This window comes from Streptomyces inhibens (assembly GCF_022221585.1).
In the GTDB taxonomy this organism is placed as follows: Bacteria; Actinomycetota; Actinomycetes; order Streptomycetales; family Streptomycetaceae; genus Streptomyces; species Streptomyces inhibens.
This window is the reverse complement of sequence record NZ_CP084681.1, coordinates 8,321,246-8,378,916: the sequence shown is the minus strand read 5'-3', so window position 1 is coordinate 8,378,916 and position 57,671 is coordinate 8,321,246. Positions and strand designations below refer to the sequence as shown.

The window sequence follows — 57,671 nt, the reverse complement described above, 5'->3', positions numbered from 1 at the left end:
GCTCTTCGACGAGCCGACCTCGGCACTGGACCCGGAGCTGGTCGGTGATGTGCTGGCGGTGATGCGCGGGCTGGCGCAGGACGGTATGACGATGCTGGTCGTCACGCACGAGATGAGCTTCGCGCGGGAGGTCGCCGACCGGGTGGTGTTCATGGACGGCGGGGTGATCGTCGAGGAGGGCACTCCGGAGCGGGTGGTGGGCGCCCCCCAGCACGAGCGGACCAGGACATTCCTGGCCCGGGTGCTGGATCCGGCGGCCGCCGAGGTGAGCGAGGTCGCGGACACCGGCGCGGCGGGCTAGGGCTGTCCGATGGGTCAACGCCGCGGGTCCGGCCATGACCCATCGGACAGGCCCTGGAGCATGCCGTACGGCAGGAATCTTCGTGGGGCGCCGCTGTCAGTGCCGGCCGGTACGTTGTGAGCGATCTGTGGCCGGCCGACGAGAAGGCACCATGACGCACCTCCCGAGACCTTCGACCGAAGCGATACTCGATGCCCTGCCGGGCCTCGCGCCTTTTGCACGCGAGGCTGTCGTGCTGCACCCCGAGCGGGGGGAGCCGAGCCCGAGGGACAGTTCGATCGGCGGACCGCTGCTGTGGCCGAAAGACGAGCCGTGGCCGTTGTGCTCCTTGCCCGACGAGACGAACCCCGAGGGCCTGCCCGCCACGGCAATGGTGCCGGTCGCCCAGATCTTCGAGCGTGACGTGCCGGGGCCCTGGTGGCCCGCCGACACCGACCTCCTGCAAGTGCTGTGGTGCCCCAACGAACACTGGGATCCCCCCGCTCAACAGGCCGATGTCAGCCCGGTCGTCGAGGTGCGCCGGCGTCGAGCCGCCGACGTGGACGGCTGCTTGGTGGCCCCTCCGTCGCCTTCACGGCACTCGGAGGACGGTTATCTGCCCCAGGCGTGCACGTTCACGGGTGAGCCACTGACCGATTTCCCCTTCCGCGAGGAACTTCCCCCGGAGCTCCGGCCGGCCTTGGAGGAGCTGGTGCGCACGACCGGCGACGGCGGCGACGTGATCACCCGTGTCGCGGGATGGAAGCTCGGCGGATGGCCGACCTGGCACCTGACGCATCCGATGGTGCTGCGTTGCCGCACGTGCGACACGGAGATGACGCTGCTGTTCACCGTGGCCAGCGACGCCGTGACGGAGGTCATCGTAGGGCGGTGGGGCGACCTGCGGATCTTCGCTTGCCCCGTCGACCACCGTCATCCCTTCGAGGTGGATCTGCACTGAGTCGACAGGGCTCGCCCTCGCGGAACGATCACCGGACGGGAGCCGGGGCGTCGGCCGCCGATCGGCCGCAGTTCACCCGCTGTTGGGGCGACCGGGCAACGCTGGCAAGGCTGTGTTCCCCGCGTCCGCCCTGGAGGTTCGATGTCCCTACGTCAGCTGCGCCGTCCGCTCATAGCGGCGCTGCCGCTCGCGGTGCTCGCCACGGCCGTGGTGCCGGGCCGGGCCAGTGCCCAGGCCGGTCCGCCGCCGGCCGTGGTCACCGGGTCCGCGCGACTGCCGGCGATCCCGCTGGGCGAGTTCAGCAATGCGCTGCTGCCGGGCAGCGTCGGCAATGACCGCGGGGTGAAGCTGGGCGGCATCGGCAGTGATGTCTTCCCGGCCGGGCGGGCCGGCGAGTTCTGGACGGTCACCGACCGCGGGCCCAACGGCCAGATCAAGGTGGACGGCAGCAAGCGGCGGACGTTCCCGGTGCCGGGCTTCGACCCGGCCCTGGTGAAGATCAAGGTGCGCGGCGACCGGATCACCGTTCTGGACGCGCGGCCGATCACCACCCGCTCCGGCAAGGCCGTCACCGGGCTGCCGAATCAGCGGAGCCGGGACGAGGCGCCGTACACCTTCGATGCCGGGCAGCCGCTGTCGTACGACCCCAACGGCCTGGACACCGAGGGCGTGGTGCGGGCCGCCGACGGCAGTTTCTGGCTGGCCGACGAGTACGGCCCGTCATTGGTGCATGTGTCGGCGTCCGGCCGGGTGCTGGCCCGTCATGTCCCCCGGGGGCTGCATCTGACCGGCACCGACTACCCGGTCGTCGAATCGCTGCCCGGTCTACTGCAAAAGCGCAAGACGAACCGGGGTTTCGAGGGGCTGGCGCTGCTGCCGGACGGCGATCTGGTGGCGGCCGTGCAGAGTCCGCTGTCCCACCCGGACACCGCGGCCGGTGCGGGGGCACCTCCCATGTCCCCGGGGCATGAGGGAGAGTCCCGTACGGTCCGGTTGCTGCGCTTCTCACCCGGCAAGGGCGCGGTGACCGCCGAGTACGCGTACCGCTTCGACCCGGTCGGCGAGGTCGATCCGGGCGAGGACGACACCTCCGAGCTGAAGATCTCCTCGGTGGTGGCGGTGGGCCGCGACCGGCTGCTGGTCGAGGAGCGCACCGACAAGGCCGCCCGGCTGCACCGGGTGGAGCTGGCACAGCGCTGGGACATTCTCGGCTCGCGCTGGGACGATCCGGCGACCAGCCCGTCCCTGGAGCAGTCCGGCGGCCGTGCGCCGGTGCTGCCCAAGCGGCTGGTCGTCGATCTGCGCGGGGTCAAGGGCATACCGGAGAAGATCGAGGGCATCGCGGTCAGCGGGCGGCGCACCCTCACGCTCGTCAACGACAACGACTTCGGCATGACGGACGGCCCTGACGCGTTCGACGATCAGGGCCGTCTCGTGGACAGCGGGGTGCCGACGACGGTGGTGACCGTGCGGCTCAGGACAGCGGCTTGGTGAGCTTCTTGGTGCCGGTGCGGTTGCCCATCAGACTGCAGCTGACGGACTTGATGCCGAGCTTGTAGCCGTTGAGGCTGGGGTACTGGACGTAGGTGCCCTCGGCGGTGCCGGCGGGCTGCCGGGCCGCCTTGCTCTCCAGCTCGTTGCGGCAGAGCGACGACGCCTTGTTCTTGATGCCGGTTTCGGTGGTGAGACCGGCATCGAGGCGGTGGGTCGTGACGACCTCCGCATCGTGCGGTCCGTTGCAGGAGGCGGAGTCGTTGTTGCCGCCGCCGCCCGCCGGGAGGTCGTAGCAGTCGCCGACCTTCAGCAGGTAGAAGGGGATCTTGCCATCGGCGGGCGACGGCATGGTGCTCTCGAAGTCACTGCTGTTGGCCGAATCGGAGGGCGAGGGGTCGTCGGAGGGCGTCGCGGACGCGGACGCGGACGGGGTGGCGCTGGTGCTCGAACTGGACGTATGAGCACGGTTGTTGGTCTTGTCGCCGCTGTTGGCCAGCACGACGACGGTGATGACGGCGGCCAGTGCGACCACGCCGCCGCCGATGATCGCGGCGATGACCTTACCGTTGCCGCCGCCGTTGGGCGGGCCGGGCGGCTGCTGCCAACCGCCGGGGCCCGCCGGGCCTCCCGGCCCCGGGGGGCCGTAGCCGCCCGCGGGCGGGCCGTAGCCGCCGGGGGGCTGGTTACCGCCCGGGGGCGGGCCGTACCCGCCCTGGCCCTGGCCCTGTCCGTAGCCACCGGCCGGCGGGCCGAAGCCGCCGGGGTTGTCGTTGGGCGGCTGGTTCGGCTGATGCGGCGGCGGAGGCGGAGGGAAACTCATGGCGGAAATGATCGCTTCTTTACTGGGTTTTGAGGGACTCGGTGACCAAGCTGGAACAATTCGCGTCTGAAATGTCCACCCTGTGGGCACCGTTGGCGACAGGCAGCAAACCACCCTACGGCCCGGAGGTTTTGCGTGTTCACCGACCTACCCCTGGACGAGCTGCGCACCTACCGCCCGCCGCTTCCCGAGCCGGCCGGGTTCGACGCATTCTGGCAACGCACCCTCGACGAGGCCCGCACCCATGACCTCGACGCCCGCTTCACCGAAGTCGATGCCGGGCTCGCCCTGCTGCGCTGCGACGATGTGACGTTCTCCGGTTTCGGCGGGCACCGTATCCGCGGCTGGTTCCTGATCCCGCGGACGGCCGCCGGGCCGCTGCCGTGCGTGGTGCAGTACCTCGGTTACGGCGGCGGCCGGCTGCTGCCGCACGACTGGCTGCTGTGGCCGTCCGCGGGGTACGCCACGCTCGTCATGGACACCCGCGGGCAGAGCGGCCCCAACCGGCCCGGTGACACCCCCGATCCGGCCGGCTACGGCAACCCGGGTGTACCGGGCAAGATGACCCAGGGTCTGCTCGATCCCGACGACTACTACTACCGGCGGCTGTTCACCGACGCGGTACGGGCCGTGGAGGCGGCCCGCGCGCACCACGAGGTGGACGCCGGGCGGATCGTGGTCGCCGGCGGCAGCCAGGGCGGCGCCCTCGCCCTGGCGATGGCCGGGCTGGTCCCGGGGCTGGCGGGCGCGCTGATCGATGTGCCGTTCCTGACGCATGTCCGGCGCGCGGTCGAGATCACGGACATGGGCCCGTACGGCGAGCTCGCCCGCTACTTCGCGGGCGCGCGCGGCCATATCGACACCGCCCTGCACACCCTGGACCACTTCGACGGCCTGAACTTCGCGGTCCGGGCCACCGCCCCGGCGCTCTTCGGCACCGCGCTGCGCGACGAGGTGGTGCCGCCGTCCACCGGCTTCGCCGCGTACCACCACTACGCGGGCGAGAAGGAGCTGAAGGTGTGGCGGTTCAACGCCCATGAGGGAGGCGGGGGCGAGCAGCGGGCCGCCGAGCTGCAATTCCTGCGCAAGCTGCTCGGCTGACGGGCGCGCCGGCCAGGCGCTCAGACCGTCCCCAGCAAGTGCTCCAGCGCCAGCTGATCCAGATGCTCGAAGGCCATCCCCCGGCCGGCCGCTGCCTCGGCGTCGAAGGCTTCGTAGGCGGTGGCGTCGGCGAGCAGGCCGGCCAGGCCGTCCTCGGCGGTGGGGCGGGCCAGTTGGTCCAGGCGCGCGGCGTGCAGCGCGTCCTGGACGGCGGGGTCGGCGCGGAAGGCCGCCGCCCGCTCCTTGAGGATCAGGTAGTTGCGCATACAGCCGGCCGCCGAGGCCCAGACGCCGTCCAGGTCCTCGGTGCGCGGCGGCTTGAAGTCGAAGTGCCGCGGTCCGTCGTAGCCGGCCGTCTCCAGCAGGTCGACGAGCCAGAAGGCGGACCGCAGATCGCCCGCGCCGAAGCGGAGGTCCTGGTCGTACTTGATCCCGCTCTGGCCGTTGAGGTCGATATGGAAGAGCTTGCCCGCCCACAGGGCCTGGGCGATGCCGTGCGGGAAGTTCAGCCCGGCCATCTGCTCGTGTCCGACCTCGGGGTTGACGCCGTAGAGCTCGGGGCGCTCCAGCCGTTCGATGAAAGCCAGGGCGTGGCCCACGGTGGGCAGCAGGATGTCGCCGCGCGGCTCGTTGGGCTTGGGCTCGATGGCGAACCGCAGGTCGTAGCCCTGCTCGACGACGTACTGGCCGAGCAGGTCGAACGCCTCCTTCATACGGTCCAGCGCGGCCCGTACGTCCTTGGCGGCGCCGGACTCCGCGCCTTCCCGCCCGCCCCACGCCACATAGGTGCGGGCGCCCAGCTCGGCGGCGAGATCGATGTTGCGGAGCGTCTTGCGCAGCGCGAAGCGGCGGATGTCGCGGTCGTTGGCGGTGAAGGCGCCGTCCTTGAAGACGGGGTGGGTGAAGAGGTTGGTGGTCGCCATCGGGACGATCATGCCGGTGGCGTCCAACGCCTGCCGGAAGCGTTTGACGGCCGCCTCGCGCTCGATGGCCCCGCAGCCGAACGGGATCAGATCGTCGTCGTGGAAGGTGACGCCGTACGCGCCGAGATCGGCGAGGCGGTGGACGGATTCGACGGGGTCCAGGGCGCGACGGGTGGCGTCCCCGAAGGGGTCACGGCCCTGCCAGCCGACGGTCCACAAGCCGAAGCTGAACTTGTCCTCGGGCACGGGCTGATACCTCACGGCGACTCCCTCGGTCATTTCGTCAACGCGCTTTACAAATTCCGCCGCGGCCAAACTAATATGCGGCAGCACACCGGGGAACCCCCTGGACCAAGACCATGGAATACGGGCCGCCAAGGGAGAGTGCACGATGGGCGCACAGTCAGCGGGACCGCTCGTCGTCGGCGTGGACAGCTCGACGCAGTCCACCAAGACGCTGGTCGTGGACGCGGAGACCGGTGTGGTCGTCGCCCGCGGCCAGGCACCGCACACGGTCAGCGGCGGGGAGGGCAAGGAGAGCGACCCCGGGCAGTGGTGGCGGGCGCTGGGCGAGGCGCTGGCGCAGTGCGGCGACGCGGCACGGCAGGCCTCCGCGCTGTCCGTCGGCGGGCAGCAGCACGGGCTGGTCGCCCTGGACGCGGCCGGTGAGCCGGTGCGCCCCGCGATGCTGTGGAACGACGTACGCCCGGCGCCGCAGAGTGAGCGGCTGATCGCGGAGCTCGGCGGCGCAGAGGCCTGGGCGGACCGGGTCGGGAGCGTGCCGGGGCCGGCGTTCACGGTGGCCAAGTGGGCCTGGCTGCGGGCGAACGAGCCGGCCGCGGCCGCCGCCACCGCCGCGGTGCGGCTGCCGCACGACTACCTCACCCAGCGGCTGACCGGCGAGGCCGTCACCGATCGCGGCGATGCGTCGGGGACCGGCTGGTGGGCGTCCTCGACCGAGTCCTACGACCTTGAGATCCTGGAGCGCGTGGGACTGTCCGCCGGGGCGCTGCCGCGGGTGGCGCTCCCCGGGGAGGCGGCCGGGACCGTACACGCCGATGACCTGCCACTGCCGCGCGGCGCGTTGGTGGCCGCCGGCACCGGCGACAACATGGCGGCGGCGCTCGGTCTGGGCCTGCGCCCCGGGCAGCCGGTGCTGAGCCTGGGCACCTCGGGGACGGTCTACGCGGTCTCCACGCACCGGCCCGCCGATCCGACCGGCACCGTCGCGGGCTTCGCCGACGCCCGCGGCGACTGGCTGCCGCTGGCCTGCACCCTGAACTGCACGCTCGCCGTGGACCGGGTGGCGGCGCTGCTGGGGCGCGACCGGGAGGCCGTGGAGGCGGGTGGCAGTGTGGTGATGCTGCCGTTCCTCGACGGTGAGCGGACGCCGAATCTGCCCGGCGCTTCGGGCCTGGTGCACGGGCTGCGGCACGGGACCACGGCCGGCCAGCTGCTCCAGGCCGCCTACGACGGCGCGGTGTTCGCGCTGCTGGAGGCCCTGGACCGGGTGCTGGACAAGGACGCCGCGGCCGATGCGCCGCTGCTGCTGATCGGCGGTGGCGCGAGGGGCCGGGCATGGCGGGACACCGTGCGCCGGCTGTCCGGCCGCCCGGTGGTGGTGCCCGAGGCGCAGGAGCTGGTGGCGCTCGGCGCGGCGGCGCAGGCGGCCGGGCTGCTGTTGGGCGAGGATCCGGCGGCGGTGGCGCGCCGTTGGGGTACGGCCCGTGGCGCGGAGTACGAGGCACAGGAGCGCGACGGGGCCGCCTGGGACCGGATCGCCACGACGCTCGCCGACAGCGGGGCGCTGCTGCGGCGGTGACCGCGGCGGCCGCAGCCGTGGACCGCAAGGGACGTCGAAGGGATCTCGACGTCCGCCACCACCCCGAGGAGATCTTGTGACCGCTTCCGGCGGCGACACCCAGCACGGCATCCGCCGGCGCAATCTGGCCCGGGTGCTGCGGACCGTGGCCGCGCAGGGGCCGGTGTCGCGGCCGGCGGTCGCGGCACGGATCGGGCTGACCCGGGCGGGGGTGGCCCCGCTCGTCGACGAGCTGCTGCGGGCCGGGCTGCTGGTCGAGACGGGGCGGGCGGCGCCCAGCGGCCGGGGCAGGCCGGGCAGCGAACTGGCGATCAGCGACCACGGCCCGGCGGGGATCGGGGCGGAGATAGGCGTCGATCATCTGGCGGTGTGCGCGGTCGATCTGCGGGGGCGGATCCGGGCCCGGGCGGCGACCGATGCGGTGAACCGGCACAGCGATCCGGGTCCGGTGCTGCGGCGGCTGTCCGCACTGCTCGCGGAGGTGACGGCCGAGATCGCCGCCGAGGGGCTGTGGCCGGCCGGGCTGGCGGTCGCCGTGCCCGGCCTGGTGGCCCGTGGCACGACGACCGTGGTGCACGCCCCCAACCTCGGCTGGCGGGCGGCCGATCTCGCGCCGGGGCTGGCCTCGGTGACGGCTCCGGGCCGCGATGTGCGCGGGATCCCGCTCACCGTGGAGAACGAGGCCAATCTGGGCGCGCTGGCCGAACTGCGGCTGGGCGGCGACGGCAAGGGCGACGGCGACGGCCGACCGGGCCCGCCGCCGGACTTCGTACATGTCTCGGCCGAGATCGGGATCGGTGCCGCGGTCGTCGTGGACGGTCAACTACTGCGAGGGGCACGGGGGTTCGCGGGCGAGCTGGGGCATGTGCCGGTGTATCCGGACGGCCACCCGTGCGACTGCGGCGGCCGTGGCTGTCTGGAGCAGTACGCGGGCGAACGGGCGGTGCTGCGCGCGGGCGGGCTCACCCCCGAGCGGTCGGCGGCCGCGCATCCGGGGCCTGGCGCCCGTATCGCGTTGCTCGCGCGGCGGGCCGCCGACGGGGACGCGCCCACCGTGCGTGCGCTGCACGAGGCGGGGACGGCGCTCGGGATCGCGCTCGCGGGGGCGGTGAATCTGCTCGATCCGCGGGCGGTGGTACTCGGGGGTGCGCTGGCCGGGCTGGCGCCCTGGATTCTGCCGTCCCTGGAGCGGGAGTTGGCGCTGCGGACGGCCGTTGCGGCCGATCCCGGGCGGGCCGGCGGACCGTTGGTGACGGTGTCCCGGCTGGGCGCCGACGGACCGCTGCTCGGGGCGGCGCATGCGGCGCTCCAGGCCGTCCTGGACGATCCTTTCGCTTCCTTCGCCTCGGCACACTCTCCCCGGAGCTGAACCCGCTAAACCTTTCCATGGAAAGAGATTTCCATGCCACCCCATCGAGCGATTGTGCCGATAAAAACAGCACCACTATCTTCGGCTCGGCGGGCTGCCACGGAACTTTTTGAATAAGTTCCGGCGGTTCGTGTCGCACCCTTCGAAGAGACAGGTGGCATTGTGACCATTGCCGACGAAACGCTGCCCGGCAGTGCGGAAGACGCCCAGAATTCCAGCCTGAGTACCACCGCCGCACGGAATTTGGCGACCACCACCAAAACCCCGCCGCAGATGCAGGGCATCACGTCCCGTTGGCTGCTGCGTTTGCTGCCCTGGGTGCAGGTTTCCGGTGGCACATATCGCGTCAACCGCCGGCTCACGCACACCATCGGCGATGGCCGTATCGAATTCGATATCAGCGGATCCGATGTGTCGATCATCCCCGGCGAGCTGCGTGAGCTGCCGGCCCTCCAGGATTTCACCGACCCCGAGGTACTCGCGGCGCTCGGCGGACGGTTCACCCAGCACGCATACGCACCCGGCGAGCTGATCGCCGAGGCCGGCACACCGGGCGACCGGCTGGTGCTGATCGCGCACGGCCGGGTGGACCGTATCGGCACCGGCAAATACGACGACGAGACGGTGCTCGAGGCGCTGGCCGGCGGCGACCACCTCGGCGACGAGCCGCTCACCACGGCCGACGCGACCTGGCCGTTCAGCTATCGCGCGGTGACCCGGGTGACCGTCATGGCGCTGTCCCGGCAGGCCGCCCAGGAGATCATCGACCGCTCCCCCGGGCTGCGCGAGCATCTGGCGTCGGCCGGCCGGGGCACCACCCGGCCGACGAACGACAGCGGGGAGTCGGCGGTCTCGGTCGCCTCCGGCCACCACGGCGAGCCGTCCCTCCCGGGCACCTTCGTCGACTACGAACCGGCGCCGCGGGAGTACGAACTCAGCGTCGCCCAGACGGTGCTGCGCACCCACAGCCGGGTCGGCGACCTCTACAGCGACCCGATGAACCAGGTCGAGGAGCAGCTGAAGCTCACGGTCCAGGCGCTGCGTGAGCGCCAGGAGCACGAGATGATCAACAACCCGGAGTTCGGGCTGCTGCACAACGCCGACCTCAAGCAGCGCATCCACACCCGTACCGGCCCGCCCACCCCCGACGACCTCGACGACCTGCTGGCGACCGTCTGGAAGAACCCGGGCTTTCTGCTCGCGCACCCGAAGGCCATCGCCGCGATCGGCCGGGAATGCAGTGCCCGTGGGCTGTATCCGACCGCGGTGGATTTCATGGGGCATTCGCTACCGTCGTGGCGCGGGGTGCCGATCTTCCCGTGCAACAAGATTCCGGTGACGGAGGAGCGGACGAGTTCCATTCTGCTGCTGCGGACCGGCGAGGAACAGCAGGGCGTGGTCGGTCTGCACCAGACCGGAATTCCCGACGAATATGAGCCGGGCCTCTCAGTGCGCTATATGGGCATCGATGAGCGGGCGGTCCTCAAGTATCTCGTCAGCGCCTACTATTCGGCGGCCATTCTCGTGCCCGATGCGCTGGGCGTTCTCGAAGACGTGCAAGTCGGCCATTGATCGACGCGCGCATGGAAGAAGCGCGCTCCAAGGGCGGGCTCATTCCCCCGCCCTGACACACCGGCAGCACGCAGACATCACGCGCAGAACGCACAGCACGCAGTTCGCAGATCGCAGAACGCAGTTCGCAGATCGCAGTTCGCAGTTCGCAGAACGCAGAACGCAGAACGCAGAACGCGCAGCACCGACAGAACAGGTGAGCCTTCTTCATGACCACATCGGTGGATCCGACGTCCGGCCCGCAGTCCTCCGGGATCGAGCAGAACCGTTCCAGCCTGGACACCGCGGCAGCCCGCAATCTGGCGACCACGACCAAGACCGTGCCGCAGATGCAGGGGATCTCCTCCCGCTGGCTGCTACGCATCCTGCCCTGGACGCAGGTCTCCGGCGGTACGTACCGCGTCAACCGACGGCTCACGTACACCGTCGGCGACGGCCGGGTGGAGTTCGCCACCACCGGCACCGAAGTCCGGGTGATTCCCGAGGAGTTGCGCGAGCTGGCGCCGCTGCGCGGCTATGCCGACGCCTCGACGCTGGAGGCGCTGGCGGACCGCTTCGTCCAGCAGGAGTTCGCACCCGGTGATGTGCTGGCCCGGGCGGGCGGGACGACGGACCGGGTCATCCTGATCGCGCACGGCAAGCTGGACCGGATCGGCACCGGCAAGTACGGCGACGAGACGGTCCTGGGAGTGCTGGCCGACGGTGACGCCCTCGGCGAGCCCGCGCTGCTGGCGCCGGACGCGGAGTGGGAGCACTCCGTACGGGCGGTGACCCGGGTGACCGCGCTGACGCTGTACCGCAGCGAATTCGAAGAGGTGCTGGGCCGCTCGGAGTCGCTGCGTGCGCATCTCGACGAGTTCCGTGCGGCGCTGGCACCGGCGCGGAACAAGCACGGTGAGGCGGCCATCGAGCTGGCCGCGGGCCATGTCGGCGAGCCGGCGCTGCCGGGCACCTTCGCCGACTACGAGCTGACGCCGCGCGAGTACGAACTCAGCGTCGCGCAGACCGTGTTGAAGGTCCACTCGCGGGTCGCCGACCTCTACAACGACCCGATGAACCAGCTGGACCAGCAGCTGCGGCTGACCGTGGAGGCGCTGCGTGAGCGCCAGGAACACGAGATGGTCAACAACCGCGCATTCGGACTGCTGCACAACGCCGACCTCAAGCAGCGCATCCACACCCGCAACGGGCCGCCCACCCCCGACGACCTGGACGAGCTGCTCTCCCGGCGCCGTAAGACCCAGTTCCTGCTGGCGCATCCGCGCACCATCGCGGCCATCGGACGGGAGTGGAACGCCCGCGGCATCTATCCCTCCACCGCGGAGGTCGAGGGCACGGCGGTCCGCAGCTGGCGGGGCATTCCGCTACTGCCCTGCAACAAGATCCCGATCAATCCGGACCAGACCAGCTCGATTCTGGCGCTGCGGGTCGGCGAGGAGAACCAGGGCGTGATCGGGCTGCACCAGACCGGCATCCCGGACGAGTACCGGCCCGGCCTCTCGGTGCGCTTCATGGGCATCAACGACCAGGCCGTCATCAATTACCTGGTCAGTGCCTACTATTCGGCGGCGGTGCTGGTGCCGGATGCGCTGGGCATCCTGGAGGACGTAGAGATCGGTCACTGAACCGGCGGTGGACCTCCGTCCGGGTGCCGCCCCCGCGATCGGCCGTCAGGGTCGTCGGAGCGGCACCCGGGTGACGACCGATCAGGTATCGCGTCGCTCCTGACCTGCGCCGTTCTGCCTTTGGTCAAGCCATTGACAGAACGGCCATTCCCTTGGCAGGGCGTGCCCTGTTGCGCATGATGAACGCACGGCATGTGCGTGACATGTACGCGACCACCCCTCGGTCCTTGTCAGGAGTTCACATGGAGCCCGACCACCGTCGCCCGGCCCGCCGGCGCCTGCTCACCGGTGCGGCCGCGCTCGCCGCGTCCGCCGCGCTCGTACCCCTCACATCGGCCACCGCCGATGCCACTGCGCGCAGACGGACGCCGGGCGGCAGCGGCTATCCCCCCGTCCACTGGAACCCGGCCAACCCCGCCAACTTCACCACCGCCAACCGTCCGACGCAGTACCCGATCGAGATGGTCGTGGTGCATGTGACACAGGAGACCTACGAGGACACCCTCAGGCTCTTCCGGGACCCCGCGCACAAGGCGGCCGCGCACTATGTCGTCCGGTCCTCCGACGGCTATCTCGCCCAGTGCGTCAAGGAACGGAATGTCGCCTGGCACGCCGGCAACTGGGACTACAACACCCGCAGCATCGGCATCGAGCACGAGGGCTGGATCGATGACCCGACGTGGTTCACGGACGCGCTGTACGAGCAGTCCGCCCGGCTCACCGCCGCCATCTGCGACCGCTACCGGATCCCCAAGGACCGGGAGCACATCATCGGCCATGTGGAGGTCCCCGGCACCGACCACACCGACCCCGGTGAGTACTGGGACTGGGCGCGCTATCTGCAGCTGGTCACCGAGGCTTCCTGGCGAAAGTCCTGGTGAGGCCGGGCGGGGCGTCCGGAGCGGCGCTCAGTGAGCCGTGCGCAGAAAGGTCTCCGAACCCGGCAGATCGTCCGAGTTGAGGTGGTCGACGCCGGCGTCGAGCAGCTGGGTCCACACCGCCTCGCGCGCCGGTCCAGCCATGTCCGGCGTGGCCCAGAAGCGCAGCCGACGCCGCTCGGAGTGCGCCGCCGTCACCAACTGCCGCAGCCACTCCCGCTGTTCGGTAGGCATCGGCCCCACGCCCTGCCGGTCGAACATCTCGGTCCAGGACGCGGAGACCAGCGGGGCGAACGAGGCGGGCGCCGCCGTGCCCAGGTCCTCGGGCCGCCCGCCGTAGAACGCACGGCGCACCCGCTCGGCCTCCATGGGCGCACGCGCCGCGCGGTCACCGGAGACGACGACGGTGTCACGGGCGTCGGCGGGCACGGTCAGGCCCGCGGCCGGCGCGGCGTCCAGCGACACGACGGCCGTTCTGCGGGTGTACAGATTCATGACATCTGCGGGCCATAGTGAACGGGGCATAGTGAACGGGGCATAGTGAACGTCTTCGGTACCTGGGACAGTTGGCGTGACGTCAGGGGGGACCGTGAAGCAGCGATTCGGTCGAGTTCGCGCGGTGCTGACGGTGTTGGTGGCATGCGGTGTACTGGCCGGCGGGATCGCGGACGGGGCGCAGGCCACCGCCGCGGGTGCCCCCACCCTCCGCCGCTTCGATGCCGTCCCGGTGGCACCCGGTGTGGCGTACGGCGAATTCCGGATGACGGTGCCGCGCGGCATCGTGCACGGGCATCTGCTGACGGTGGATCTGGCCGATCCCCGGGTGTCGGTGGATCTGCTGTATCCGGGGGCGGTGGGTGCGCGGGCTCCGGTGTCCCAACTGGCCGCGGAGCGCGGCGTGGTGGGGGCCGTCAACGGTGACTTCTTCAATATCACCGAGACTCAGCACCCGGGTGTGGAGGCGACCGGCGCCTCGGTGGGACCGGCGGTGGCCTCGGGGCGGCAGTTGAAGGGCGCGGTGCCCGACGGTCAGCGGTTCGGACCGGTGATGCCGCCCGGCGCGTCCACCGAGGACGTCATCGGGGTCGGCTACAACCGCCGGGCGCGGCTGGACCGGCTCACGCTGCGCGGTGCGGTGCTGGCCGGCGAGGGGGCGCTGCCGCTGCGCGGGCTGAACCAGTACGCGCTGCCGGTGGACGGCGTCGGGGCGTACACCGCGCAGTGGGGTCCGGTGTCCCGGGTGCGCGCCATCTGCGGTACGGACACCGACCGGGCGGCGCCGTGCAGCACGGACACCGCGGAGGTGACGGTCCGGCACGGCCGGGTGACCGCGCTCCAGGACCTGCCGGGAGCGGGCGGGGTGGCCGCGGGGAGCGTGGTGCTGGTGGGCCGCGAGAAGGGGGCGCGGCAGCTGCGCAAGCTGCATATCGGTGAGCCGGTGAATGTCGGCCATCGTCTGTTCGGCCGGGGCCCGGGGCCGCTGCGGTTCGCGGTGGGCGGCTTCCCGATCGTGCGGGACGCCGAGCCGGTGGCCGGCCTGGACACCGTCGCGGTGGCGGTGCGTACGTCCGCGGGGATCGGGGCCGGCGGCCGGGTGCTGTATCTGATGGCGCTGGACGGTGCGCCGGGCCAGGGACAGACCGGTCTGACGGTGCGTGAACTGGCGGATGTGATGGCCCAGTTGGGCGCACACGAGGCGATGAATCTGGACGGCGGAGGGTCCTCGACACTGGTCACCGGCGAGGGGTACGGCCACGAGGTGACGGTACGCAACCATCCGTCGGGCGGGGCGGAGCGGCCGGTGGCGAACGCGATCGGGGTCTTTTCCCTCGGGTGAGCGGGCCGGGCCCTGCCGGTGCCGAGCGGCCCGGTCAGGCCTCGGCGGCGGTCCGGGCGCCGGCGGTGCGCATCCTGCCGAAGGCGTAGACGCAGCCGGCCAGCGCGAGGTCGGAGAGCAGCATGAAGCCGAGGGAGTAGGTGCCCTTGCTGCTGTAGATCGCACCCATGACGAGCGGCGGCAGAAAGCCGCCGAGGCCGCCGGCGGCGCCGACGATGCCGGTGACGCTACCGACCCGCTCCTGCGGGGTCACCCGCGAGACCAGGGCGAAGACCGAGCCGCTGGCCGCGCCCAGGCCCGCCGCCATGACCAGGAAGTCGACGGTGCCGGTCGGGTTCAGCCGCGGATCGAAGGCCTGGACGATGGCGAGCAGCGCCACCGCGCCGAGCGCCCAGGCGGTGACGACGGCCGGGTGCACCCGGTCCGAGCACCAGCCGCCGATGGGCCGGAAGACGACGGTGACCAGCGCGAAGCCCGCCGCCTTGGTTCCCGCGTCGGCGGCGTCGAGGTGGTACCAGGTCTGCAGATAGGTGGGCAGATAGACGCCGAAGGCAACGATGCCGCCGAAGCCGATGGCGTACAGCGCGGCCAGCTCCCAGGTGACCTTCAGCCGGCCGGCCTGGCCCAGCCGGCGGGCGAGCGAGGTCTGCGGGACGGGCCGGTCCGGATGGTCGGTGATCATCAGGGCGCCGAGGAAGGCGAAGAGGGCGAGCACCACGGCGACGGCGAGATACGGCATGTTCTCGTCGTAGCGGTGGATCCGCGGGGTCAGATAGCCGGAGAGTGCGACGCCGCCCATGCCCATACCGAAGACGCCCAGCGCCAGGCCCCGCTTACGGGGCGGGAACCAGGCGTTGACGAGCGGGATGCCGATGGCGAACGTGGTGCCGCCCAGGCCGAGCAGAAATCCCACGCCGAGCATCGCGGGGTAGGAGTGCTTGGCGGGGATGAGCAGCAGCACCGGCACGATGGTGAGTGCCGAGATCAGGGGGAACATCACCCGGGCGCCATAGCGGTCGGTGAGCGCACCGACCGGCACCCGGCCCAGCGAGCCGACCAGCACCGGCACTGCCACCAGCACCGACACCTGGAAGTGGGTCAGGTGCAAGCCGGCCCTGAAGACGTTCCCCAGGGGGGCGATGAGGTTCCACGCCCAGAAGGTGACCGTGAAACCGATGGTGGCGAGGGCGAGGTTCCGGTAGGCCGCCACCGTCACGGGCGCACGCTGCTGACCACATCGGCGGCGCCGGCCAGCCCGTGGTGGATGTCCGCGGCCAGGCTGCTGCTCGCCAGGTAGAAGCCGAGCAGCGCGCACACCAGGGCGTGCGAGATCTTGAGCTTTCCGCTGCGCAGGAAAATCACGGTCAGGATCACCAGCAGCAGCACGACCGAGATGGAAATTGCCATGGGACGCACACCTCCTCAACCGCCGCCCGAACGGACGGCAAGGGGTGGCCAGTTTGGCGTATTTCGGTGTATGTCCGGTTCGAGTCCGGGTGCTCCGATCAGGTGATCACTGCGGGTCACCGGCTCGGGGTGGCGCTCGCGCCCACGGCGGTCGCCCGAGCCGCGCCACGGCGTTCTCGCCGTACGCCATGGCGCCCCCGAGTCCGTGACATGGATCACATCACTCCCCGCAACGGAGTGTCGGGATCGGCCGTCTTAGCGGCCGACATCGCCGCCTCCCCGCACCGCAGACGGAAAGCCCCCCATGAGCCACACCCTCTCCCCCCGCCGTCGGACGTTCCGGCCGCTGCGTGCCGTGCTCGCACTGGTCCCCGTGATCGGCGTGGGCACGCTCACCGCGTGCGGGGGCATCGCGGCGTCGGCGCCCAAGGGCGATCCGGTGAAGGTGGTGCTGGGCGCGGCGAGCGGTACCAGGACCGTGCAGGCCGGCGACCGGCTCAAGGTGAGCGCGGAGGGCGGGGTGCTCACCGAGGTGCGGGTCACCGACCCCCGGGGCCGGCGACTGCCCGGCGGGCTCGGGGCCGACGGGACGAGCTGGACGTCCAGCTCACGGACCGCGCCGGACACCAAGTACTCCATCGTCGCCAGGACGAAGAACCCGCAGGGCGGCCTGGACGCAGCCAAGGAGTCGCTGACCACCGCGAAGGCGGCCAAGCTCAACACGCTGGAGCTGGATCCCGGCTCGCAGGGTGCGGCGGCCGGCGCCGACCGGCCGCTCACCGTCCTCTTCGACTTCCCGGTGACCGAGCGGGCCGCGGTGCAGCGCCGGCTGAGCGTCACCACCGACGACCGCACGACCGGCGCGTGGAACTGGGTGAAGGACGGCAGCGGCAAGGACCGGGTGGACTGGCGGCCCGCACAGCCGTGGAAGCCGGGCACCGAGGTCACGCTGCGGGCGCAGCTCACCGGGGTGGACTCCGGCGGCGGCCGCTACTTCGCCGAGGACTATGACCTGAACTTCACCATCGGCCCGAGTTGCCCCGACTCGGACGCGGCGCAGGTTTGTGGCAAGGTCCACGCGGGTGACCCCATCGAGGTCACCATGTCCTCCGTACGAGGGAGAGACGATCGGACCATCGGAATCGGAGACTGGGATGTCGGCTGGTTCCCGGTGGCTGAGAAACCGCGCCCTCGCGTCGAGCAGCTGACCCCATTCAGAGCCTAATGTGACGGAATGAGCACCGTGCAGGACCAGGATCAACTCACGGGGTGGCGGCGCTTCCAGCGCCGCGTCCCCAACGGCTTCGCCATCATCTTCAGCGTGTTGGGGCTTTTCTGCGCCCTGACGGCGCTGATCGGGCCCCTCAGGCGCGGACTCCACCCGGTGATCTACTGGCTGGACACGCTCACCATCCCGGTGGCACCGAACTTCGCCTACGCGGCGTTCCTCTTCCTCCTGGGCGCGGCGATGACCGCGCGCAAACGGGTGGCGCTGTGGTTCGTCGTGGCCTACATGGTGCTGGTCACCCTGGCGGACGCGCTGTTCCTGGCCGCGGGGTACTGGGAGTTCGCCTTCTCCCTGGTGCTGTGTGCCGGTGCGCTGGTGCTGCTGATCGTCTCGCACCGCGAGTTCTATGCGATCACCCGCCGCGGCGCGTTCCTGCGGGCCATCCTGGTGCTGTTCGGCGGGCTCGTGGTGGCCGTGCTGGTCGGCTGGGGGCTGGTGTCGCTGGTCCCCGGCACGCTGGAGTCCGGCGCCGCCAACCGGCTGCTGTGGGCCGCCAACCGCGTCTGCGGTGGCCTCGTCGGCGGCCGGCTCGTCGAGGGCCATCCGCCGCACTGGATCAGCACCGTACTCGGTCTGCTGGGTGCGCTGGCGCTGCTGAACGCCGCGGCCGCGCTGTTCCGTTCGCAGCGCATGGAGGCCGCGCTGCACGGCGACGAGGAGGCCCGGATCCGGGCACTGCTGGACCGCTACGGCAGCCAGGACTCGCTCGGCTACTTCGCCACCCGCCGCGACAAGGCGGTGGTCTTCTCGCCCAGCGGCAAGGCCGCCGTCACCTACCGCGTCGAGGCCGGTGTCTGTCTCGCCAGTGGTGACCCGGTCGGTGACCGCGAGGCGTGGACCCAGGCCATCGAGGCCTGGCTGGAGGTCGCCGGGCGCTACGGCTGGCAGCCGGCTGTCATGGGCGCCAGCGAGAGCGGCGCCAAGGCGTTCGCCCGCAGCGGCCTCGGTGCGCTGCAGCTCGGCGACGAGGCGATCCTCCATGTGAAGGACTTCGACCTGGACGGCCGGGAGATGCGGGTGACCCGCCAGGCCGTCAACCGCGTCGAGCGGACCGGCGCGACCTTCCGCGTACGGCGCCACTCCGCGCTGACCGACGAGGAGATGCAGGAGGTCATCCACCGGGCCGACGCCTGGCGGGACACCGAGACCGAGCGCGGCTTCTCGATGGCGCTGGACCGGCTGGGCGATCCCGAGGACGGGGAGTGCCTGCTGGCCGAGGCGTTCGACGGCGACGGCAACATGATCGCGCTGCTGTCCTTCGTCCCGTGGGGCAAGGACGGCATCTCGCTGGACGTGATGCGCCGTGACCGCAGCGCGCCCAACGGCGTCATGGAGTTCATGGTGGCCCGGCTGTGCGCCCAGGCCGGGGCGATGGGCGTGCACCGGATCTCGCTGAACTTCGCGGTGTTCCGGTCCGCCTTCGAGGAGGGCGCCCGGATCGGCGCCGGTCCGGTGCTGAAGTTCTGGCGCCGGCTGCTGCTGTTCTTCTCCAAGTGGTGGCAGCTGGAGGCGCTCTACCGCTCCAACGCGAAGTACAACCCTGAGTGGTATCCGCGGTTCCTGTGCTACGCGGACGCCGGCGCGCTGGCCCGCATCGGTCTGGCCTCGGGTATCGCCGAGGGCTTTGTGGCCGTACCGAGCCTGGGCCAGCTGTGGGGCAAGGGCCACAAGAAGCGGGTGCTGGCCCCGGCGAGCACCGCCGGCCTGCCGTCGCTGCACGAGCTCGGCCTGGTGCAGACACCGCCGGCCACGGCGGAGGAGCAGCACGAGCGGGAACTGGCCGCGCTGCCCGAGCAGGTGCGGGTGCGCCACCGCAAGCTGGAGCGGCTGCGCAAGGACGGCACCGACCCGTATCCGGTGGGTGTGCAGCGTACGCACACGCTGGGCGAGATCCGCGACGAGTACCCCGAGCTGAAGCCCGGGGCGCGTACCGGCAAGTCGGTCAGCGTCGCCGGGCGGGTGCTGCTCACCCGTGACCACGGCGGGGTGCTGTTCGCGGTGCTGCGGGACTGGTCGGGCGATCTGCAGATCGCGCTGACCCGGGACGGCAGCGGAGCCGAGCAACTGGACCGCTTCGGCGCGGACATCGACCTCGGTGACCATGTCGAGGCCGAGGGCGAGATCGGCACCAGTGACCGTGGTGAGCTGACGGTGTTCGTGGACCGGTGGCGGCTGACCGCCAAGTGTCTGCGGCCGCTCCCGGACAAGCGACGCGGTCTGTCCGACCCGGAGGCCAAGGTCCGCCAGCGGTATGTGGACCTGGTCGTCTCGCCGGACGCGCGGGAGACCGTACGGGCCCGCAGCACGGCCGTGCAGGCGCTCCGCCAGGGGCTGATCGACCGGGGTTACCTGGAGGTCGAGACGCCGATGCTCCAGCAGATCCACGGCGGCGCCAACGCGCGCCCGTTCCACACCCATATCAACGCCTACGACCTCGACCTGTATCTGCGGATCGCGCCGGAGCTGTACCTCAAGCGGCTGTGCGTGGGCGGTATGGAGAAGGTCTTCGAGATGGGGCGGACCTTCCGCAACGAGGGCATCTCCTACAAGCACAACCCCGAGTTCACGATGCTGGAGGCGTACCAGGCGTTCGCCGACTACGACGTGATGCTCGATCTGACCCGGGAGCTGATCCAGGGCGCGGCGATCGCCGCGTTCGGCACCGCCACCGCCCGTAAGGCGGACGCGAACGGCCGGCTGGTCGAGCACGACATCTCGGGGATCTGGCCGGTCAAGACCGTCTACGGCGCGATCTCCGAGGCGCTCGGCGAGGAGGTCGACGCCGATACGAACCCGGATGTGCTGCGCCGCCTGTGCGTGAAGTCGGGTGTGCCCGTCAAGCCGGAGAACGGCCGGGGCGACATCGTTCTGGAGATGTACGAGCGCCTTGTGGAGGAGAAGACCACTCTTCCCACCTTCTACAAGGACTTCCCCACCGATGTCTCGCCGCTGACCCGCCAGCACCGCAAGGACCCGCGGCTCGCCGAGCGCTGGGACCTGGTCGCCTTCGGTACGGAGCTGGGCACCGCCTATTCGGAGTTGACCGACCCGGTCGAGCAGCGGCGGCGGCTGACCGCCCAGTCGCTGCTGGCGGCGGGCGGTGACCCGGAGGCCATGGAGCTGGACGAGGACTTCCTGCAGGCCCTCGAGTACGCGATGCCGCCGACCGGTGGTCTGGGCATCGGCGTGGACCGGCTGGTCATGTTCCTCACCGGTCTGTCGATCCGCGAGACGCTGCCGTTCCCGCTGGTGCGGCGGCGCTGACGGGGCCGGTCACGGCGGGCAGAACGGCGAAGGCCACCTCCTTGCGGGGGTGGCCTTCGCCGTTCGCCGTTCGCCGGCAAAACCGTCAACTCAAACCCTCAACCCGCCCGGAAAACCTCGGGGTTGGCGCAGTGCACCGGCGGCTCGCCGCGCAGATGGCGGCCGACCTCCGCGGCGACGATCCGTGCGGCCTTGTGCGCGACCTGCCGGCTGCCGCCCGCGATGTGCGGGGTGAGCACGACGCCGGGGGCGGTCAGCAGCCGGGAGCCGGCGGGCAGCGGCTCTTCGGGGAAGACGTCGAAGCCGGCGCCGGCGAGCTGTCCGGAGTCCAGCGCATCGCAGACCGCGTCGTAGTCGAGCAGCGCGCCGCGGGCACAGTTGACCAGGATCGCGCCGCGGGGCATCGCGGCGATCTGCTTCCGGCCGATCATGCCCCTGGTCTCCTCGGTGACCCGGGCGTGCAGGGAGACGATCCGGGAGCGGGTCAGCAGCTCGTCGAGGGAGACCTGTTCGGCGATGCCGGCCAGCGCCTCGGGACGCACATACGGATCGTGGACCAGGACGTGGGCGCCCATGGCGGCAAGGACCTTGGCGACCCGGCTGCCGATCGCGCCGAAGCCGATCAGGCCGACGGTGGCGCCGTCGATCTCGATGCCGCAGTTGTCGTAGTCGTAGTAATCGCCGCGCCAGACGCCCCGGCGCAGGTCGGTGTGGGTGTCGCCGACGCCGCGGGCGGCGGCCAGCATCAGGGTGAGGGTGTGCTCCGCGGTGGCGGTGGCGTTCCGGCCGGGCGCGTAGCAGACCGCGACGCCGTGCCGGGTGGCGGCTTCGACATTGGCGTTGACCGGGCCGCCGCGGCTGGTGCAGAACAGCTTCAGATCGGGGCAGTTGGCGAGGATCCGCTCGGTGAGCGGGCCGTGCTCGGTGACACAGATCTCGACGCCCTGGAGGGCCTCGATCATCTGGTCCTCGCTGCCGGAGGCCTCGATGACCTCGGCGACCGGGCCGAAGGGGGTGTGCGGCCAGTCGAACCGGATCTCGCGTACGTCCAGCGGAGCGTCCCCGGCGGCCGCGCGCACGGCCTCGGTGAACAGGCTGGGGCGGATGAAGTGGTTGCCGGCGGCGAGGACGGTGGTGCTCATGGGGGCTTCTTCTCCTGAAGGGCGGTGCGGGCGGTTGGCCGTACGGTCAGTGGAGGGCGGGCGCCTGGCTGAGGGCCGGGGCGTTGAAGCTGAGCAGTGCGGTCTGCCCGTGTTCGATACGGATCTCGGTGAGGGCGCCGTTGTACAGCTGGGGGAGGACCCGGCGGTAGTCGCCGAGCGGGATGCCCAGCAGATGGCAGAGCAGGACCCGTACGAGGGTGGAGTGGGCGACGAGCAGGACCCGGCCGTGCGGCTGTTCGCGGGCGATGTCGGCGAGGCAGTCGGCGGCGCGCTCGGCGGCGTGGCGCGGGTCTTCGCCGTCGGGCAGATGGTGCGCGACCGGGTCGGCGAGGAAGGCGGCCAGCTGCTCCGGGAAGCGCCGGCGCATCTCGTCCCTGGTCAGGCCCTCGCCCTGGCCGAAGTCGAGCTCGTAGAGCCGCTCGTCGATGCGCGGGGTCAGACCGCAGGCGTCGGCGGCGGGCGCGGCGGTGAGCCGGGCGCGGGAGAGCGGGGAGCTCCAGACGGCGGTGAGAGCGGCGGTGGCGGCCCAGGTGGCGAGGATGGCGGCCTGCTCGCGGCCGTGGTCGGTGAGGGGCACATCGGTGCGGCCGGCATAGCGGTTCTCCGCATGCCAGACGGTCTCGCCATGGCGTACGAGGATGAAGTCGGTCACTGCGCTGCCCTCCTGCGGGCGTGGTCGGCCACGGCCTGGCCGAGCCAGCCGCGGCGGGTGAGTTCGTCGATGAAGCGGAGGTAGACGGGGGTGTAGCGGGCGGTGCGGGCCGGTGTCGGCGGGATCTCGCGGTCGATGCGGACCATGGCGGCGGCCGCCTCCTCAAGACTCGTGCCGGAGGAGGTGGCGGCGAGAACGGCCATGCCGAGGGCGCCCTCGGCCTGTTGCGGCAGCCGTACGGGGCGGCCGAGGACATCGGCGCGCAGCCGGCACCAGTAGGCGTTGCGGGCGCCGCCGCCGGTGAGGGTGAGCGGCCCGTCGACGGGCGCGCCGAGGTGGTCGAGGTAGTCGAAGCAGAGCCGTTCGAGACAGGCCACGCCGAGCAGATAGGCGTGGAACTCGGCGGCCCGGCCGTGCACTTGGCCGAGCAGGAAGGGTTCGGCGTCGGGGGCGCGGAAGGGGAAGCGTTCGCCGCCGGTGGAGACCAGGGGGTAGGCGACCGCGTCCGGGTCCAGGGCGGCGGCCTGTTCGGTGAGCGCGTCCAGATTCTCGCCGTGGAAGTGCTGGGAGATGACGCCGGCGCCGCTGCTGGAGGCGCCGCCCGGCAGCCAGTTGTCGCCCGGCCCGCGGTGGCAGTAGACGACGCCCGTCGGGTCGCGGACCAGGTGCGGGCTGCTGCCCTTGAGCACGAGGGTGGTGCCGAGCACCGAGTTCCAGGCGCCCGGCGCCAGCGCTCCGGCGCCGATCTGGGCCGCGCAGCCGTCGGTCATTCCGGCGACGATGGCGGTCCCCTCGGGGATGCCGGTGGCCTCGGCGGCGGCCGCGCATACGGTGCCGAGCACACTGCCGGGGCGTACGACCTCGGGCAGGATGTCCTCGGGGACGCCGAGTTCGGCCATGACCTTGTGCGGCCAGCGTTCCTCGACGAGGTGGTAGCCGGTCTTCAGGGCGTGGCTGGCGTCGCCGGCCACCTGATGGCCCGCCAACCGCCAGGTGATCAGGTCGACTTGGTGCAGCAGCCGGGTCCCGGCACGGTGCCCGGCGCCGTTCTCCAGCAGCCGGCGGAGCTTGGGCAGCGCCCAGGAGGGCTGCATGCTGCGGTAGCCCAGCTCCTCCCAGACCGCTCCCCCGGCGGCGTTGACGGCCGCGGCCTGCTCGGCGGCGCGTCCGTCGTCGTACATCAGCCCCGGGGTGAGCGGGGTGCCGTGGGCGTCGGCGAGCAGGATCGTCCCGGAGGTGCCGTCGATCGCCAGCCCGCGGATCCGCCGGGTATCGAGGCCGCCCAGGGCTTCCCGGCAGGCGGCGGCGAGCGCGCTCCACCACTGCTCGGGGTCCTGTTCATGCTTCTTGCCCGCACGCCGGCCGGTCAGCGGGCGGGCGGCGGCGGCGAGGACCTGCCCGGTGCCGTCGACGGCGACACAGCGTGCGCTCTGGGTGCCGAGGTCCAGGCCGAGCCAGATGCCGTCGAGGGTGGGGGTGGCGCCGGGGCGGCGCGGGTCAGACACGGGTGCCTCCAGGGGCGATGCCGGTGGTGCCGGTTTCGGCAGGGTGGCCGGTGGCCTCGGTCGGGCGGCCGATGGCCTCGGCGGGACGGCCGGCGCTCCCCCGCCAGACGGCGCCGCCCCGCCAGCCCGCCTCACGGGCGAGCGTCCGCCAGCCGAGGAAGTCCTCGTACAGCGCGGCATAGAACTCCGCGCGCTCCGGCTCGGGCTCCCAACTCCGCTGCATCCGGACGTACTTGGCTGCGGCGCTGTGCATGCTGGTCTCCGCGCCGGTGCGGACCAGCCCGGTGAGGAAGGCGCCCTTGGCACCGAGTTCGGTGTCACCGGAGCGGGCGGTGGGCACGCCCGTCGCATCGGCGATCAGCGCACACCAGGCGTCGCTGTTGGCGCCGCCGCCGCACAGCCGCAGCTCGCTGACGTCCGTACGGGCGGCGGCCAGCGAATCGCGCAGGACCAGGGAGAGCCCGTCGAAGACGGCGCGCGCCAGGTCGGCGGGGGTGTGCTCCAGGGAGAGGCCCCAGAAGGAGCCGCGGGCACCCGGGTCGAGGAACGGCGCGCGCTCGCCCGCCGGGGAGAGGTACGGCAGGAACATCAGCCCGCGGGCGCCGGGCTCCGACTCGAAGGCCAGCTGTGCCAGCTCCGGCGGCCCGGGCAGGTGGAGCAGGCGCGCAGCCCAGCCGAGCACCTCGGCGCCGTTGAGGGTGGGGAAGGCGCGCAGCACCCGCTCGCGGCCGCGGTAGGCGATGTTGATGCCGGACGGTTCCCCACTGGTGTCGATCTCCGTACGGACGATCTCGGTGCACAGGGTGGTCCCGAGGATGCTGCAGGCCTGGCCGGGGTTGACGACGCCGACGCCGCGGGCGGTGGAGGCGATGTCGTACGGGGCCATGACGACCGGGAGGCCGGCCGGCAGGCCCAGCTCGCCCGCGGCCCCGGTGGTGATTTCGGCGATCCGCTGCGACTCCCCGAGCACGGTGGGCAGCAGCCGCTCGTATCCGCCGAGGCCGAACAGGTCGAGGATGTACGGGTCGTAGTCGCCGGTGGCGTGGTCCAGGAACGGGGCCGAGGCGTCGGATTCATCGCTCGCGCGGATGCCGGTGAAGCGCAGGAAGAGCCAGCCGGCGGCGGTGAGAGAGGTGCTGGAGCGGGCCAGCCGGTCCGGGTCGTGCGCGGCGAGCCAGCTGAACAGGGCGTTGGGCATACCGGTGCAGGTCAGCGAGCCATTGCGGCGGAAGGCGGCTTCGAGGACGCCGTCGCGCTGCCAGCTGGTGAGCAGCTCCCCGGCGCGGCCGTCGGACCACAGGATGGCGGGTCCGGTGGGGCGGCCGCGGTCGTCGACGAGCCAGGCGCCGTCACCTTGGGCGGTGAAGGACACCAGCCGGACCGGGTCGGTCAGCCCGTCCAGGACCGTGCGGACGGTGCGGACGACGGCGTTCCAGACGGCGTCCATGTCCTGTTCCGCCCAGCCGGGGTGCGGGCGCAGGACCTCGGTGGCCCGGCGGGCGACGGCGATCTCGGTGCCCTGGTCGTCGAAGACGACGGACTTGATCACCGTGGTGCCGACGTCGATGGTCAGTACGGACATCAGTAGGGTCCCTTCACGCCGGTGCCGAGGCGGCCGAGGGCGCGGTGCCCGCCGCGCCGGCGGTGCTCTCCGCGGCCGCGCCCGCCGTACCCGACTCGTCCGGCAGCTTCAGGAAGTGCGCGAGCACACAGCTCACCGCGTACATCCCCGCGAAGATCCAGACAATCCCTTCGACACCGAGCGGCCCGACGAACGCCGCGACGACGGCGGGGCCGACGAAGGTGCTGGCTCCCGCGCCCAGGTTGAGGGCGGCCAGGGCCTGACCCTGATGCTTCGGCTCCAGAGTGGGCACCAGTGCCGATAGCGGTACATAACCTGCCAGCGTAGCCCCGTAGAACGCGGCGACCAGGAGGGCGAGCGGGAAGTTCGCGCCCGCGGCATCCGGGACGTAGAAGAGCAGCAGAGTGCTGAGGGTGCAGCCGGCGCCACCGAACCAGGCGATGGTACGGCGCCAGCCGAAGCGGTCGCCCACCACGCCGAACAGCAGGTTGGCGAAGATATTGGTCGCGAACATCGCGCTGAGCAGATGCAGCCACTCGGTGAGGCTGAAGCCGACCGTCCTGGTGAAGTGGATCGGCATGATCACGAAGAAGCCGAACTGCGAGGCCGTGTTGATGACCCGGACGACCGAGCCGACCCCGACCCTGGGGTTGCGCCACAGGACCGTCACACTGCCGGCCAGCGTCGTCGCGGCCCCCTCCCCCGCACCGCGCGGCCGCTTGCCGCCCCGGTCGTCGCGGACCAGCAGCAGGGCGATCAGCCCGCCGGCGGCCACCAGTACCAGCGCGGCCCACAGCGTGGCGTACGCACCGATCTGCGGGATGAGTCCGCTGGCGACCAGCGAGCCGAGCGTGGGCAGCCCGCCGGTGAAGGCGAACCAGAACCACCCCATGGCCGTACCGAGCCGGGCGCGCGGTGCCACACCGGCGATCCAGACGAGGAAGCCGTAGGCGAACAGCGGATAGCCCAGACCCCGCAGCCCGTAGCTGAGCATCATCAGCGGATAGCTGGACATCGGGATGGCAGCGGTGAGGAAGAGCAGCTGGAAGACGCCCCAGATGCCCAGGCCGGTCCACATGACGCGGCGCGGTCCCCACAGGTCGGACAGCACTCCGGACAGCCAGGCGGCGATGCCGGCCGCTATCCCGTAGACGGTGAACAGCAGCGCGACCCGGGACTCCGAGATGTCCTGGTCGATGAGGTAGGGCGAGAGATAACCGGACTCGACGCCGTCTCCGATCATGAAGAGAAGGAGCCCGAGATATCCCCAGGCGAGGGTCGGCGGCACGCCCAGGCGTGTGATCAGCGAACGCGGCGGAGAGTTCTTCATCGAATCTCCCTTTCTGCGGCGGCGGGGCAGGAGGGGTGAACGCAGCGATGGAACCGCCGGGCGGAAACGGCCGTCAATGGCCGCCGGAATCTTCGCGTCGAGGCCGCGACCAGCCGTGTTGCGTCGTACCGGAACCGCACGTGGACGCCGCATCCGCCGCGCGCGCCATGTGAAATCCGTGCGAACATAACGCGGCGAATTCACGTGGTGGAGACGCGGCGGATGCGGAGGGAGCACAGCGATGGACCGGCTGGAGGCCCAGGAGGAGCGGCGGCGCCGCGTGCGCGACACCGTCATCGCCCGAGGCTTCGTCCGTACCGCGGACCTCGCCGAGGAATTCGGCATCAGTCTGATGACCGCGCATCGCGATCTGGACGCCCTTCAGGCGCAGGGCTGGCTGCGCAAGGTGCGCGGCGGCGCGACGGGGCTGCCCTCGGCGCAGTTCCACGGCAGCGTCGCGGAGCGCATGGCCACCATGGCGCAGACCAAGCAGCAGCTGGCACGGGCCGCCGCGACGCTGCTGGTCCCCGGGCAGACGGTGCTGCTCGACGACAGCACGACGTGTCTGCTGCTGGCGCACCAGGCCGCCGAGCACACCCCGCTGACCGTGATCACCAACTCCCTGCCGGCCATCACCACACTCGCGAAGGAGCCCGGCATCACGCTGATCACGCTGGGCGGCGCGTACTTCCCGGCGTATGACGCCTTCATGGGCCCGCACACCGCCGACGCCGTACGCGCCTTCCGCGCCGATGTGCTGTTCATGTCCACCACGGCCGTCACCAACGGGCGCTGCTACCACACCTCGCCGGAGACCGTGCAGGTCAAGCGGGCCATGATGGAGAGCGCCGGGCGCCGTGTACTGGTCGCCGACCACACCAAGTTCACCAAGGGCGGCCTGTACGCGCTCGCCCCGCTGACCGACTTCGATCTGCTGATCGTCGACGACGGACTGCCGGCCGAACAGGTACGGGCGGTGCGCGCGGCCGGCACCGAGGTGAGGGTGGTGCCGGGCCGGGGATAGTCCCGGCCCGGCACGCGGTCCTTCGGCGGCCTGCGCCCCCGGGGGCGGACGAAGGCGCTCTCGCCGGTGGTGGCCTTGCCCACGATGGTCGTTGGCGTCACCGCCGAGTTCGCGGTTCTCAGCGAGCGCTGCCAGGGCGGCAGCGGCAACGGGAACAATTCCCTGGCGGTACTCGGATCCGAGTACTAGGATCCGAGTACATTCTTTCGATCCCAAGCCTGACTGTGGAGTGAGATGACCACAAAACGACCCGCCAACCCCTTGGCCCTCGCGGTATTGGGCTTGCTGCTGGAGCAGCCCATGCACCCCCACGCCATGGCGACCGCACTTCGGGAGCGGCAGATGGACCAGGCCTTCAAACTGACCACCGGGTCGTTGTACGACACGGTGCGGGCCCTGGCCCGCGACGGCTGGATCGAGGCGACCGACACCGAGCAGGTGGGCGGCCGCCCGACGCGCACCGTCTACCGGCACACCCCCGAGGGGCAGCGGTGCTTCATCGAGTGGCTGGACGAACTTGTCCGCGAGCCGTCCCGGGAGTACCCGAAGTTCCTGTCCGCCGTCAGCTACCTGGGCGTACTGGGACAGCAGCGGGCGGCGCAGGCCCTGCGCGAACGGGCGGCGGCCTTGAAGACCCGGATCGCAGAGGACGAGCAGGCGTATCGGGTCGCCAGACAAGAGCACAAGGCGCCTCGGCTGTTTGTGATCGAGGCGGAGTACGCCCAGGCGATGTTGCAAGCGGAATTGCTGTGGGTACTGCGCACCGCCGATGAGATCGAGCAGGGCACCCTGGAATGGCCGGAGGCCCCTGATGCCTGACACACCCGCGCCTGCGACAGCACGGCTTGAGCGGCCCTCACCCAACGCGCCGATATCCAGCGGCCCGCCGACCGCCTTACGGTCCCCGATACCGGCGCCGCCGGCAGACACATCGGACGGCGACGCAGACGTCCTGGTGGTGGGAGCCGGGCCCGCCGGGTTGATGCTGGCCTGCGAGCTGGCCCTCGGCAACGTGCGCACCGTGCTGCTCGAGCGGCACCCCGCCCCGCCGGGCTTCTGCCGTGGCTTCAACCTCAACGCCCGCAGCCTGGAGCTGCTGGACCGCCGCGGCCTCGCTGATCGCTTCCTCGCCGAGGGCCCCACCGTGCCGACCACCGCCTTCGCCGGAGCGGCCCGGCTCAACCTGGCCGCCATGCGCACCGAACACCCCTACGTGTTGGGGATCGCACAGACCAGAGTGGAGGAGCTCCTCGCCGAGCGCGCCGTGGAACTGGGGGTGCGCATTCTGCGCGGTCACCGCCTGACCGGACTGCGCCAGGACGACAGTGGGGTGCGCGCCGAGCTCGACTCCCCGGACGGGCGGATGCTGCTGCGCTCAGGCTGGCTGGCCGGCTGCGACGGCGGCCGCAGCACGGTGCGCAAGCTGGCCGGGATCGGTTTCCCCGGCACGCCCGCACGACGCTTCACCCTGCTCGGGGATGTGGTCCTGGCGGACCCGCAGGCGATCCCGTTCGGGGTGACGGCCGGCGCGAACGGCACGGTGTTCGCCATCCCGCGGCCCGGCCATGTGCGGCTGATCACCGATGACCCTCAGCCGCCGGAGAACCGGGACGAGCCGGTGACGCTGGCCGGCTTCCAAAGCGTGCTGGACCGGGCGTTGGGGCGGCATGTGGAGATAGCCGAAGCCCACTGGCTGACCCGGTTCGGGGACGCGGCCCGGCTGGCCGAACAGCTGCGAGACGGCCGGGTGCTGCTGGCGGGCGACGCCGCGCACATCCATCCCCCGGCCGGCGCCATCGGCGTCAACGCGGCCATCGACGACGCGATGAACCTCGGCTGGAAGCTCGCCCTGGTGGCGCGCGGACAGGCCCCCGAGAGCCTCCTGGACACGTACCACGCCGAGCGGCATGCGGCCGGTGTCAGGCTGCTGCGCAACACCCGGGCGCAGATGCTGGTTGCCACGGAGGATGAGCGGCTGGCACCGGTGCGCGAACTGCTCGCCGAGCTGGCCCAGGCCGAGGAGACGGCCGGTTACCTGGCCGAGGAGATCACCGGCGTCGGCACCCGCTATCCGGTTCACCACAGTTCCGGCCATCCCTGGGAGGGGAGGATGGTGCCGGACGTCCCGCTGGAACGAGACAGCCTGCTGCCGCTGCTGGCCCGCACGGGTGGCGGAGCGCTGCTGGTGGACGAGAGCACAGGGACGGACTCGCTGCGCGAGGCGGCCAAGCCGTGGGCGGACCGGGTGACAGTGGTGTCGGTGCGGCCTGACGGCCTGCCAGGTGCATGCGCGGTGCTCGTCCGGCCGGACGGCCACGCCGCCTGGGCAGGAACACCCTCGGCACCCCACCCCACCACCGCCCAGCAGTTGCGCGGAGCCCTGCACGACTGGTTCGGGCCCCCGACAGGAGTGACGGGGCGGGAAACGTCTGTTCTTTAGGATGTCGCGGCTCTTCGGGCAGGTCGGAGCGCGGACTCCCGCCTCTGCGCCCGCTCAGGTCCGCGCGGCCGAGACCCGGACGTCCCACACAGGAGGCCGGCGGCGCGCAAGGAGCCGTGGCCTGTCGATGACACCGCGGCCATGAGCGGATCGGTCGGCGCGGCGCCCACCGCGGTGCTCCGAGCCCCCTCCGCGGTCCGTCCGGCACACGCCCTCGGGCGTGTGCCGGGCGTGCCCGTCAGTCTTCGGTAAGGCCCAGCAGCGACGGGTCGTCGGCCAGGTCGCGGAAGGCCGCCCGCGGGTCCGTCAGCAGCTTGCGCTCGGTGAGGTCCAGCAGCCCGCCGACGGCGCTCACTTCGGCGGCCACCGTCCCGTCCGTCTTGCGGACGGTCTGCTCGACCCGGAAGGTCTTGCCCTCGCCCCAGACGAATGCGCAGCTCACCTCGACCTCGTCGCCGGCCCGCAGCTCCCGCAGATAGCGGATGGTCGTCTCGATGGTCACCGGGCCGACCCGCCTGTCCACCATGGCGCTCTGCCGGATGCCGCCGGCCTGGAGCAGCGACCAGCGGGCGTGCTCGGCGTACTGCAGATAGACGCTCTGGTTGAGATGGCCCTGGGTGTCCGTCTCGTAGCCCCGTACGGTGACCTTGACGGCGAACGGCTCCGCCGCGTCCGTACCGGCTGCCGGGTCCACCACTGCCGCCGCTTCTGCCACGATCTCTCCCACTCCCCGTAGGCGCCGGCCCGCCCTCGGGCGCACCGGGCCTCATCGACCACCGGCTTCACATCGTAGGCGCCGACGATCAGCTGCCGAAGGTCTTTTTCCCGGCGACCGGGCGGCGGGTGCGGAACCCTCAGGGGCTGCCGGTCTTCAGCTTCAGGTTCCACTTGGCCAGCGCCTCACCGATCGGCTGGAAGATGGTGATGGTGTCGCCGCCGACGTTGTCGCAGTGTGCGGCGCCGCCGCCGGAGTGCATCCCGACAGCCATCGGGGCGTTGGGCTGGGTGACATAGGAGCCGCCCGAATCACCGGCCGCGGAACAGGCGTTGGTGTACGAGAGCCCCTCGATGACCGCGATGCCGTAGTCCACGGTCTGGTCGACCCGGGTGATCTCGCCGCAGTGCCAGCCGCTGCTCTGCCCGGAGCGGCAGATCGACATCCCGGCCAGGCCCTCCTGCGCGCCGGTGACGGTGACCGGCGTACCGCCCTGGCCCGCCACGGTCGAGCTGACGGTCCAGCCCGGCTGGTCGACCCGGACCAGCCCGAAGTCGCCCTCGCGCCCGTTGACGCTGTGCTTGCCGCCCTGGTTGGAGGTGCCCATACGGCTGCCGTCCTGGCCGTACGCGGCCTGATCCGGGGTGAGGGTGCAGTGACCGGCCGTCAGAAAGCCCTGGAAGCCCTTCGGTCCGGTCACGGTGAAGCCGATGGAGCAGATGCCCTCGTTGCCGGGCATCCAGCGCTCACCCCCGACGACCGTGCCCTGCTGCTGACGCGGCGTCTGGTCGCTGCGCTCGACGGTGACGGGGATCTTGGCGTGCGTCGCCAGATCGCGGACGGCCTTCTCGAAGGCGTCGGTCCCGGTGGTGTGTCTGGTGCGGTCGACGCGCACCACGACGCCGTTGGCGCGCTCGTCCACGCCCCAGCCGGTGACGCCCGGCACGCCGTTGCCGGCCCGGCCGGCGATCTGCCGCACGAGTGCGGTGAGCGCGGCGCGGCTGTGCGGCACCGTCTTGGGCACCGCGCCGGCGGACCGTACGCGCTGTGCGTCGACGGCGCCGGTGACCGCGACGACGAGCTTGCCGGTCGCCTTGTCGAACCACATCCCGGCCGGCGGTGTGCTCAGCGCCCGGCGCACGGCGGCCGCGGCACGGTGTGCGTCGGCCTCCTGCGCGAGCCGGGTGCGCACCTGTTCCGCCGTCAGTCCGAGGTCCCGGCGCATCGCGTCGAGCATGCCGCGGGGCGAGGGGTGGGGCGTCGGGTCGGGCTGCGGCACGGCGCGCGCCGGGCTGAGCGGGCCGACGGCCGCCATGACGGCGGCGACGGTCGCGCCCCAGAGAGCTGCCTTGCGAAAGCGGCGTTCCATCGGGGATCTCCTCGCGGTGTCGAGTGCACGTCGGATCCGATTCGTCGAGCGTGCTCGACACCGGGACGCGCGGCATGAGGGAGATCCCTTGCATCATGGCCGGATGACCCGCGACCCCGGCCCCCAAATCCCCGGCGCCTACGGCCCGGTAGCGTTCCCGCGACTGCCCCGGGTGCTGCGCAACGTGACCTACTCGGGCGCCCGCCATCCGGGAGCGGGGACACCTGAATGCCCGTCATACACGGCGGGCGGAGCGGCCGATGCCTCCGGACCCGCCGCTTCGGACCCCTTCGCCGAGCTGGCCGGGGGCGCGAACTGCCAGCGCTACGCCTATGCCGTGCTCGGCCACTTCGGCCTGCGGATCCCCCCGTTGCGCTCGGCGGAGCTCTGGGCGGACGAGCGCGCGACCCGGCGGGCGGAGTGTCCGCAACCGCTGGACCTGGTGCTGTTCGACGGCGGACCGGTCGAAGGCCGGCCACCGGGGTACGGCGCCCATGTGGGCGTCCATCTGGGGCCAGACCAGGTCCTGCATCTGTGCCGGGAGGTCGGCCGGCCCGTCGTATGGCGCTATGCGGACTTCGCGGCGCGGCCGCGCTATGCCCGCTTCCTCGGCGCGAAGCGGGCGGTGGGCGTGGTGGACGCGGTGGACGCCAGGGACGCGGCGGACGCCAGAGACGCGGCGGACGCCAGAGACGCGGCGGACGCGGCGGACGCGGCGGACGCCAGAGACGCGGTGGACGCCAGAGACGCGGTGGACGCCAGAGACGCGGTGGACGCCAGAGACGCGGTGGACGCCAGAGACGCGGTGGACGCGGCGGACGCCAGAGACGCGGCGGACGCCAGAGACGCGGCGGACGCCAGAGACGCGGTGGACGCGGTGGACGCTCAGAAGCCTCCGCCGTCGCCACCGCCGCCGAAGCCACCGCCGTCACCGAATCCGCCACCGTCACCGAATCCGCCGCCGAAGTCGTCGGGGCTGAAGTCGGATCCGGAGAAGTCGCCGCCGTCGGCACCCGCGGGACCGCCGTAGTCGGCGCCGTAGGCGTTGGACGACATCATCATGTTGCCGAGCAGCGTGCCGACCAGGAGGCCGGGGAGCAGGCCGCCTCCGAAGTAGCCGCCGGCCCAGGGGCCGTATGCCGGGCCCGCGTCCCAGTAGGGGCGGTCGCCGCTCGCGGTCCTGACCGTACGGGCCATCGGCTCCCGGCCGTCGTCCAGACGGCTCTTGTCCGCGGCGCAGGCCGGTACGGTGCGCTCCGCGCCGCCGGCAGGTGCCCACTGGACATCGACGACGGACGGACCGTGCCGCGGGTCGAAGAAGCAGGGCAGCCGACGCTCGGGCAACGGCTTGCCCTCGCGTCGCGCGGCGAGCGTGGCCAGCGCGAACCGGCCGTCCTCAAGGGCCTCGGTCACCGCCCGCACATCGCCGGGGTGCACGGCCGCCGCCATCGCCGCCTTGGCCTTCTCGTACGAGTCCAGCGCATGGCTGTAGTCCGCGCGCATCGCGTCATCGGCACCCGGCTCACCGGGGTTGAAGTCGAGCCGGTCCAGCTCCTCGCCGAAGGCGGTGATGTCCTCGTCGACGACGACCCGCAGGTCCTCCAGCGCGGCCCGCTCCTCCTCGGCCCGCCTTCTGCGGTTGCGGCGGGCGATGGCGTACGCGCCGCCGCCACCGACGACCACCAGCACACCGAGGCCGATCGCCGTGCCGATGTCGACCCCGCCGCCGGTGTCGCCCCAGGAGGAGGGGGCGTGCCCGTTGGCGGACCGGGCGGCGGTGTCGACGAAGCTGTTCAGGCGCTCGGCGACCGTCGGGTAGTCGGAGCGTTTGACCGATCCGACGAGGTTCTGCACCGAGCCGCGCGACATCACCCGCGGATCGGCGCCGGCGTTGAAGCCGTTGCCGAGTTCGACGGCGTAGACGCCGCTGATGCCGACCTTGGTGCGCAGGTCCCGCAGCAGGGTGCCGGGCTGGTAATCCGCGGCCCGCGGCAGTACGGCGACAAAGATCGGCTTGTTCGCGTCCTTGATCTTCTTGGCCAGGGCATCCGCCTGCGCGGCGGAGAACTGGTCCGAGGCGCGGGGATCGACATAGACCGGGCCCTTTTTCAGGGCTGTGGCGGCGTCGTCGAGCCCCCCGACGGCATGGGCACCGGGTGCCACCGCGGTGACCACCGCCAGCAGCACGGCCACCAGGAGGAGAACCGGTCCGATCAGCGCACGACGGGTTGCGGTGTTCATGGGTTCGACGCTACCCGAACCGCACTTTCCAGACATCACCGGTTCAGTGACCGATCCGGTCCGGCACCGGTGGATTCTCCCTCTTCCCCGGGGGTCTGTCGCGCCGGAAATGCCCATCCAGGTGATCGCTCAGCGCGTCGTTTTTGACGCGCAAAGTGCCGGGGATGTTCCGGCTCGTCCCTCCCCCGACGAAACGAGGAGACGATGTGCAGGGCCACCTCGATGGCCACCAATCTGGCCGTCGCCGTCGCCGCCACCGCCGTCGGATGCATGCTGGTGATCAACCTGGCGCCCGCGCGCCCCGATGCCGGGAAGGGCCGGCCGCCGGCCGGCAGCACGCTGGCCGCCGCGTCCGGCCATGGGGGCTCGGCCGCGCGTGCCGCCACCTCCGCCCTCGGCGCCGCCGCCGCACGCGACGGCGCCGACCCGCTTGCCGAGCCCCCGGCGGGGCGGATCGAGGTGACCGCCCCGCAGCCCGGTATCGACTTCAAGTCGAACGGCAGCTTCGCCGTGGCCTGGAAGAACACCACGGGCGAGGAGGTGGACATCTGGCTCAACGCGAAAACGAGCCACGGCCGGTCGCAGCGGCTGGGTCTGGTCGCGTCCCGGGCGCCCGCCCGGCCCACCAGCGAAGTGATCGTGACGCTGCCGCAGGTGCCACCGGGCCGCTCCTACTTCCTGGAGGTGGCCACCGCCGGTGACGGCGCGGTCCGCGGCTTCAGCAGGACCTTCGCCGTCACCGACTGACCGCACCGGTCCGGTCACACGGGCCGCGGCCCTACGGCGCGCTCAGCCCGACCAGTCCCGCCAGGGCCTCCCGGTGCCGGCCCGGCGACCCCAGCGCGAGCTCATCGCTCTTGGCCCGCTTGAGGAACAGATGGGCCGGGTGTTCCCAGGTCATGCCGATGCCACCGTGCAGCTGGATGCACTCCTCGGCGGCGCGGACCGCCACCGGCGCGCAGTACGCCTGTGCGACGGCCACCGCCACAGCGGCGTCGGGGCTGCCGGTGGCCAGCGCATCGGCGGCGTGACGGGCCGCGGCGCGTGCCGAGGCGACCTCCAGCCACAGGGCGGCCATCCGGTGTTTGAGCGCCTGGAACGAGCCGACGGGGCGGCCGAACTGGGTGCGCTCCGCCGTGTGGCGCACGGTTTCGGTCAGACACCATTCGGCGACGCCGAGCTGTTCGGAGGCGAGCAGCCCGGCGCCGGTGAGCAGTGCGCGTTCGACGGCGCTACGGGCACGGTCCCCGTCGGCCAGGAGGCGGCCACGGGCACCGTCGAAGGTGAGGTGTGCCAGGGGGCGGGTGAGGTCGAGAGGGGTGACGGTCTCGGTGCGTACGCCGTCCGCCGTGGCCTCGACCGCGTAGAGCGCCGGTCCGTCGGGGCCCTGGGCCGGGACGAGCAGCAGCTCGGCGGCCGTGGCGTCGGCGACCGAGGTCACCCGGCCGGTCAGCGCACCGCCCGCATCGGCCCGTACGGCCGCGTCCGGGACCCCGCCCGGTGCGGTGGGCCACGGCACCGCGAGCACACCGACGGTGCGTCCCTCGGCGAGCGCGGCGAGCGGTCCGGCGACCTCCGCCCGGTCCACGTCACAGCCGAGCAGGGCGGTCACCGCGATGACGGCGCTGGTCAGATAGGGGACGGGCGCGACGGAGCGGCCCAACTCCTCCAGTACGACGGCGGCTTCGCGGGCGCTCGCGCCCTGCCCGCCGAGCTTTTCGGGGACCAGCAGCCCGGCGGTGCCGATCTCCGTGGCGAGCGCGCGCCACAGGGCGGTGTCGTACGGGATGTCCGACTCCAGGCCGGCGAGCACGGTGGCCGGATCGCTGCGGTCGGCGAGCAGCGAGCGTACGGCGGCGCGCAGCGCGTCCTCGTCCTCGGAGTAGAGAAGGTCAGGGTCGGGCGTCGGGGCGCTCGACGGGAGGGTCTCGGCGGTCATCGGGGGAGGTCCTTCCACGCGACGTCCTTGTCGGTGCGCGGCTCGGGCGGCAGGCCCAGCACACGTTCGGCGACGATGTTGAGCAGCACTTCCGAGGTGCCTCCTTCGATGGAGTTCCCCTTGGCGCGCAGATAGCGGTAGCCGGCCTCGCGGCCGGTGAAGTCGACGCCGTCGGGGCGGCGCATCGTCCAGTCGTCGTAGGTCAGACCGTCCTCGGCGAGGAACTCCAGCTCCCAGCCGCTGATCTCCTGGGCGAGCCGGGCGAAGGCCAGCTTCATGCCGCTGCCCTCGGGTCCCGGCTGGCCCTTGGTCAGCTGCTGGCGCAGCCGCTCGCCGGTGAGCCGGGCGACCTCGGCCTCGACCCACAGCTTCAGCAGCCGCTGGTGCAGGTCGTGGGTGCGCAGTTCGGGGCGGGCGCGCCAGTCGGCGGCGGCGATGCCGATCATGCCACCCTCGCGCGGGGTGCGGGCGCCGCCGATGGCGACCCGCTCGTTCATCAGCGTGGTCTGGGCGACCTTCCAGCCCGCGCCGACCTCACCGAGGCGATGCGCGTCGGGGATCCGGACGCCGGTCAGGAAGACCTCGTTGAACTCGGCCTCCCCGGTGATCTGCCGCAGCGGGCGCACCTCGACGCCGGGGTCGGTCATATCGCACACGAAGTAGCTGATGCCGCGGTGCTTGGGCACATCGGGGTCGGTGCGGGCGATCAGGATGGCCCAGCGGGCCAGGTGGGCGCTGGATGTCCAGACCTTCTGGCCGTCGACGATCCAGGATTCCCCGTCACGCACCGCGCGGGTCGCCAGCGCCGCCAGGTCGGAGCCGGCGCCGGGCTCGCTGAACAGCTGGCACCACACCTCCTCGCCGGTCCACAGCGGACGCAGAAAGCGCTGCTTCTGCTCGTCGGTGCCGAACTGCAGGATGGTGGGTGCGGCCATGCCGAGGCCGATGCCGATCCGGCCCGGGTCGTTGCCGGGGGCGCCGGCGGCGTCGAGTTCCGCGTCCACCACGGCTTGCAGGGAACGTGGGGCGTCCAGCCCGCCGAGGCCTTGCGGGAAGTGGACCCAGGCGAGCCCGGCGTCGAAGCGGGCACGCAGGAAGTCCAGCCGCTCGGTGAGGGCGGGAGGGTGTGCGGCGAGCAGCTCGGCGGTGCGCCGGCGCAGGTCGTCGGCGTCGGTCATCGCGCCTCCTCCGCTCCGGGGATCACGACGAGACGGCCGACGGAGGTGCCGTCGGCGACCCGCTGTACGGCGTCGGCGGCCGATTCCAGCGGGACCCGTCCGCCGATGAGCGGCTTGATGACGCCCTGTGCGGCGAGCTTGGTGAGCTCCTCGTGGCAGGCGTCGACCGAGGCCGGGTCCTTGGTGTTGTACAGGCCCCAATGCAGGCCCAGGATCGCGTAGTTCTTCACCAGCGCGTGGTTGAGCGCGGGGGTGGGGATGGCGCCGCCGGCGAAGCCGACGACGATGATGCGGCCCTCGAAGGCGATGCACTTGACGGACTTGGCGTACGCCTCGCCGCCCACCGGGTCGTAGACGACATCCGCGCCGCGGCCGCCGGTGGCCTCCTTGACGCCGGCGACGATGTCGTCGGCGCGCCGGTCGAGGACGAGGTCACAGCCCAGTTCGCGGGCGATGCGGGCCTTGTCCTCGCCGCCCACCACGCCGATGACCTGGGCGCCCGCCGCCTTGCCGAGCTGTACGGCGGCGCTGCCGACGCCGCCGGCCGCGGCGTGCACCAGCAGTGTCTCGCCCGCCTGGAGCCGGGCCCGGCGGTGCAGTCCGAACCAGCCGGTCTGGTAGCCGATGTGCAGGGCCGCGGCCTCGGCGTCGTCCAGGGCCTCGGGGGCCGGCCGGACGGTCGCCGCGTCGACGACCGCGAGCTCGGCGAACCCGCCGGCGGGCAGCGGCGGCTGGGCGAGCACCCGCGCGCCGAGCTCACCGGCCGCGCCCTCCCCCACGGCCAGGATCTCGCCGCAGATCTCCACACCAGGGGTGAACGGCAGCGGCGGCCGTACCTGGTACTGGCCCCGGCACAGCAGCGCGTCCGGGAAGTTGACGTTGGCGGCCCGCACCCGCAGCAGCAGCTGCCCCGGCCCCGGCTGCGGGTCCGGCACCTCCTCCAGCCGCATCACTTCACGCGGCTCGCCGTTCGCGTGTACGCGCCATGCCTTCACCTGGTGCCTCCACAGACCTTGGATACGCGGTGGGGCGGAGGGCACACCGGCCCCCTCGCCAGCGACATACTAAGCGGTCGGTATCCCTGAGGGAACAGTCTCCGCCACACCGCGACAACGCCCCGTACGACACCGCCGGGCCCCGGACCCTGGTACCGACAGGGACAGGCTGCCGCCCGCCCGATGGCGGACACTGGCGCCATGGACTCACCTGCCATGGACACACCCGCCGAGTTGGGGAACTTTCTGCGCACCCGCCGCGCCCGGCTGCAGCCGGAGGACGTCGGGCTGGTCTCCTACGGGGCGCGCCGCCGCGTCCCCGGCCTGCGCCGCGAGGAGCTGGCGCAGCTGGCCGGCGTCAGCGTCGCGTACTACACGCGCCTCGAACAGGGGCAGAGTCGCAACGCCTCGGAAGGGGTGCTGGACGCGCTCGCCCGCGCGCTCAGGCTGTCCGCCGACGAGCGCGCCCATCTGCGCGAGCTGGCCCGCCCCGCCAAGGCACGCCGCCGCGCCGCGGTCCGCCCTGACAAGGTCCGCCCCGGCGTACGGCAGTTGCTCGCCGCCATGGAGGGCGTGCCGGCCCTCGCGCTCGGGCCGCGCTTCGAGATCCTGGCGTGGAACCGGCTCGGGCACGCCCTGATCGCCGGGCACCTCGACTTCGACAGCCCCGGCCGGCCGCTGGACCGCCCCAATGCCCAGCGGCTGCTCTTCCTCGACCCGCACACCCGCGAGCTGTACCCGGACCGCGACGAGGAGACCCGGCGGGCCGTCTCCTCACTGCGGGTGGCCGCGGGACAGCACCCCGACGACCAGCAACTCGCCGAGCTCATCGGCGAGTTGTCGATGAAGAGCACCGAGTTCAGCAGCCTGTGGTCCCGGCATGTCGTCAACAACTGCACCTTCGGCACCAAGCACTTCCACCATCCGCTGGTGGGCGATCTACGGCTGGATTTCGAGATGATGCAGACGCCGGACGGCTCCGGGCAGGGCGTGATGATGTACACGGCGGAGGAGGGCTCCCCCTCCGAGGCGGCGCTGCGGCTACTCGCCGCGGAGCGCGGCCCAGACCTCCGGGTCCTCGAACCCGAGCGCCCATAGGCCGGTGCCCCGCACCCCGTACTCCCTCAGCAGCGGCAGCTGGTCGCGGACACCGCGCGCGTCCTGGTACCAGACCTCGTGCTCCTCGCCGTCCTTGCGGTAGGTGAAGTGCGGGGTGCCCGACTCCCTGTCGAAGAGGTAGTCGGCATCCTCCCGCTCGCGCAGCGCCTCGGCCTCCTTCCACGTCAGATGGGCCGCATGGCCCTTGACGCCCTGGACCCAGTCCCAGCCGTAGGCCGGGAAGGCCACCTCGATCTTGTTCCTGGGGATGGTGTCGGTGGCGTAGCGCAAAAACTCCTCGTACCAGCCCTTGGCGGACAGCGGACCTGCCTCACCGCCCGACCAGTGCAGGTCATAGCCCATGATCCGGACCCGGTCGGCGAGTCTGCCGAGCCGCTCGTAGTCGAACGCCTCACCACTGCCGCGGACCCGGGCCGGCACCGTGACCACGCACTGCTCACGGCGCGCGTGCAACCGCGCGCACAGCTCCTTGACGAGCGCGTTGTAGCCGGTCCGCACCCGCTCGCGGGCCGCCCGGTCACCGGTGACCGCCATCGCCTCGTAGTCAAGGTCGATCCCGTCGTACGCGCGGCTCGCCACCAGCTCCAGCAGCGTCTCGACATGCTCCCGCCGCCGCTGCGGATCGTGCATCAGGTCGGCCATCTTCTCGGCGCCGAGGGTCTCGGTGACGGTGGGTACGACGTCGATCCCGGCGTCGTGCAGCCCGTCGATGATGCTGCGCCGCCCCGCCCCTTCGTGCCCGGTGACCGTGGTGCCCGACGAGGCCTCGTACCAGAAGGGGCTGACGGTGTGCAGCTGGTCGGCGTGGCGCAGCGCGTCACGATAGGCGGCGTCGATGTCGCCCCAGTAGGGCAGCCAGGCCGAGCCGGTGCGCCGGCCGCCCCTCGGGGACTCCGTCGCGGTGGCGGCCGGGGCGAGCGCTCCGGCGAGCACCACCACGGTCAGCAGCAGCGCAAGGGCTCGGGGCCCTGATGCTTGATTCATGTCCCGAGCGTCACCCGGCCCGGGCGCTGACGCACCGTCAGGTGCGCCGAACGAGGTGGCGCGGACGGGTACTCCCGGCCGCATGGGCCGGCCGGGGTGCGATCAGCGCACCCTACGTACGCCCCGCCCGCTGCTGTGCGTCGCGCAGGGTGTCGGACGGCGTCGCCCACCGGGCCCGGATCACCGGGAATCCAGCCTTCTCGCACGCCTCGCAGACAAGTTCGTCATCGTCGACGACATGACGGATCTCGCGGTCGCGGGCGATCCGGTGCAGGATCTCCAGCTTGGTGTGCCGGGCCGGACGGCGGTCGTTGTCGGGCCGCATCCACAGCTTCCCCTCGGGCAGGCCGTGTTGGGCAAGCCACGTCAGGGTGTCGCGGCGGCAGCGCTCCGGACGACCCGTCAGATAGCCGACCTCGCAGTCCTCGGCGTTGCGCAGCGCCAGGGCCACGCCCTCGGCGAGTGGAGGGTCGTCGGTGGCCGCGGCGAAGAAGGCCTTCCAGTCGCGCGGGGTGCGCCGCAGCCAGTGCTGCCGGTGGCTGGAGTCGGCGAGGGTGCCGTCCAGGTCGAAGACCGCCAGGGGGCGCCTCGTCATGCCGTCGTCGTCCTCTTCCGTCACTGTCGTTCCCCGGACACCTCGGGCACCTCGGGCAGGGTGACCGCGATCCGGCCGGATTCGATCCCCTGTGCGAGAGAGAGGCGATCGTACGCGATGTCGGCACACGTCGCGGTGTCCATCCGCAGACGGATGTCGGGGCGCTCGGCCGGACCGTCCGCATAACCGGGACCGTCACCGTCGAGCACGACATGGAACTCCCCTTCGTCGAGGGCGATGTCGACCACCTCGATGCCGTCGGTGAAGTGCCCGGCGAGCCGCGCGAGGAGCGGTACCGCGAACCAGTGGGCCCGCACCGCGTCCGTCGGGCGCTTCTCGTCGAGGGCGGGGGCGCCCCAGTCGGCGAGCGCGGTGAGCGCGGGCAGCAGTGCGCGGCCGCGGGCGGTGAGTTCGTAGACGAAGGCGGCTCCGGGCGGGGCGAGCCGGCGGCGGGTGACCAGCCCGTCCCGCTCCATGTCCTTGAGGCGGGAGGCGAGCATGTCCGTGCTGACGCCCGGCAGGTCGGCGTGCAGATCGGTGTAGCGCCGGGGGCCGCCCAGCAGTTCCCGGACGATCAGGAGCGTCCAACGGTCGCCGACGGCGTCCAGGGCTCGGGCGACGGCGCAGTACTGGTCATAGCTTCGGCGCGGCATGACACCAGCATAGACAGAAGTTGGACTTTCCAAGTCGCAACTTGGTAAAACCAAGTACGGTGTTAACGAGTGCTGCCGCACCACGCGGTGGGCAAGGGACCGGGAGGCCACCGCATGCAGTTCAAGCAGTCGAGCAAGATGGCCGACGTCTGCTACGAGATCCGCGGGCCGGTGATCGAGCACGCGGACGCGCTGGAGGAGGCGGGCCACAGCGTGCTGCGGCTCAACACCGGCAATCCGGCGCTGTTCGGCTTCGAGTGCCCCGAAGAGATCCTCCAGGACGTGATGCGCAACCTCTCCCGCGCACACGGCTACACGGAATCCCGCGGCATCCTCTCGGCCCGCCGCGCGGTGGCCCAGCACTACCAGGAGAGCGGCCTGCCAGATGTCGACGTCGACGACATCTACCTCGGCAACGGCGTCTCCGAACTCGTCTCGATGGCCGTGCAGGCGCTGCTCGACGACGGCGACGAGGTCCTCATCCCGGCCCCCGACTTCCCCCTCTGGACGGCGGTCACCACGCTCGCCGGCGGCAAGGCCGTGCACTATCTCTGCGACGAGTCCGCGGACTGGCTGCCGGATCTCGACGACCTCGCCTCGAAGATCACCGACCGGACCCGGGCGATGGTCATCATCAACCCCAACAACCCGACCGGCGCGGTCTATCCGCGCGAGCTGCTGGAGGGCATGCTCGACCTCGCCCGGCGCCACCAGCTGATGGTCTTCGCCGATGAGATCTACGACCGGATCCTGTACGACGACGAGGTCCACCACCACGCCGCGGTGCTCGCCCCCGACCTGGTCTGTCTGACCTTCAGCGGCCTGTCCAAGTCCTACCGCGTGGCCGGATTCCGCTCCGGCTGGCTGGTGGTCTCCGGGCCCAAGCAACACGCCGCCGACTATCTGGAGGGCCTGGGCACCCTCGCCTCCATGCGGCTGTGCCCGAACGCGCCCGCGCAGTACGCCATCCAGGCCGCGCTCGGGGGCCGGCAGACCATCAAGGACCTGGTGCTGCCGGGCGGGCGGCTGCGGGAGCAGCGCGACCGGGCCTGGGAGCGGCTGAACGAGATCCCGGGCGTCTCCTGCGTCAAGCCCAAGGGCGCGCTGTACGCCTTCCCCCGCCTCGACCCCGCCGTACACAAGATCCACGACGATGAGAAGTTCGTCCTCGATCTGCTGCTGCGGGAGAAGATCCAGGTCGTCCAGGGCACCGGCTTCAACTGGCCGCGCCCGGACCACTTCCGCATCCTCACCCTGCCGCACGCCGACGACCTCGACGCGGCGATCAGCCGGATCGGACGCTTCCTGGCCGGCTACCGCCAGTGACCCCGGGCCGCCTCCGGCGCACCACCCGAACGGGTGTATCCCGCTCCCGCCCCCGCCCGCCGCTCACCGGTCCGTTCGGGGGGCCCGGGGCGCGGGTCGGAAGGCCGTCCTGGCGTCGTGGAGGCGCCCCGGCACCGTCCGGTGGCTCCCCGCCCCGAACGGCCCGCCGGCCCGGCGAGGGCCCCTCCGCCGCCGTCCGCGGGACGAACGCGCCCTTGAGCGCATCGGCTGCAGGAGATTAGGTGGAGGGCGGCAAATCCTGCCGTCGCCCCACAAGGGAGAGGGATCCATGCCTGTACGCCCTGCAGTCACGGAAGCGGAACTTGAAGCTCATCTGCACGGAATATGCTTCAAAACGGGTCCGCCGCGCCGTATAGGGGTCGAGATCGAATGGCTGGTCCATGACGCGCGCAACCCCCGATGTCCGGTCGAACCAGCCCGGCTGCAGCACGCGGCCGCCACTTTGCGCGCACTCCCCCTCAGCTCGCTCCTGACCTTCGAACCCGGCGGTCAGCTGGAGCTCAGCTCGCTCCCCGCCACCTCCCTGACCGAGTGCATCGAGTCCGTCACGGCCGATCTCGCACTGGTCCGCCCCGCCATGCTGGCCATGGGCCTGGGAATGGCCGGTCACGGCCACAATCCGTGGCACCCGCCGCGCCGCGTACTGACCGATCCCCGCTACAACGCGATGGAGACGTACTTCGACCGCTGGGGCGCAGCCGGGCGGTCCATGATGTGCGCCACCGCGTCCGTGCAGGTGTGTGTGGACGCCGGATACGAGGAGCCGGGGCCGCTCGGGCACGGCCGGCGCTGGCTGCTGGCCCATCTGCTGGGCGCGGTGCTGGCCGCGGCGTTCGCCAATTCGCCGACCAGCGAGGGCTGCCCCACGGGCTACCGCACCACCCGCCAGGTCGTCTGGTCACAGCTCGACCCGGGCCGTACCCTCGCCCCGCCCCAGGGACCGGATCCGCGCACCTCCTGGGTGCGCTATGTCCTGGACGCCCCGGTGATGTGCATCCGCACCGACGACGGGCCCTGGGACGCGCCGGAGGGGCTCACCTTCCGTGAATGGGTCCGTACGGGCATGCCCAGACCGCCCACGCGGGAGGATCTCGACTACCACGTCACCACGCTCTTCCCGCCCGTACGGCCGCGCGGCCATCTGGAGCTGCGCATGATCGACGCGCAGTCGGGCGATGCCGGGTGGATCGTGCCGCTGGCCGTCACGGCCGCGCTGTTCGACGACCCGGAGGCCACCGAGCGCGCCTACCGCATCGTCAAACCCCTCGCGGAGACGGCCGGCTCCCGTCCCGCGCCGCGCAATCCCCTGTGGCGGCACGCCGCGCGTGGCGCGCTGACCGACCCGGAGCTGCACGCCGCGGCGGTGGCCTGTTTCGCCGCCGCGCAGGAGGCCCTGCCACGGCTCGGCGCCTCCCGTGAGGTGCGTGCGGCGGTCGCGGAGTTCACCGAGCGCTATGTGGCGCGCGGCCGCTGCCCCGCGGACGACCATCTCGACGCCCTGTACGCCGCGGAGGGCGATCTCACCCTTGGGAAGGACAGCCAGTGACCATCGATCCCGAGCTCCTTCGTGAGCGCGCGGCCCGGGCACTGCTTGCCGCCCGCGACCGCACCCACCTGCTGACCACCTGCGTCGAGCAGCCCGATCTCGTCGCGCAGCACTCCCCGCTGATGTCCCCGCTGGTGTGGGACCTGGCGCACATAGGCAACCAGGAGGAGCAGTGGCTGCTGCGCACCGTCGGCGGCCGTGACGCGCTGCGCCCGGACATCGACTCCGTCTACGACGCCTTCGAGCATCCGCGCGCCGAGCGCCCCTCGCTGCCGCTGCTGGCTCCCGACGAGGCACACGGCTATGTCGCCGAGGTCCGCGGCCGGGTGCTGGACATCCTGGAGCGCACCCCGCTGCACGGCGGTCCGCTGCTGGACTCCGGCTTCGCCTTCGGCATGATCGCGCAGCATGAGCAGCAGCACGACGAGACCATGCTCATCACACATCAGCTGCGCCAGGGCCCGGCGGTGCTCACCGCGCCCGAGCCGCCGCCCGCCCCCGACGACATCCTGCCGGCCGAAGTCCTCATCCCCGGCGGTCCTTTCACCATGGGCACCACCACCGAGCCCTGGGCACTGGACAACGAACGCCCCGCGCACAGCCGGCTGGTGCCCTCCTTCCTGATCGACACCACACCGGTCGGCAACGGCGCCTACCAGCGGTTCATCGAGGCCGGCGGCTACGACGATCCTCGCTGGTGGGCCGAGGCGGGCTGGGCCCAGGTGCAGGAGCACAAGCTGCGCGCACCGCTGTTCTGGAAGCGCGACGGCGGCCAGTGGCTGCGCCGGAGATTCGGGGTGACCGAGCCGGTGCCGCCGGACGAGCCGGTGCTGCATGTCAGCTGGTACGAGGCGGACGCCTATGCGCGCTGGGCCGGCCGGCGGCTGCCGACCGAGGCCGAGTGGGAGAAGGCCGCCCGGCACGACCCGGCCACCGGACGGGCGATGCGCTACCCCTGGGGCGACGAGGACCCCACCTCGGCGCACGCCAACCTCGGGCAGCGACATCTGCGCCCCGCGCCCATCGGCAGCTACCCGGAAGGCCAGTCGCCGCTCGGCGTACGGCAGTTGATCGGCGATGTGTGGGAGTGGACGGCGAGCGACTTCCTGCCGTATCCGGGCTTTGTCGCCTTCCCCTACCGGGAGTACTCCGAGGTGTTCTTCGGCGACGGGCACAAGGTGCTGCGCGGCGGGTCGTTCGCGGTCGACCCGGTCGCCTGCCGGGGCACCTTCCGCAACTGGGACCTGCCGGTCCGGCGGCAGATCTTCTCCGGGTTCCGTACCGCCCGGGATGCCGACCCGATGGCGGACGCATGAGGTCCACGGCCCCGATACCCGGGGAGGCCGGTGCCTGATGTGTCGTCATCTTGCCTATCTGGGGCCGGAGATACCCTTCGGCCAGGTGGTGCTGGACCCGCCGTACGGGCTGTACCGGCAGTCGTGGGCGCCGCGCCGCCAGCTGCACGGCACGGTCAACGCGGACGGCTTTGGGGTCGGCTGGTACGCGCCCGGCGATCCGGTGCCCGCCCGCTACCGGCGGGCCGGGCCGATCTGGGGCGACGAGCAGCTGCCCGACCTGGCGCGGGTGGTGCGCACCGGCGCGCTGCTGGCCGCCGTACGGGATGCCACCGTGGCCGGTGCGGACGCCGAGGCGGCGGCCGCCCCGTACGCCGCCGGACGCCATCTGTTCAGCCACAACGGCGCGGTGCCGGGCTGGCCCGACTCCCTCGCCCCGCTGGCCGCCGCTCTGCCGCCGCGGGAACTGCTGCGGCTGCAGGCCCGCTGCGATGCGGCGTTCCTGTGGGCGCTGGTCCAGCACCGGCTGGCGCGCGGCGACGAGCTCGGCGAGGCGCTGGCCGACACCGTCACGGCCGTCGCCGAGGCCGCGCCCGGCTCCCGGCTCAATCTGCTGCTGACCGACGGCACCACCATCGCCGCCACCACCTGGGGCGACACGCTGTACCACCTGGCCATTCCCGGCGGCGGCCGGGTGGTCGCCTCCGAACCGTACGACGATTCCCCCCACTGGACCGAGGTCCCGGACGGCACCCTGCTGCGCGTCACCCGGGCCGATGTCCACCTCACCCCGCTCAAGGAGCCCGCTACGTGAGCCCCCTCAGCATCACCCGCACCCTCCCCGCCGACGCCACCGCGGCCGCGCTGCGCGCCGATGTCGCCCAGGGGCTGACCCGTACCCCCAAACAGCTGCCGCCCAAGTGGTTCTACGACGCCCGCGGCAGCGAACTGTTCGAAGAGATCACCCGGCTGCCCGACTACTACCCGACCCGCGCCGAGCGGGAGATCCTGCTCACCCGCGCCGACCACATCGCCGCGGCCACCAACGCCCGCACCCTGATCGAGCTGGGCTCGGGCTCCTCCGACAAGACCCGCCATCTCATCGGCGCGCTGACCGGGCTGCACACCTATGTGCCCATCGACGTCAGCGAGTCCGCGCTGTCCGCGGCGGGCGAGGCACTGCTGGACGAGCACCCCGGCCTCACCGTGCACGCGCTGGTCGCCGACTTCCAGCAGGGCATCGAACTCCCCGACACCCCCGGCCCGCGGCTGCTCGCCTTCCTCGGCGGCACCATCGGCAATCTGCTCCCCGAGGAGCGCTCGGCGTTCCTGCGCTCGGTGCACGCCATGCTCTCCCCGGGCGACGCCCTGCTGCTCGGCACCGACCTCGTCAAGGACGAGAGCACGCTGGTCGCCGCCTACGACGATCCGCAGGGCGTGACGGCCGCCTTCGACAAGAACGTCCTGGAGGTCATCAACCGTGAGCTGGGCGGGGACTTCGACCCGGACGACTTCGACCATGTCGCGCTGTGGAACGCCGAGCGCGAGTGGATCGAGATGCGGCTTCGGGCCCGCAGGGAACTGACCGTCAAGATTCCCGGAGTGGACCTGGCGGTGTCCTTCGCGGCGGGCGAGGAAGTACGGACCGAGGTCTCGGCCAAGTTCCGCCAGGACGGCGTACGCGCCGAACTGGCCGCGGCCGGACTGGAGTTGACCAATTGGTGGACGGACAGCGCGGATCGCTTCGCGCTGTCGCTGGCCTTCCGCGCCTGACGCGGGGCCCTTGAGGCCCTGTCGTCAAACTCCCGCCTGCCCCGCGACGCTCCCCCAGCTAACGCTGGGAGGTGCCCCCAGGCACGCACTCCCCCACGCCTTAAGGGCGCGGGGGACCCCCATGCCGCGTTGTCGGGATCACCCCGATACACCCAGTATCGGGGCGACCCTCCGCCTTGCGATCGCGCTCGGCTTCCGAAGAAGGATCGAAAGAGCCGAGACGGAATGAGCGGAGCGAATGTAGTGCACCAGACGCCGCGGGGCCCGCCCTTCGGGCGAACGACGGGAGTTTGACGACAGGGCCTAGCCGGCCGGCGTGTCCACAGGGCGCGCCGGCCGGGTGCCATGTCCGCGGCCGATGTGGTTCGATGCCCCCGATCGCATGTGTGTACGAGGCAGGCGTACGGCACGCAGAGTCGAGGGGCAGGGGTAGCGGCATGGGGCTGGGACTGGATCGACGGGGTTTCCTCAGGGGCGCGGCCGGGCTGTCGGCCGCCGGGGTGCTGGCGGGCGTCGGCAGCGGGCGGTTCACGGCCGGCGCGGCCGAGCGCCGGGCGTCGGTACTGTCCACGGCGGACTGGATGTCGGCGCTCGGCGACGGCACCCCTGTCCAGCGGCTGACGATCCCCGGCACCCATGACTCCGGCGCCCGGCTCGGCGGCCCCTGGGTGGCCTGCCAGAACACCGCCGTCGACGCCCAGCTGAACAGCGGGATCCGGTTCCTGGACGTCCGCTGCCGGGCCATCGACAACGTTTTCGCCATCCATCACGGCGCCTTCTACCAGGAGTTGATGTTCGGCGATGTACTGGACGCCTGCCGGGCGTTCCTGCGGGCACACCCCTCCGAGACGGTGCTGATGCGGGTCAAGCAGGAGTACTCGGAGGTCTCCGCCGAGGAGTTCCGCCGGATCTTCGGCATCTACCTGGACGACAAGGGCTATCGGCCGCTGTTCCGGCTGGACGGCGGGCTGCCGACGCTGGGCCAGGCCCGGGGCCGGGTCGTGCTGCTGGCGGACTCCGACGGTCTGGGCGGCGTCCGGTACGCCGATCCCCAGCTGTTCGACATCCAGGACGACTACATGGCGGAGCCGTTCGGCAAGTACCCGAAGATCGAGGCCCAGTTCCGCAAGGCCGTCACCCAGCCCGGGAAGCTCTTCGTCAACTACGTCAGCACCGCCGCCCTGCTCCCGCCCCGCTCCAACGCGGACCGCCTCAACCCGAAGGTCAAGAGCCTGCTGGAGGGCTCGGAGGGAAGCGCCTGGACGGGCCTTGGCATCGTCCCGATGGACTTCCCCAACGAATTCGGCCTGGCCGAGACGCTGATCCGGCACAACCTGGCGGGGCGGGCGGTGCGGTCGGCCGCCTGAGCAAGAACCCTCGGCCGACCTCGACGCGGGCACGGCGCCGGTCACCCGACCGGCCCAGTCGGGCGCGTTCCGGCAGCCCGGAGGAACCGTTGGTGGCGGCGTGGCCGTCGGGCCCGGCGGATCACGGGTGCGGCGGGGTCCGGTGCGGGTTTGTGCCGTGTTCTTCGGCGGCCGCGCACGATGATCCGCCCGGGTGAGCGAACCAAGGCGAGCCGTACTGCATCAGACTGACTGAAATGTCTGGTTCCGGTGCCGCCCCGGCCTACGACGGGGTACCGCCGGCTGATGCGGCGAGGCGGCTGTTGGTGGAGACGAGCGAACGCGGGACCACGCCGGCGGGCGGGGCGGCCGAGGCCGTCGGGGCGCGCGCCGCCGACGAGTGCCGCGGTCCCGGCGGGCCGGCCTGTACGGGTCGCGGCCGGCCCGGCGTTCCGCTGCGGGTGACGCTGGCGCTCGGCGCGCTGACCGTGGTCGTGGGCAGCACCGTGCTGGCGCTGGGGTCCCCGTCGCGCGATCCGTTCCTGGCCGCCGGGGACACCGCCGCCGGCTCGTATCTCGCGACCCGGGCCGACGGCGACCAGGCGGCCGCCGCGGTGCTCGCCGGGCCGTACAAGGAGCGGCCGGCACCGCCCGTGACGGCGCGGCCGGGCGGCGGGCGGACCGCCCCGCTTCCCGCGTCCCGTCCGCTGATCGCGGCCCCGGCGGCCCCCTCGCCGCCGATCGGCGCGCTCTTCTCCCCCGGTGACGACGGTGACCCGACGCACCACTGCACGGCGAGCGTGGTGCACGCCCCCGCGGGGGATCTCGTCGTCACCGCGGCGCACTGTGTGCACGACGGCGGCTTCCGCACCCGGCTGGTGTTCGCGCCCGGTCTGCACGACGGGATCGCGCCGTACGGCCTGTGGGTGCCCACCCGGATCCATGTCGATCCGCGCTGGATCAGCGACCGGGACCCCGACCACGATGTGGCGTTCCTGCGGGTCCGCAGGGCGGGGTGGGCCGACGGCCGGATAGAGGACATCACCGGCGCCGAGCGGATCCGGTTCGACGCGCCGGCCGGGCGCCCGGCGCTGCTGACCGGCTACCCCGTCGACCGGGACTCCCCGGTCAGCTGCCGGCACACCGCGGACGCCCAGGGCCCGACCCAACTGCGCTTCCCCTGCCCGGGGTTCCCCAACGGGACGAGCGGCGGCCCGATGCTCACCGACCTCGACCGGGCCACCGGCACCGGGTCGCTGATCGGGGTGATCGGCGGCCTCGAAGAGGGCGGTGACGATCTCACCTCGTACAGCTGCCGGTTCGGCGCCGACGTGGCCGCGCTCTACCGGCGGGCGACCTCGGAGCCGGGCCCGCGGCCCGCGCAGCCGGGCTCCCGGGCCGCCGCCGACGGTGTCAGGCCCCGCGCGGCACCACGGTCTTGAGGACGGACGGCAGCGGATACCAGTCGGCGGTCGCGAAACTGGCGTGCGCGGCGGCGAGTTGGTTCACCCGGGCCAGCGCCTCCGTCTCGGTCGGGCGGGTGGCGTCGATCGCCGGGGGAACGTTGTGAGCGTCGGTCATGATGAGGAGGTAGTGGCGGGTGTCGTACCAGGCGGTGTCGATACTGCCGTTCAGATACGTTGCCGCGTCACCGTCGAAGACCACGAACCAGGGGCGCAGCGCCGGGTCCGTGTAGCGGTCGCGGGGGTCGCCGGGGGCCGCGCCGTGCACCGCGGGGAAGGCCGTCGACTGTGCCAGCTTCCCTTGTGCGGCAAGGTCCTTGAGGTGGGTGGCGTACTCGACGTCGGTCCACAGCTTGTCGAACGGGTTGCTCTCCTCGACGGTGCCGGGTATCAGCTCGATCAGGAACTTCCCGGCCAGATCGGCGCGCGAGGGCCAGCCGCCGGCCCGCACCGCCTCGTCGGGCGTGGCGTGTCCCGCGGTGAGGTCGCCGGGGCCGTAGACGGCGTCGCCCAGCTTCTGCCGCACCAGCGCGTCGAACTCGGCGGGGCCGCGGCCGCCCTTGGCGTTGAAGCCGTCCTTCATCTCGACCTTGAACAGGATGGGCCGGTGGCCGGGGTGGGCGTCGTGCCAGGCCTTCATATCGGCGAGGCAGCCGGCGAAGTCCTGGTTACGGTCCTTGGTGCGCAGCTCGGACGCGTTCGTGGCGCCCTCGCAGTTGTTGCTGTTACCCAGCGGGTTGCTGTGCGAGACCCGCCAGGACCTGCCCAGGCCGTTGGACCAGAGGTCGAGTTCGAGCAGCGCGGCGCCGGAGTCCAGCGCGTCCGCGAAGTAGCGGTACTTCTCCTTGTCGTACGCGTTGTGGACACCCACGGACGTACTGGTGCCGTATGTCATGGCGGCCGGTTCGGCCCCCGCCGGACCGGTTGCCGCGATCATCGCCGCCGCCGCGACGGCGACCGTCCCCACACACCGCTTCCCGTTCATGTTCCCCGCTTCCCCTAGGTCCTCGGCCGTCCGGCCAGCTGCCCGAACGCCCGCTCGTCCGGTCGGTCACCCGGTCGATCGGGCAGCAGCGTACGGGAGTTGGGCGCGGTGGAAACCATGAGGTCGGTGGAACATAGGAAAACAAAGCAAACAGACCATGACGTTGACCGATCAGGGGCGGACATATGACCGACAAGAACACCCTCGACAAGACATCGCGTACCGGACTGCGGCTGGCGGCGACCGTGCTCACGGGGACGGTGGCGCTCTATATCGCGCTCGTCGCCTTCGGCAATATCACCGACTTCGACACCAATCGGGAGTTCGTCCGCCATGTCCTGGCCATGGACACCACGTTCAAGGACCAGGACCTGATGTGGCGGGCCATCACCTCACACTCGCTGCAGGACGCCGCCTATCTGGCGATCATCGCCTGGGAGACGGCGGCCGCGGCGATACTGGTCATGGCCACCGCACTGTGGACCATCGGCCTGCGCCGCGGCGACGTCACCCCTGCCCGGCGGATGAGCACCGCAGGGCTGCTGATGATCCTGCTGCTGTTCGGAGCGGGCTTCCTCGCGATAGGCGGCGAATGGTTCGCGATGTGGCAGTCCAAGACGTGGAACGGGCTGGACGCGGCGACCCGTAACGTCACGGTCGCCGGAATCGCGCTGCTGGTCGTCCATCTGCCGGGGAGGGACGCAGAGCGCGCCGGCCGGCAATAGCGCGTGCGACGTCACCACTCGATCCGGTAGCCCGTCAGCCAGTCGTCGGCGCCCGCGCTGCCGCGCTCGGCCCGGTCCTGGGAGGACGGCCGGCCGGTGGTACCCGACGCGGTGAGCCTGGCCATGCCGGCGCTGGCCGCGACGACCTTCTCCACCCGTTCCCTGCGCAGCTCCTCGTACGCGGCGAAGGCGCTGTGCGGGTCGGGCCCGTCGCGCAGGCACTTGGCCAGGACGATGCTGTCCTCGATGGCCATGGACGCGCCCTGGGCTGCGTTGGGCGCGGCGGCGTGTGCGGCGTCGCCGAGGACGACCATGGTGTCGGTGTGCCAGGTCGGCGTCGTGGCGATGTCGTAGGCGCTGGAGGCGATGACGCGGTCGCCGGTGGCGCGGACGATGGCCGCGGCCGGGGTGTCGTCGTCCGCGAAGAGTTCGGCGACCCGCTCGCGCCAGGCGTCGGGGGTGGCGGCCGGCGGTCGGGAGCGGTCCAGCTCGGTGCCGGGGACGTTGGCGAACCACCAGACCTCGCCGTCGGGGGCGAGGGTGCAGCCGAAGAACGCCCGCTTGCCGAAGATCATGGTGTAGGTGTCCGGCGCGAGCGGGGCGCCGGCGTCGCGGGTGTAGCCGCAGACGGTGTTCTGGCCGGTGTAGCGCGGGCGCGGCGCGGCCGGGTCGATGAGGGTACGGGTGACCGAGTGCAGGCCGTCGGCGCCGATGAGGAGGTCGCCCTCGGCGCGGCTGCCGTCGGCGAATGTCGCCACCACCCGCTTGCCGTCGGCACCGTGCACGGTCTCGGCGCCGACCAGCCGCTTCCCGTGCCGTACGGCTATCCCGCGGCGCGCCGCCTCGGTGTGCAGCACCTGATAGAGCGTGGCCCGCCGCAGGGTGCGCGGGCCGAGGTCGGCGCCCTGTTCGGTGCCGGCGATGGGCCGCTCCCCCAGCCGTTCGCCGCCGTTGCCGAAGAGCTCCACCCGCTGTGCGGGGAAGGAGTGGGCGACGACGGGGCCGTGTGCGTCGATCACCCGGAGCGCTTCGAGGCCATTGGCGAAGACGACGAGAAAGGCGCCGACATCGTCCGCGCCCGTCGGGTACGCCTCGAAGATCTCCGCGTCGATGCCCGCCTTCTGGAGGGCCATCGCACTCACCGCCCCCGCTATGCCGCCTCCGATGATCAGGGCTTTCGTCATGCCGTGGCTCCCCCCGGGTCGGGACCGCCGGCCGGATCGCGGCCGACGAGCCGTGCGGCCCCGGTGGCCGCACCACCCCACCTTGGCCCCGGCGGGCCGGAAGATCCAGCCCGCCGGGGAAAGGACCGGCCGGGCTCAGCCCGCCGCGTACACATCCTCGATGTAGCGGCCGGAGGCGGTCAGTTCGCGCAGCCAGGCCTCGGACTCCTGCGGTGAGGCACCCGTGTGCGCGCCGTGCACCTCGCGGAACGCGGCCCGTACGCCGGGCGCCATCCGGCTGCCGTCGCCGCAGACGTAAACCCGCGCCCCGGCCTGGAGCAGCTCCCACACCTCGGCCGCCTCGGCGGCGATCCGGTGCTGGACGAAGCGGTGGCCGTGCTCAGGACGCGCGCTGAAGACGGGGCGTACGGAGAGGGCTCCGGCGGCCTCGGCGGCGGCGAACTCCGCGGCGTGCAGGAAGTCGGCGGTGGGGTCGTCGCAGCCGAAGTAGAGCCGGGCGGGCGCGGTCCGGCCCGCCGCGACGCGGTCGGCGACGGCGCCGCGGAAGGGCGCGAGGCCGGTGCCGGCCGCGACCAGGATGACCGGGGTGTCGTCGGCCGGGTCGAGGCGGAAGGCCTCGCGGCAGGGCTGGACACGGGCCAGGACGGTGTCACCGGGCCGCAGGGTGTGCAGATGGGTCGAGCCGGTGCCGCCGGGCAGCAGCGAGACCATCAGATCGGCGTGCCGGGGGTCGGTGGCGGGCGAGGAGGACAGGGAGTAGTGCCGGGTGCGCAGCGGCGGCAGCAGCTCCAGGACCGTCGGCCAGGACAGTGCGCCGCGCAGCGCCGGGTGGGCCTCCAGCAGCTCGATCAGGGTGCGCGGGTCGCCCTCGGCGAGGGCTTCCAGGGCCTGGCGCTCGGGCGGGCAGGGGTTGTGCGCGGCGAGCACGGCGATCTGCCCGGGTGTCGGCCGTACGCCCAACTCCAGGTGATGGGTGAGGAGTTGACGTACAGTCAGCGGTCGGTCGATGGGCAGGGTGTCGCGACCGGGGCGGCGGCCGGACTGCAGCGCGAGGACGGTGTCCAGGTCGACGCCGAGGGCCTGGGCCGCCCGCTCGACGGCGGCCGGGGCGTTGGCCGGCAGTACCGCGAGATGGTCGGCGGTGCGGTAGTCGATACCGTCCGGCAGCGCGATCCGCAGGAACCGCTTGGGCCGCGGCCAGTCCTGCGCGGTGAGGTCGTAGGCCTCGGTGACGGTCATCGGGGTGAGGTCGTGCCGGGCGGCGAGCGCATCGAGCGGGCCGCCGGTGATCTCGGTGACGGTGTACCCGGTGTCCTCCGCCTCCGGTGCGCTCGCGCCGATGCTCTCGGGGTCGCCGTAGCGCGTCAGCAGCTGGGTGCGCAGCGCCGCGGTGAACTCCTTGACGGTGCCGCTCAGATCGCCGGAGGCGTCGGCCTCGGCGCGCGGCAGCAGCCGCTGTGCGCCGAGCGCGTCGAGCCGGTCGTCGATGAGGGTCGGTATGTGCTGGTAGGTGGCGGCCCAGTTGCGGTCGCCGACGCCGAGGACGGCGAACGGTATCTGTGCGGCGGCGCCGTCCTGCGCGGTGTTCAGCCAGCGGACGAAGGCGGCCGCGTCGTCGGTGGGCTGGCCGTTGTACGAGGCGGCGACGATGACGACGGGCCGGTCGGCGGGCAGCGCGCCGGCATACGCGTCGAGCGGCGCCACATCGGCGGCGAAGCCCAGGCCGGTGGCCTCGTCGGCGAGCCGCTCGGCGAACTCGCGGCAGGTGCCGTAGTTGCTGCCGTGCAACAGCAGCAGACCGGTGCCCTGAGGGACGCGGGTCGGCAGCCCGTCGTCGGTCGCGATCTCGTCCTCGGTGCCGGCCGCACCGCCGGGGAGTACGGCCAGCGCGGCGCGGACCGCGGCCCGGTCGGCGGGCGTACGGGCGGCCAGGGTGAGCGTGAACCCGTCGGGCTTGAGGGTCAGCGTCTCCTTGATGCGCAGCCGGTAGTCGTCGTGGTCGATCAGGCGGTAGCGGTGCGCGAGAAGGGCGAGCAGCATGGTCGCCTCGTGCAGCGCGAACTGCCGCCCGATGCAGGCGCGTTCACCGGTCCCGAACGGCTTGTACGCATGCGGCGAGCGGGCCGCCTCGGCCTCCGGGCTGAAGCGGGAGGGGTCGAACAGCTCGGGGTTGTCGCCCCAGGCCGGGTCGCGGTGCAGCATCGGGGTGAGCACCGTGACCAGCTCGCCGGCCTTGACCGGGTAGCGGCCACCGATCACGGTGTCCTCGCGGGCCTGCCGGGTGAAGACGGCGGCGGTCGGCCACAGCCGCAGCGCCTCGTTGAGGACCTGCCGGGTGAACGGCAGCCGGCCGATGTCCTCGAACGACGGGTCGGGGTCGGCCTGGTCGCCCCACAGTTCGTCGGCCTCGCGCTGGACCATGCGCAGCGCGACCGGGTCCTTGAGGAGGTAGTACAGGGCGAAGGAGAGCGCGCCCGAGGTGGTCTCGTGCCCGGCGATCAGGAAGGTGATGACCTGGTTGCGGATGTTGGCGAGGTCGAGGGTGGGGCCGGCGGCATCCGCGGCGTCCCCCTGCTCCCTGGCGCCGAGCATCAGGCCCAGCAGATCGTCGTCGCCGCTCTCGCCGCTCGCCGTCCTGGCGGCGATGACCTCGTCGACGACGGAGGCGAGATGGTCCGCGTCGGCCCGGAACGCCGCGTCCTCGGCCGAGTGGTCGGCGTGCGGGTCACGGGCGAACTTCTTCATGCTCCACTCGAGGCAGCGCACCATCGCCTCGACGAACGGGTGCGGGGTGTCGCCGCGGGAGAACGACTCGAAGTCGAAGCCGAAGCCGGCGAGTCCGATGGTGTCCAGCGTCATCCGGGTCATGTCGTCGGCGATGTGGACGGGCGTGCCGTCCGCCACCCGCCGGTCCCAACTGGCCATCACCCGGCGGGCGACCTTGAGCATCGCCGGGTGGTAGGTACGCATCGAGCCGAGGGCGAAGGCCGGCATCAGGACCTCGTGTGCCTTGGCCCAGTTCGGCTCGTCGTTATAGGCGGTGAACAGACCGTCACCGGCGAACTCTCTGACGTTCTCCAGGACGGCGGAAACGCCCTTGGCGAAGCGGCTCTCGTCGGCGACCTCGGTGACCAGGTCGAGCGAGGAGAGGAACAGCGTCTCGCGGTCGCCGAGCCTGCGCTTGTAGGCCGGGCCGTGGATCCGGGCGAGATCCATGACCTGCTGCATGGGCGTGCTGGTGAGCCCGGCCGCCGTGATGTCGGCAACCGGGATGCCGTCATCGGCGGCGCGTTCGTCGCTGTGGAGCGCGATGGTGTCGGTCATGTCTCCAGCGTGAGGGGCCCGGTGGGCAGCTCACGCACGGGCAACTGCATGATTGTGCAGTGGTTTTTCGCTACCGGCTCTTGCGCGCGGACCGAAGAAGGGGCAATGGACAAGGGGACTGCCGATGACGCGTCGTATACGGACGCGCCGACGACACACGAGCCGCCCTGCGCGAGTCCACTTGTCGACCCGGCCGGGCCGTACGCCGGCGGCCCGTGGCGCAACTACTTTCTGATCCTGCTGGACCGTACCCCCACACCGATCGCGGTGTGCCGGGCCGACGGTGAGGTGCTGATCGCCAATCCGGCGATGGCCGCACAGTGGGGCGTGGCCCCCGGGCAGCTACGCGGACGCAATCTGCTGGATCTGTTCAAGCCCCGGGCGAAGGAGCAGCTCCGGCGGATCGCCGAGGCGGTGCGGCTGGGCCACCGGTCGCGTTACCCGGTCGAGGTGCACTGGCGGGCCGGGTCCGACGGTGCCGAGCGGGAAGGGGAACTGACGGTGGATCCGGTGGGCGACCCCTCGGTGCAGCCGCCCGCTCTCCTGGCGCTGCTGCGG

48 protein-coding genes and 2 pseudogenes (2 of these 50 running past the window's edge) are annotated in these 57,671 nt (G+C 72.0%); 28 read left to right on the top strand and 22 right to left on the bottom strand.

The window, feature by feature from the left end; genetic code table 11:
• The 3 genes from KI385_RS37530 to KI385_RS37520 all read left to right on the top strand — a co-directional run.
• Positions 1-301: the 3' portion of an amino acid ABC transporter ATP-binding protein gene (locus KI385_RS37530; protein ID WP_238576490.1), read on the top strand. Its footprint begins 515 nt before the window's first position; only the last 301 of its 816 coding nucleotides appear in the window; the start codon falls outside the window, past its left edge; the stop codon is at positions 299-301.
• 82 nt (positions 302-383) lie between these two features.
• On the top strand, positions 384-1,241 hold the full coding sequence (locus KI385_RS37525) for a YwqG family protein (protein ID WP_238576489.1): 858 nt from the start codon (positions 384-386) through the stop codon (positions 1,239-1,241).
• Positions 1,242-1,382: 141 nt separating this feature from the next.
• Positions 1,383-2,735: an esterase-like activity of phytase family protein gene (locus KI385_RS37520; protein ID WP_238576488.1), complete on the top strand. Its 1,353-nt coding sequence runs from the start codon at positions 1,383-1,385 to the stop codon at positions 2,733-2,735.
• Here KI385_RS37520 and KI385_RS37515 read toward each other — a convergent pair.
• The gene (locus KI385_RS37515; RefSeq protein ID WP_238576487.1) at positions 2,716-3,555 is read right to left on the bottom strand and encodes a hypothetical protein; all 840 of its coding nucleotides are present in this window, start codon (positions 3,553-3,555) and stop codon (positions 2,716-2,718) included. The genes KI385_RS37520 and KI385_RS37515 overlap by 20 nt on opposite strands.
• Positions 3,556-3,690: 135 nt before the next feature.
• Here KI385_RS37515 and KI385_RS37510 point away from each other — a divergent pair, with 135 nt between their 5' ends.
• Positions 3,691-4,656, top strand: a complete 966-nt coding sequence (locus tag KI385_RS37510; RefSeq protein WP_238576486.1) for an acetylxylan esterase — start codon at positions 3,691-3,693, stop codon at positions 4,654-4,656.
• A gap of 20 nt (positions 4,657-4,676) precedes the next feature.
• Here KI385_RS37510 and xylA read toward each other — a convergent pair whose 3' ends face one another.
• Positions 4,677-5,840 (bottom strand): xylose isomerase, encoded by a 1,164-nt coding sequence (xylA, locus tag KI385_RS37505; RefSeq protein ID WP_238576485.1) that lies wholly within the window; start codon positions 5,838-5,840, stop codon positions 4,677-4,679.
• Between the two features lie 130 nt (positions 5,841-5,970).
• Here xylA and xylB point away from each other — a divergent pair, with 130 nt between their 5' ends.
• The 5 genes from xylB to KI385_RS37480 all read left to right on the top strand — a co-directional run bounded on the left by xylB (position 5,971) and on the right by KI385_RS37480 (position 12,848).
• Entirely contained in the window at positions 5,971-7,401 is a 1,431-nt protein-coding gene (gene xylB, locus KI385_RS37500) for a xylulokinase (protein ID WP_238576484.1), read from the top strand.
• A 76-nt stretch (positions 7,402-7,477) separates the two neighbouring features.
• Positions 7,478-8,770, top strand: coding sequence for an ROK family transcriptional regulator (locus KI385_RS37495; protein WP_238576483.1), 1,293 nt, complete (start codon positions 7,478-7,480; stop codon positions 8,768-8,770).
• A gap of 159 nt (positions 8,771-8,929) precedes the next feature.
• Entirely contained in the window at positions 8,930-10,342 is a 1,413-nt protein-coding gene (locus KI385_RS37490) for a family 2B encapsulin nanocompartment shell protein (RefSeq protein WP_238578015.1), read from the top strand.
• Positions 10,343-10,551: 209 nt separating this feature from the next.
• Positions 10,552-11,967 (top strand): family 2B encapsulin nanocompartment shell protein, encoded by a 1,416-nt coding sequence (locus KI385_RS37485; RefSeq protein ID WP_238576482.1) that lies wholly within the window; start codon positions 10,552-10,554, stop codon positions 11,965-11,967.
• Positions 11,968-12,209: 242 nt separating this feature from the next.
• Positions 12,210-12,848, top strand: coding sequence for an N-acetylmuramoyl-L-alanine amidase (locus KI385_RS37480; RefSeq protein WP_238576481.1), 639 nt, complete (start codon positions 12,210-12,212; stop codon positions 12,846-12,848).
• Between the two features lie 27 nt (positions 12,849-12,875).
• On the opposite strand, the pseudogene KI385_RS37475 reads toward KI385_RS37480, so the two are convergent.
• A pseudogene (locus KI385_RS37475) lies at positions 12,876-13,253 on the bottom strand (PI-PLC domain-containing protein); the annotation flags it as partial.
• Positions 13,254-13,434: 181 nt separating this feature from the next.
• On the opposite strand from KI385_RS37475, the gene KI385_RS37470 reads away from it, so the two are divergent.
• Positions 13,435-14,682 carry a phosphodiester glycosidase family protein gene (locus KI385_RS37470; protein WP_238576480.1) on the top strand — a complete coding sequence of 416 codons (1,248 nt, stop codon included), beginning with the start codon at positions 13,435-13,437 and terminating at the stop codon, positions 14,680-14,682.
• A 34-nt stretch (positions 14,683-14,716) separates the two neighbouring features.
• On the opposite strand, the gene KI385_RS37465 is transcribed toward KI385_RS37470, so the two are convergent.
• Positions 14,717-15,898 (bottom strand): MFS transporter, encoded by a 1,182-nt coding sequence (locus tag KI385_RS37465; RefSeq protein ID WP_238576479.1) that lies wholly within the window; start codon positions 15,896-15,898, stop codon positions 14,717-14,719.
• Positions 15,895-16,089 (bottom strand): hypothetical protein, encoded by a 195-nt coding sequence (locus KI385_RS37460; protein WP_238576478.1) that lies wholly within the window; start codon positions 16,087-16,089, stop codon positions 15,895-15,897. The genes KI385_RS37465 and KI385_RS37460 overlap by 4 nt, the downstream gene beginning before the upstream one ends.
• A gap of 304 nt (positions 16,090-16,393) precedes the next feature.
• Here KI385_RS37460 and KI385_RS37455 point away from each other — a divergent pair, with 304 nt between their 5' ends.
• Both KI385_RS37455 and lysX read left to right on the top strand, forming a co-directional pair.
• Positions 16,394-17,314 carry an Ig-like domain-containing protein gene (locus KI385_RS37455; RefSeq protein WP_238576477.1) on the top strand — a complete coding sequence of 307 codons (921 nt, stop codon included), beginning with the start codon at positions 16,394-16,396 and terminating at the stop codon, positions 17,312-17,314.
• A gap of 9 nt (positions 17,315-17,323) precedes the next feature.
• Positions 17,324-20,641, top strand: a complete 3,318-nt coding sequence (gene lysX / locus KI385_RS37450; RefSeq protein ID WP_238576476.1) for a bifunctional lysylphosphatidylglycerol synthetase/lysine--tRNA ligase LysX — start codon at positions 17,324-17,326, stop codon at positions 20,639-20,641.
• Positions 20,642-20,739: 98 nt separating this feature from the next.
• Here lysX and KI385_RS37445 read toward each other — a convergent pair whose 3' ends face one another.
• The 5 genes from KI385_RS37445 to KI385_RS37425 are packed head-to-tail and all read right to left on the bottom strand — an operon-like array spanning position 20,740 to position 26,873.
• Entirely contained in the window at positions 20,740-21,783 is a 1,044-nt protein-coding gene (locus KI385_RS37445; RefSeq protein WP_238576475.1) for a 2-hydroxyacid dehydrogenase, read from the bottom strand.
• 46 nt (positions 21,784-21,829) lie between these two features.
• Positions 21,830-22,456, bottom strand: a complete 627-nt coding sequence (locus KI385_RS37440) for a histidine phosphatase family protein (RefSeq protein WP_238576474.1) — start codon at positions 22,454-22,456, stop codon at positions 21,830-21,832.
• Positions 22,453-23,961 carry an FGGY-family carbohydrate kinase gene (locus KI385_RS37435; RefSeq protein ID WP_238576473.1) on the bottom strand — a complete coding sequence of 503 codons (1,509 nt, stop codon included), beginning with the start codon at positions 23,959-23,961 and terminating at the stop codon, positions 22,453-22,455. Before KI385_RS37435 ends, KI385_RS37440 begins: the two co-directional genes overlap by 4 nt.
• Positions 23,954-25,543 carry an FGGY-family carbohydrate kinase gene (locus KI385_RS37430; protein ID WP_238576472.1) on the bottom strand — a complete coding sequence of 530 codons (1,590 nt, stop codon included), beginning with the start codon at positions 25,541-25,543 and terminating at the stop codon, positions 23,954-23,956. The genes KI385_RS37435 and KI385_RS37430 overlap by 8 nt, the downstream gene beginning before the upstream one ends.
• 13 nt (positions 25,544-25,556) lie before the next feature.
• Positions 25,557-26,873, bottom strand: a complete 1,317-nt coding sequence (locus KI385_RS37425; RefSeq protein WP_238576471.1) for an MFS transporter — start codon at positions 26,871-26,873, stop codon at positions 25,557-25,559.
• A 241-nt stretch (positions 26,874-27,114) separates the two neighbouring features.
• Here KI385_RS37425 and KI385_RS37420 point away from each other — a divergent pair, with 241 nt between their 5' ends.
• The 4 genes from KI385_RS37420 (at position 27,115) to KI385_RS37410 (ending at position 30,337) form a co-directional block, all read left to right on the top strand.
• On the top strand, positions 27,115-27,897 hold the full coding sequence (locus tag KI385_RS37420) for a DeoR/GlpR family DNA-binding transcription regulator (RefSeq protein ID WP_238576470.1): 783 nt from the start codon (positions 27,115-27,117) through the stop codon (positions 27,895-27,897).
• A 66-nt stretch (positions 27,898-27,963) separates the two neighbouring features.
• Positions 27,964-28,086 carry a hypothetical protein gene (locus KI385_RS44035; RefSeq protein ID WP_281066941.1) on the top strand — a complete coding sequence of 41 codons (123 nt, stop codon included), beginning with the start codon at positions 27,964-27,966 and terminating at the stop codon, positions 28,084-28,086.
• A gap of 45 nt (positions 28,087-28,131) precedes the next feature.
• Complete coding sequence (locus KI385_RS37415; protein WP_238576469.1) at positions 28,132-28,716, top strand: PadR family transcriptional regulator; 585 nt, start codon at positions 28,132-28,134, stop codon at positions 28,714-28,716.
• 139 nt (positions 28,717-28,855) lie between these two features.
• The gene (locus KI385_RS37410) at positions 28,856-30,337 is read left to right on the top strand and encodes an FAD-dependent monooxygenase (RefSeq protein WP_238576468.1); all 1,482 of its coding nucleotides are present in this window, start codon (positions 28,856-28,858) and stop codon (positions 30,335-30,337) included.
• 238 nt (positions 30,338-30,575) lie between these two features.
• Here the strand turns inward: KI385_RS37410 and KI385_RS37405 are convergent, their stop codons facing one another.
• Positions 30,576-31,052 carry an acyl-CoA thioesterase gene (locus KI385_RS37405; protein ID WP_238576467.1) on the bottom strand — a complete coding sequence of 159 codons (477 nt, stop codon included), beginning with the start codon at positions 31,050-31,052 and terminating at the stop codon, positions 30,576-30,578.
• 139 nt (positions 31,053-31,191) lie between these two features.
• A complete protein-coding gene (locus KI385_RS37400) occupies positions 31,192-32,421 on the bottom strand; it encodes a S1 family peptidase (RefSeq protein ID WP_238576466.1) in 1,230 nt (409 codons plus the stop codon).
• Positions 32,422-32,524: 103 nt separating this feature from the next.
• Here KI385_RS37400 and KI385_RS37395 point away from each other — a divergent pair.
• Positions 32,525-33,049: pseudogene (locus KI385_RS37395) on the top strand (cell wall hydrolase); the annotation flags it as partial.
• Positions 33,050-33,306: 257 nt separating this feature from the next.
• Here the strand turns inward: KI385_RS37395 and KI385_RS37390 are convergent.
• The gene (locus KI385_RS37390; RefSeq protein WP_238576465.1) at positions 33,307-34,662 is read right to left on the bottom strand and encodes a hypothetical protein; all 1,356 of its coding nucleotides are present in this window, start codon (positions 34,660-34,662) and stop codon (positions 33,307-33,309) included.
• A gap of 204 nt (positions 34,663-34,866) precedes the next feature.
• Here KI385_RS37390 and KI385_RS37385 point away from each other — a divergent pair, with 204 nt between their 5' ends.
• A complete protein-coding gene (locus KI385_RS37385) occupies positions 34,867-35,409 on the top strand; it encodes a Ser-Thr-rich GPI-anchored membrane family protein (protein WP_238576464.1) in 543 nt (180 codons plus the stop codon).
• Positions 35,410-35,440: 31 nt separating this feature from the next.
• Here KI385_RS37385 and KI385_RS37380 read toward each other — a convergent pair whose 3' ends face one another.
• The 3 genes from KI385_RS37380 to KI385_RS37370 are packed head-to-tail and all read right to left on the bottom strand — an operon-like array spanning position 35,441 to position 38,774.
• Positions 35,441-36,601 (bottom strand): acyl-CoA dehydrogenase family protein, encoded by a 1,161-nt coding sequence (locus KI385_RS37380; protein ID WP_238576463.1) that lies wholly within the window; start codon positions 36,599-36,601, stop codon positions 35,441-35,443.
• On the bottom strand, positions 36,598-37,779 hold the full coding sequence (locus KI385_RS37375) for an acyl-CoA dehydrogenase family protein (RefSeq protein ID WP_238576462.1): 1,182 nt from the start codon (positions 37,777-37,779) through the stop codon (positions 36,598-36,600). The genes KI385_RS37380 and KI385_RS37375 overlap by 4 nt, the downstream gene beginning before the upstream one ends.
• Positions 37,776-38,774, bottom strand: coding sequence for an NADPH:quinone oxidoreductase family protein (locus tag KI385_RS37370; protein WP_238576461.1), 999 nt, complete (start codon positions 38,772-38,774; stop codon positions 37,776-37,778). Before KI385_RS37370 ends, KI385_RS37375 begins: the two co-directional genes overlap by 4 nt.
• 201 nt (positions 38,775-38,975) lie before the next feature.
• On the opposite strand from KI385_RS37370, the gene KI385_RS37365 reads away from it, so the two are divergent.
• Positions 38,976-39,872 carry a helix-turn-helix transcriptional regulator gene (locus KI385_RS37365; RefSeq protein WP_238576460.1) on the top strand — a complete coding sequence of 299 codons (897 nt, stop codon included), beginning with the start codon at positions 38,976-38,978 and terminating at the stop codon, positions 39,870-39,872.
• On the opposite strand, the gene KI385_RS37360 is transcribed toward KI385_RS37365, so the two are convergent.
• From KI385_RS37360 to KI385_RS37350, 3 genes are all read right to left on the bottom strand, one after another.
• A complete protein-coding gene (locus tag KI385_RS37360; RefSeq protein ID WP_238576459.1) occupies positions 39,816-40,877 on the bottom strand; it encodes a glycosyl hydrolase family 18 protein in 1,062 nt (353 codons plus the stop codon). The genes KI385_RS37365 and KI385_RS37360 overlap by 57 nt on opposite strands.
• Positions 40,878-40,989: 112 nt before the next feature.
• Positions 40,990-41,472 (bottom strand): phosphatase domain-containing protein, encoded by a 483-nt coding sequence (locus KI385_RS37355; protein WP_238576458.1) that lies wholly within the window; start codon positions 41,470-41,472, stop codon positions 40,990-40,992.
• Between the two features lie 20 nt (positions 41,473-41,492).
• Positions 41,493-42,125, bottom strand: a complete 633-nt coding sequence (locus KI385_RS37350; protein ID WP_238576457.1) for a winged helix-turn-helix transcriptional regulator — start codon at positions 42,123-42,125, stop codon at positions 41,493-41,495.
• A gap of 114 nt (positions 42,126-42,239) precedes the next feature.
• Here KI385_RS37350 and KI385_RS37345 point away from each other — a divergent pair, with 114 nt between their 5' ends.
• The 7 genes from KI385_RS37345 (at position 42,240) to KI385_RS37315 (ending at position 50,874) form a co-directional block, all read left to right on the top strand.
• Positions 42,240-43,451: a pyridoxal phosphate-dependent aminotransferase gene (locus KI385_RS37345; RefSeq protein ID WP_128511578.1), complete on the top strand. Its 1,212-nt coding sequence runs from the start codon at positions 42,240-42,242 to the stop codon at positions 43,449-43,451.
• 289 nt (positions 43,452-43,740) lie between these two features.
• Positions 43,741-45,018: an ergothioneine biosynthesis glutamate--cysteine ligase EgtA gene (egtA, locus tag KI385_RS37340; protein ID WP_238576456.1), complete on the top strand. Its 1,278-nt coding sequence runs from the start codon at positions 43,741-43,743 to the stop codon at positions 45,016-45,018.
• Positions 45,015-46,334 carry an ergothioneine biosynthesis protein EgtB gene (gene egtB, locus KI385_RS37335; protein WP_238576455.1) on the top strand — a complete coding sequence of 440 codons (1,320 nt, stop codon included), beginning with the start codon at positions 45,015-45,017 and terminating at the stop codon, positions 46,332-46,334. The genes egtA and egtB overlap by 4 nt, the downstream gene beginning before the upstream one ends.
• Positions 46,335-46,371: 37 nt before the next feature.
• Positions 46,372-47,127: an ergothioneine biosynthesis protein EgtC gene (gene egtC, locus KI385_RS37330; RefSeq protein WP_238576454.1), complete on the top strand. Its 756-nt coding sequence runs from the start codon at positions 46,372-46,374 to the stop codon at positions 47,125-47,127.
• A complete protein-coding gene (gene egtD / locus KI385_RS37325; protein ID WP_238576453.1) occupies positions 47,124-48,086 on the top strand; it encodes an L-histidine N(alpha)-methyltransferase in 963 nt (320 codons plus the stop codon). The genes egtC and egtD overlap by 4 nt, the downstream gene beginning before the upstream one ends.
• A 437-nt stretch (positions 48,087-48,523) precedes the next feature.
• The gene (locus KI385_RS37320; protein WP_238576452.1) at positions 48,524-49,453 is read left to right on the top strand and encodes a phosphatidylinositol-specific phospholipase C; all 930 of its coding nucleotides are present in this window, start codon (positions 48,524-48,526) and stop codon (positions 49,451-49,453) included.
• Positions 49,454-49,689: 236 nt separating this feature from the next.
• Complete coding sequence (locus KI385_RS37315; RefSeq protein WP_238576451.1) at positions 49,690-50,874, top strand: trypsin-like serine peptidase; 1,185 nt, start codon at positions 49,690-49,692, stop codon at positions 50,872-50,874.
• On the opposite strand, the gene KI385_RS37310 is transcribed toward KI385_RS37315, so the two are convergent.
• On the bottom strand, positions 50,846-51,880 hold the full coding sequence (locus KI385_RS37310; protein ID WP_238576450.1) for a phosphatidylinositol-specific phospholipase C domain-containing protein: 1,035 nt from the start codon (positions 51,878-51,880) through the stop codon (positions 50,846-50,848). The two genes, KI385_RS37315 and KI385_RS37310, sit on opposite strands and share 29 nt — an antisense overlap.
• A gap of 185 nt (positions 51,881-52,065) precedes the next feature.
• Between KI385_RS37310 and KI385_RS37305 the strand changes: the two genes are divergently transcribed.
• Entirely contained in the window at positions 52,066-52,605 is a 540-nt protein-coding gene (locus KI385_RS37305; protein ID WP_238576449.1) for a DUF2165 domain-containing protein, read from the top strand.
• 11 nt (positions 52,606-52,616) lie between these two features.
• Here the strand turns inward: KI385_RS37305 and KI385_RS37300 are convergent, their stop codons facing one another.
• Complete coding sequence (locus KI385_RS37300; RefSeq protein WP_238576448.1) at positions 52,617-53,789, bottom strand: FAD-dependent monooxygenase; 1,173 nt, start codon at positions 53,787-53,789, stop codon at positions 52,617-52,619.
• A gap of 135 nt (positions 53,790-53,924) precedes the next feature.
• Positions 53,925-57,113, bottom strand: coding sequence for a bifunctional cytochrome P450/NADPH--P450 reductase (locus tag KI385_RS37295; protein WP_238576447.1), 3,189 nt, complete (start codon positions 57,111-57,113; stop codon positions 53,925-53,927).
• A 105-nt stretch (positions 57,114-57,218) separates the two neighbouring features.
• Between KI385_RS37295 and KI385_RS37290 the strand changes: the two genes are divergently transcribed.
• Positions 57,219-57,671: the 5' portion of a PAS domain-containing protein gene (locus KI385_RS37290; protein ID WP_238576446.1), read on the top strand. It continues 258 nt past the right edge of the window; 453 of the gene's 711 nt are visible here — the first part of the coding sequence; its start codon is at positions 57,219-57,221; its stop codon lies off the right edge, out of view.

Coding starts and splice junctions, on each gene's coding strand:
- KI385_RS37295 (WP_238576447.1), bottom strand. CDS start 57,113: ATGACCGACACCATCGCGCTCCACAGCGACGAACGCGCCGCCGATGAC.
- egtC (WP_238576454.1), top strand. CDS start 46,372: ATGTGTCGTCATCTTGCCTATCTGGGGCCGGAGATACCCTTCGGCCAG.
- KI385_RS37365 (WP_238576460.1), top strand. CDS start 38,976: ATGGACTCACCTGCCATGGACACACCCGCCGAGTTGGGGAACTTTCTG.
- egtA (WP_238576456.1), top strand. CDS start 43,741: ATGCCTGTACGCCCTGCAGTCACGGAAGCGGAACTTGAAGCTCATCTG.
- KI385_RS37315 (WP_238576451.1), top strand. CDS start 49,690: ATGTCTGGTTCCGGTGCCGCCCCGGCCTACGACGGGGTACCGCCGGCT.
- KI385_RS37430 (WP_238576472.1), bottom strand. CDS start 25,543: ATGTCCGTACTGACCATCGACGTCGGCACCACGGTGATCAAGTCCGTC.
- KI385_RS37385 (WP_238576464.1), top strand. CDS start 34,867: ATGTGCAGGGCCACCTCGATGGCCACCAATCTGGCCGTCGCCGTCGCC.
- KI385_RS37520 (WP_238576488.1), top strand. CDS start 1,383: ATGTCCCTACGTCAGCTGCGCCGTCCGCTCATAGCGGCGCTGCCGCTC.
- KI385_RS37345 (WP_128511578.1), top strand. CDS start 42,240: ATGCAGTTCAAGCAGTCGAGCAAGATGGCCGACGTCTGCTACGAGATC.
- KI385_RS37375 (WP_238576462.1), bottom strand. CDS start 37,779: ATGACCGACGCCGACGACCTGCGCCGGCGCACCGCCGAGCTGCTCGCC.
- KI385_RS37360 (WP_238576459.1), bottom strand. CDS start 40,877: ATGAATCAAGCATCAGGGCCCCGAGCCCTTGCGCTGCTGCTGACCGTG.
- xylB (WP_238576484.1), top strand. CDS start 5,971: ATGGGCGCACAGTCAGCGGGACCGCTCGTCGTCGGCGTGGACAGCTCG.
- KI385_RS37480 (WP_238576481.1), top strand. CDS start 12,210: ATGGAGCCCGACCACCGTCGCCCGGCCCGCCGGCGCCTGCTCACCGGT.
- KI385_RS37455 (WP_238576477.1), top strand. CDS start 16,394: ATGAGCCACACCCTCTCCCCCCGCCGTCGGACGTTCCGGCCGCTGCGT.
- KI385_RS37305 (WP_238576449.1), top strand. CDS start 52,066: ATGACCGACAAGAACACCCTCGACAAGACATCGCGTACCGGACTGCGG.
- KI385_RS37400 (WP_238576466.1), bottom strand. CDS start 32,421: ATGGAACGCCGCTTTCGCAAGGCAGCTCTCTGGGGCGCGACCGTCGCC.
- KI385_RS37445 (WP_238576475.1), bottom strand. CDS start 21,783: ATGAGCACCACCGTCCTCGCCGCCGGCAACCACTTCATCCGCCCCAGC.
- KI385_RS37380 (WP_238576463.1), bottom strand. CDS start 36,601: ATGACCGCCGAGACCCTCCCGTCGAGCGCCCCGACGCCCGACCCTGAC.
- KI385_RS37515 (WP_238576487.1), bottom strand. CDS start 3,555: ATGAGTTTCCCTCCGCCTCCGCCGCCGCATCAGCCGAACCAGCCGCCC.
- KI385_RS37425 (WP_238576471.1), bottom strand. CDS start 26,873: ATGAAGAACTCTCCGCCGCGTTCGCTGATCACACGCCTGGGCGTGCCG.
- KI385_RS37420 (WP_238576470.1), top strand. CDS start 27,115: ATGGACCGGCTGGAGGCCCAGGAGGAGCGGCGGCGCCGCGTGCGCGAC.
- KI385_RS37355 (WP_238576458.1), bottom strand. CDS start 41,472: ATGACGAGGCGCCCCCTGGCGGTCTTCGACCTGGACGGCACCCTCGCC.
- KI385_RS37350 (WP_238576457.1), bottom strand. CDS start 42,125: ATGCCGCGCCGAAGCTATGACCAGTACTGCGCCGTCGCCCGAGCCCTG.
- KI385_RS37300 (WP_238576448.1), bottom strand. CDS start 53,789: ATGACGAAAGCCCTGATCATCGGAGGCGGCATAGCGGGGGCGGTGAGT.
- KI385_RS37415 (WP_238576469.1), top strand. CDS start 28,132: ATGACCACAAAACGACCCGCCAACCCCTTGGCCCTCGCGGTATTGGGC.
- KI385_RS37460 (WP_238576478.1), bottom strand. CDS start 16,089: ATGGCAATTTCCATCTCGGTCGTGCTGCTGCTGGTGATCCTGACCGTG.
- lysX (WP_238576476.1), top strand. CDS start 17,324: ATGAGCACCGTGCAGGACCAGGATCAACTCACGGGGTGGCGGCGCTTC.
- KI385_RS37320 (WP_238576452.1), top strand. CDS start 48,524: ATGGGGCTGGGACTGGATCGACGGGGTTTCCTCAGGGGCGCGGCCGGG.
- KI385_RS37310 (WP_238576450.1), bottom strand. CDS start 51,880: ATGAACGGGAAGCGGTGTGTGGGGACGGTCGCCGTCGCGGCGGCGGCG.
- KI385_RS37485 (WP_238576482.1), top strand. CDS start 10,552: ATGACCACATCGGTGGATCCGACGTCCGGCCCGCAGTCCTCCGGGATC.
- KI385_RS37390 (WP_238576465.1), bottom strand. CDS start 34,662: ATGAACACCGCAACCCGTCGTGCGCTGATCGGACCGGTTCTCCTCCTG.